This window comes from Paenibacillus praedii, assembly GCF_049725345.1.
Lineage (GTDB): Bacteria > Bacillota > Bacilli > Paenibacillales > Paenibacillaceae > Pristimantibacillus.
In genome coordinates this window covers 1-57,671 of record NZ_JBMWAM010000021.1, presented here as the reverse complement: position 1 = coordinate 57,671, position 57,671 = coordinate 1, and the positions used below count along the sequence as shown (strand labels likewise).

51 protein-coding genes and 3 pseudogenes (1 of these 54 running past the window's edge) are annotated in these 57,671 nt (G+C 48.6%); 47 read left to right on the top strand and 7 right to left on the bottom strand.

Features of this window, described 5'->3' with window-relative positions:
• Positions 1 to 1,151, top strand: partial view of a hemolysin family protein gene (locus ACO9K6_RS17215; RefSeq protein ID WP_424768780.1) — the 3' portion only. Its footprint begins 190 nt before the window's first position; the window shows 1,151 of its 1,341 coding nt (coding positions 191–1,341); the start codon falls outside the window, past its left edge; it ends in the stop codon at positions 1,149 to 1,151.
• 67 nt (positions 1,152 to 1,218) lie between these two features.
• Here the strand turns inward: ACO9K6_RS17215 and mnmA are convergent, their stop codons facing one another.
• The gene (mnmA, locus tag ACO9K6_RS17210) at positions 1,219 to 2,358 is read right to left on the bottom strand and encodes a tRNA 2-thiouridine(34) synthase MnmA (RefSeq protein ID WP_424768779.1); all 1,140 of its coding nucleotides are present in this window, start codon (positions 2,356 to 2,358) and stop codon (positions 1,219 to 1,221) included.
• Between the two features lie 209 nt (positions 2,359 to 2,567).
• Between mnmA and cymR the strand changes: the two genes are divergently transcribed.
• The 15 genes from cymR (at position 2,568) to ACO9K6_RS17135 (ending at position 18,409) form a co-directional block, all read left to right on the top strand.
• A complete protein-coding gene (gene cymR, locus ACO9K6_RS17205) occupies positions 2,568 to 2,987 on the top strand; it encodes a cysteine metabolism transcriptional regulator CymR (RefSeq protein ID WP_424768778.1) in 420 nt (139 codons plus the stop codon).
• A 13-nt stretch (positions 2,988 to 3,000) separates the two neighbouring features.
• Positions 3,001 to 4,155 (top strand): cysteine desulfurase family protein, encoded by a 1,155-nt coding sequence (locus tag ACO9K6_RS17200; protein ID WP_424768777.1) that lies wholly within the window; start codon positions 3,001 to 3,003, stop codon positions 4,153 to 4,155.
• Positions 4,156 to 4,172: 17 nt separating this feature from the next.
• On the top strand, positions 4,173 to 4,718 hold the full coding sequence (locus ACO9K6_RS17195; protein ID WP_424768776.1) for a PRC-barrel domain-containing protein: 546 nt from the start codon (positions 4,173 to 4,175) through the stop codon (positions 4,716 to 4,718).
• 3 nt (positions 4,719 to 4,721) lie between these two features.
• Positions 4,722 to 4,919, top strand: a complete 198-nt coding sequence (locus ACO9K6_RS17190) for a hypothetical protein (protein WP_424768775.1) — start codon at positions 4,722 to 4,724, stop codon at positions 4,917 to 4,919.
• A 157-nt stretch (positions 4,920 to 5,076) separates the two neighbouring features.
• The gene (locus ACO9K6_RS17185; RefSeq protein ID WP_424768774.1) at positions 5,077 to 6,147 is read left to right on the top strand and encodes an AI-2E family transporter; all 1,071 of its coding nucleotides are present in this window, start codon (positions 5,077 to 5,079) and stop codon (positions 6,145 to 6,147) included.
• 338 nt (positions 6,148 to 6,485) lie between these two features.
• Positions 6,486 to 9,119 carry an alanine--tRNA ligase gene (gene alaS / locus ACO9K6_RS17180; RefSeq protein WP_424768773.1) on the top strand — a complete coding sequence of 878 codons (2,634 nt, stop codon included), beginning with the start codon at positions 6,486 to 6,488 and terminating at the stop codon, positions 9,117 to 9,119.
• A gap of 38 nt (positions 9,120 to 9,157) precedes the next feature.
• Complete coding sequence (locus ACO9K6_RS17175; RefSeq protein WP_424768772.1) at positions 9,158 to 9,418, top strand: IreB family regulatory phosphoprotein; 261 nt, start codon at positions 9,158 to 9,160, stop codon at positions 9,416 to 9,418.
• Positions 9,419 to 9,443: 25 nt separating this feature from the next.
• The gene (ruvX, locus tag ACO9K6_RS17170) at positions 9,444 to 9,860 is read left to right on the top strand and encodes a Holliday junction resolvase RuvX (RefSeq protein ID WP_424768771.1); all 417 of its coding nucleotides are present in this window, start codon (positions 9,444 to 9,446) and stop codon (positions 9,858 to 9,860) included.
• A gap of 8 nt (positions 9,861 to 9,868) precedes the next feature.
• Positions 9,869 to 10,165: a DUF1292 domain-containing protein gene (locus ACO9K6_RS17165; protein WP_424768770.1), complete on the top strand. Its 297-nt coding sequence runs from the start codon at positions 9,869 to 9,871 to the stop codon at positions 10,163 to 10,165.
• Entirely contained in the window at positions 10,165 to 10,476 is a 312-nt protein-coding gene (locus tag ACO9K6_RS17160; protein WP_424768769.1) for a DUF1292 domain-containing protein, read from the top strand. The genes ACO9K6_RS17165 and ACO9K6_RS17160 overlap by 1 nt, the downstream gene beginning before the upstream one ends.
• 116 nt (positions 10,477 to 10,592) lie before the next feature.
• Positions 10,593 to 11,678, top strand: coding sequence for an endolytic transglycosylase MltG (gene mltG / locus ACO9K6_RS17155; RefSeq protein WP_424768768.1), 1,086 nt, complete (start codon positions 10,593 to 10,595; stop codon positions 11,676 to 11,678).
• Positions 11,679 to 11,696: 18 nt separating this feature from the next.
• On the top strand, positions 11,697 to 12,629 hold the full coding sequence (locus tag ACO9K6_RS17150) for a peptidase U32 family protein (protein ID WP_424768767.1): 933 nt from the start codon (positions 11,697 to 11,699) through the stop codon (positions 12,627 to 12,629).
• Between the two features lie 30 nt (positions 12,630 to 12,659).
• Positions 12,660 to 13,919, top strand: coding sequence for a peptidase U32 family protein (locus tag ACO9K6_RS17145; protein WP_424768766.1), 1,260 nt, complete (start codon positions 12,660 to 12,662; stop codon positions 13,917 to 13,919).
• Positions 13,920 to 14,307: 388 nt separating this feature from the next.
• On the top strand, positions 14,308 to 16,326 hold the full coding sequence (locus ACO9K6_RS17140) for a methyl-accepting chemotaxis protein (protein WP_424768800.1): 2,019 nt from the start codon (positions 14,308 to 14,310) through the stop codon (positions 16,324 to 16,326).
• Positions 16,327 to 16,540: 214 nt separating this feature from the next.
• Positions 16,541 to 18,409, top strand: a complete 1,869-nt coding sequence (locus tag ACO9K6_RS17135; RefSeq protein ID WP_424768765.1) for a peptidoglycan D,D-transpeptidase FtsI family protein — start codon at positions 16,541 to 16,543, stop codon at positions 18,407 to 18,409.
• Positions 18,410 to 18,497: 88 nt separating this feature from the next.
• On the opposite strand, the gene ytvI is transcribed toward ACO9K6_RS17135, so the two are convergent.
• Positions 18,498 to 19,649: a sporulation integral membrane protein YtvI gene (gene ytvI / locus ACO9K6_RS17130; RefSeq protein ID WP_424768764.1), complete on the bottom strand. Its 1,152-nt coding sequence runs from the start codon at positions 19,647 to 19,649 to the stop codon at positions 18,498 to 18,500.
• Between the two features lie 157 nt (positions 19,650 to 19,806).
• Between ytvI and ACO9K6_RS17125 the strand changes: the two genes are divergently transcribed.
• The gene (locus ACO9K6_RS17125) at positions 19,807 to 21,210 is read left to right on the top strand and encodes a polysaccharide deacetylase family protein (RefSeq protein WP_424768763.1); all 1,404 of its coding nucleotides are present in this window, start codon (positions 19,807 to 19,809) and stop codon (positions 21,208 to 21,210) included.
• 230 nt (positions 21,211 to 21,440) lie between these two features.
• Here ACO9K6_RS17125 and ilvD read toward each other — a convergent pair whose 3' ends face one another.
• Complete coding sequence (gene ilvD / locus ACO9K6_RS17120; protein WP_424768762.1) at positions 21,441 to 23,126, bottom strand: dihydroxy-acid dehydratase; 1,686 nt, start codon at positions 23,124 to 23,126, stop codon at positions 21,441 to 21,443.
• A gap of 194 nt (positions 23,127 to 23,320) precedes the next feature.
• Between ilvD and ACO9K6_RS17115 the strand changes: the two are divergent.
• Positions 23,321 to 23,449 (top strand): annotated as a pseudogene (locus ACO9K6_RS17115) (two-component sensor histidine kinase); the annotation flags it as partial.
• Between the two features lie 14 nt (positions 23,450 to 23,463).
• Here the strand turns inward: ACO9K6_RS17115 and ACO9K6_RS17110 are convergent.
• Positions 23,464 to 23,631 carry a hypothetical protein gene (locus ACO9K6_RS17110; protein ID WP_424768761.1) on the bottom strand — a complete coding sequence of 56 codons (168 nt, stop codon included), beginning with the start codon at positions 23,629 to 23,631 and terminating at the stop codon, positions 23,464 to 23,466.
• A 383-nt stretch (positions 23,632 to 24,014) separates the two neighbouring features.
• On the opposite strand from ACO9K6_RS17110, the gene ACO9K6_RS17105 reads away from it, so the two are divergent.
• The 11 genes and pseudogenes from ACO9K6_RS17105 (at position 24,015) to melA (ending at position 33,157) form a co-directional block, all read left to right on the top strand.
• Positions 24,015 to 24,320: an urease subunit gamma gene (locus tag ACO9K6_RS17105; RefSeq protein ID WP_424768760.1), complete on the top strand. Its 306-nt coding sequence runs from the start codon at positions 24,015 to 24,017 to the stop codon at positions 24,318 to 24,320.
• Between the two features lie 40 nt (positions 24,321 to 24,360).
• Positions 24,361 to 24,729, top strand: coding sequence for an urease subunit beta (locus tag ACO9K6_RS17100; RefSeq protein WP_424768759.1), 369 nt, complete (start codon positions 24,361 to 24,363; stop codon positions 24,727 to 24,729).
• Positions 24,726 to 26,441 carry an urease subunit alpha gene (gene ureC, locus ACO9K6_RS17095; protein WP_424768758.1) on the top strand — a complete coding sequence of 572 codons (1,716 nt, stop codon included), beginning with the start codon at positions 24,726 to 24,728 and terminating at the stop codon, positions 26,439 to 26,441. The genes ACO9K6_RS17100 and ureC overlap by 4 nt, the downstream gene beginning before the upstream one ends.
• 56 nt (positions 26,442 to 26,497) lie before the next feature.
• Positions 26,498 to 27,190 carry an urease accessory protein UreF gene (locus ACO9K6_RS17090; RefSeq protein ID WP_424768757.1) on the top strand — a complete coding sequence of 231 codons (693 nt, stop codon included), beginning with the start codon at positions 26,498 to 26,500 and terminating at the stop codon, positions 27,188 to 27,190.
• Positions 27,191 to 27,217: 27 nt separating this feature from the next.
• Positions 27,218 to 27,943, top strand: coding sequence for an urease accessory protein UreG (gene ureG, locus ACO9K6_RS17085; protein WP_424768756.1), 726 nt, complete (start codon positions 27,218 to 27,220; stop codon positions 27,941 to 27,943).
• A gap of 26 nt (positions 27,944 to 27,969) precedes the next feature.
• Positions 27,970 to 28,836, top strand: a complete 867-nt coding sequence (locus ACO9K6_RS17080) for an urease accessory protein UreD (RefSeq protein WP_424768799.1) — start codon at positions 27,970 to 27,972, stop codon at positions 28,834 to 28,836.
• 165 nt (positions 28,837 to 29,001) lie between these two features.
• Positions 29,002 to 29,463 carry a MarR family winged helix-turn-helix transcriptional regulator gene (locus ACO9K6_RS17075; protein WP_424768755.1) on the top strand — a complete coding sequence of 154 codons (462 nt, stop codon included), beginning with the start codon at positions 29,002 to 29,004 and terminating at the stop codon, positions 29,461 to 29,463.
• Between the two features lie 23 nt (positions 29,464 to 29,486).
• Positions 29,487 to 29,600, top strand: a pseudogene (locus ACO9K6_RS17070) (ABC transporter permease); the annotation flags it as partial.
• 183 nt (positions 29,601 to 29,783) lie between these two features.
• Positions 29,784 to 30,458, top strand: a complete 675-nt coding sequence (locus ACO9K6_RS17065; protein ID WP_424768754.1) for a sulfite oxidase-like oxidoreductase — start codon at positions 29,784 to 29,786, stop codon at positions 30,456 to 30,458.
• A 161-nt stretch (positions 30,459 to 30,619) separates the two neighbouring features.
• Complete coding sequence (locus ACO9K6_RS17060; RefSeq protein WP_424768753.1) at positions 30,620 to 31,540, top strand: AraC family transcriptional regulator; 921 nt, start codon at positions 30,620 to 30,622, stop codon at positions 31,538 to 31,540.
• A gap of 120 nt (positions 31,541 to 31,660) precedes the next feature.
• Positions 31,661 to 33,157, top strand: a complete 1,497-nt coding sequence (gene melA, locus ACO9K6_RS17055) for an alpha-glucosidase/alpha-galactosidase (protein WP_424768752.1) — start codon at positions 31,661 to 31,663, stop codon at positions 33,155 to 33,157.
• Here the strand turns inward: melA and ACO9K6_RS17050 are convergent.
• The gene (locus ACO9K6_RS17050; protein ID WP_424768751.1) at positions 33,154 to 33,768 is read right to left on the bottom strand and encodes a 3'-5' exonuclease; all 615 of its coding nucleotides are present in this window, start codon (positions 33,766 to 33,768) and stop codon (positions 33,154 to 33,156) included. The two genes, melA and ACO9K6_RS17050, sit on opposite strands and share 4 nt — an antisense overlap.
• 584 nt (positions 33,769 to 34,352) lie before the next feature.
• Between ACO9K6_RS17050 and ACO9K6_RS17045 the strand changes: the two genes are divergently transcribed.
• Positions 34,353 to 35,630 carry an MFS transporter gene (locus ACO9K6_RS17045; protein WP_424768750.1) on the top strand — a complete coding sequence of 426 codons (1,278 nt, stop codon included), beginning with the start codon at positions 34,353 to 34,355 and terminating at the stop codon, positions 35,628 to 35,630.
• 117 nt (positions 35,631 to 35,747) lie between these two features.
• Here the strand turns inward: ACO9K6_RS17045 and ACO9K6_RS17040 are convergent.
• Positions 35,748 to 35,999, bottom strand: a pseudogene (locus tag ACO9K6_RS17040) (response regulator); the annotation flags it as partial.
• 209 nt (positions 36,000 to 36,208) lie between these two features.
• Here ACO9K6_RS17040 and ACO9K6_RS17035 point away from each other — a divergent pair.
• The 13 genes from ACO9K6_RS17035 to ACO9K6_RS16975 all read left to right on the top strand — a co-directional run bounded on the left by ACO9K6_RS17035 (position 36,209) and on the right by ACO9K6_RS16975 (position 52,345).
• Complete coding sequence (locus tag ACO9K6_RS17035) at positions 36,209 to 37,483, top strand: DUF445 domain-containing protein (RefSeq protein ID WP_424768749.1); 1,275 nt, start codon at positions 36,209 to 36,211, stop codon at positions 37,481 to 37,483.
• A 4-nt stretch (positions 37,484 to 37,487) separates the two neighbouring features.
• The gene (locus ACO9K6_RS17030; protein WP_424768748.1) at positions 37,488 to 38,831 is read left to right on the top strand and encodes a DUF445 domain-containing protein; all 1,344 of its coding nucleotides are present in this window, start codon (positions 37,488 to 37,490) and stop codon (positions 38,829 to 38,831) included.
• 261 nt (positions 38,832 to 39,092) lie between these two features.
• Positions 39,093 to 40,874 (top strand): glycerophosphoryl diester phosphodiesterase membrane domain-containing protein, encoded by a 1,782-nt coding sequence (locus ACO9K6_RS17025; RefSeq protein ID WP_424768747.1) that lies wholly within the window; start codon positions 39,093 to 39,095, stop codon positions 40,872 to 40,874.
• A 143-nt stretch (positions 40,875 to 41,017) separates the two neighbouring features.
• The gene (locus ACO9K6_RS17020) at positions 41,018 to 41,809 is read left to right on the top strand and encodes a GDSL-type esterase/lipase family protein (RefSeq protein ID WP_424768746.1); all 792 of its coding nucleotides are present in this window, start codon (positions 41,018 to 41,020) and stop codon (positions 41,807 to 41,809) included.
• Positions 41,806 to 42,717: an ABC transporter ATP-binding protein gene (locus ACO9K6_RS17015; protein WP_424768745.1), complete on the top strand. Its 912-nt coding sequence runs from the start codon at positions 41,806 to 41,808 to the stop codon at positions 42,715 to 42,717. The genes ACO9K6_RS17020 and ACO9K6_RS17015 overlap by 4 nt, the downstream gene beginning before the upstream one ends.
• Positions 42,710 to 43,681: an ABC transporter permease gene (locus ACO9K6_RS17010; protein ID WP_424768744.1), complete on the top strand. Its 972-nt coding sequence runs from the start codon at positions 42,710 to 42,712 to the stop codon at positions 43,679 to 43,681. The genes ACO9K6_RS17015 and ACO9K6_RS17010 overlap by 8 nt, the downstream gene beginning before the upstream one ends.
• 85 nt (positions 43,682 to 43,766) lie before the next feature.
• Complete coding sequence (locus ACO9K6_RS17005; protein WP_424768798.1) at positions 43,767 to 44,114, top strand: hypothetical protein; 348 nt, start codon at positions 43,767 to 43,769, stop codon at positions 44,112 to 44,114.
• A gap of 318 nt (positions 44,115 to 44,432) precedes the next feature.
• A complete protein-coding gene (locus ACO9K6_RS17000) occupies positions 44,433 to 45,758 on the top strand; it encodes an ABC transporter substrate-binding protein (protein ID WP_424768743.1) in 1,326 nt (441 codons plus the stop codon).
• 88 nt (positions 45,759 to 45,846) lie between these two features.
• Positions 45,847 to 46,815 carry a carbohydrate ABC transporter permease gene (locus ACO9K6_RS16995; protein ID WP_424768742.1) on the top strand — a complete coding sequence of 323 codons (969 nt, stop codon included), beginning with the start codon at positions 45,847 to 45,849 and terminating at the stop codon, positions 46,813 to 46,815.
• A gap of 2 nt (positions 46,816 to 46,817) precedes the next feature.
• The gene (locus tag ACO9K6_RS16990) at positions 46,818 to 47,663 is read left to right on the top strand and encodes a carbohydrate ABC transporter permease (protein ID WP_424768741.1); all 846 of its coding nucleotides are present in this window, start codon (positions 46,818 to 46,820) and stop codon (positions 47,661 to 47,663) included.
• 57 nt (positions 47,664 to 47,720) lie between these two features.
• The gene (locus tag ACO9K6_RS16985) at positions 47,721 to 48,854 is read left to right on the top strand and encodes a Gfo/Idh/MocA family protein (protein WP_424768740.1); all 1,134 of its coding nucleotides are present in this window, start codon (positions 47,721 to 47,723) and stop codon (positions 48,852 to 48,854) included.
• 130 nt (positions 48,855 to 48,984) lie between these two features.
• Positions 48,985 to 50,709 (top strand): cache domain-containing sensor histidine kinase, encoded by a 1,725-nt coding sequence (locus tag ACO9K6_RS16980; RefSeq protein WP_424768739.1) that lies wholly within the window; start codon positions 48,985 to 48,987, stop codon positions 50,707 to 50,709.
• 10 nt (positions 50,710 to 50,719) lie between these two features.
• The gene (locus tag ACO9K6_RS16975; RefSeq protein WP_424768738.1) at positions 50,720 to 52,345 is read left to right on the top strand and encodes a response regulator transcription factor; all 1,626 of its coding nucleotides are present in this window, start codon (positions 50,720 to 50,722) and stop codon (positions 52,343 to 52,345) included.
• 61 nt (positions 52,346 to 52,406) lie between these two features.
• On the opposite strand, the gene ACO9K6_RS16970 is transcribed toward ACO9K6_RS16975, so the two are convergent.
• Entirely contained in the window at positions 52,407 to 53,219 is an 813-nt protein-coding gene (locus ACO9K6_RS16970) for a helix-turn-helix transcriptional regulator (RefSeq protein WP_424768737.1), read from the bottom strand.
• 209 nt (positions 53,220 to 53,428) lie between these two features.
• Between ACO9K6_RS16970 and ACO9K6_RS16965 the strand changes: the two genes are divergently transcribed.
• From ACO9K6_RS16965 to ACO9K6_RS16950, 4 genes are all read left to right on the top strand, one after another.
• Positions 53,429 to 54,565 (top strand): Gfo/Idh/MocA family protein, encoded by a 1,137-nt coding sequence (locus ACO9K6_RS16965; RefSeq protein WP_424768736.1) that lies wholly within the window; start codon positions 53,429 to 53,431, stop codon positions 54,563 to 54,565.
• Between the two features lie 60 nt (positions 54,566 to 54,625).
• Positions 54,626 to 55,477, top strand: coding sequence for an NAD-dependent epimerase/dehydratase family protein (locus tag ACO9K6_RS16960; RefSeq protein ID WP_424768735.1), 852 nt, complete (start codon positions 54,626 to 54,628; stop codon positions 55,475 to 55,477).
• Between the two features lie 238 nt (positions 55,478 to 55,715).
• Entirely contained in the window at positions 55,716 to 57,305 is a 1,590-nt protein-coding gene (locus tag ACO9K6_RS16955) for an SGNH/GDSL hydrolase family protein (RefSeq protein WP_424768734.1), read from the top strand.
• A gap of 135 nt (positions 57,306 to 57,440) precedes the next feature.
• On the top strand, positions 57,441 to 57,671 hold a 231-nt coding region (locus ACO9K6_RS16950; RefSeq protein WP_424768510.1), incomplete at its 3' end, for a transposase.

Sequence of the window (57,671 nt, the reverse complement as noted above, 5' to 3'; positions counted from 1 at the left end):
TATCGGCTTGCCAGCTGGGAATTACGACAGCCTCACTAGGTCTTGGCTGGCTAGGAGAACCTGCAATTGCCAGAGTAATCGAGCCTGTATTTATTCAAATAGGTGTTCATAACGAAATGCTGCTTCATTCCATCTCGTTTATGATTGCTTTTGTCACGCTAACTGCTCTCCATATCATACTTGGTGAATTAACGCCTAAAACAATTGCGATTCGGAAATCGGAACTCGTTACGCGATTGGCAGCTAAGCCGCTAGTTTTATTCTACAGACTTATGTATCCGTTGATTTGGCTGCTGAACCTGACCGCTAATCAGCTTCTTAAATCGCTCGGCATCGAGCCGGCGACAGAGAAGGACTCCGCGCACACCGAGGATGAAATTCGGATTTTAATGAAGCAGAGCCACAAAAGCGGACTCATCGATCATACAGAGCTTACGCTTGTCGATAATATTTTTGACTTTGCCGAAACAAATGCTAAGGAAATTATGATTCCGCGGACAGAAATGATCTGTTTGAGCACAAATCTTTCGTTTGCCGATAATCAGACATTGGCTTTGGAGCAAATGCTGACCCGCTATCCTGTTTGTGAGAACGATAAGGACAATATCATTGGTTTTGTCCACATCAAAGATTTACTCAGGGACAGATCGCAGGGACTGCATGACATTAGACAAATTACGAGACCGATTACAACTGTGCCCGAGTCGATGCCCATAAGCACGCTGCTTAAGCTGATGCAGAAGCGGAAATCGCAAATTTCAATTTTAATTGATGAGTATGGCGGGACATCCGGGCTGGTGACGCTGGAGGATATCATGGAGGAGATTGTAGGCGAGATACAGGATGAATTCGACGAGGAGCGGGAGCCGCTTGAGCGGATAGATGAGCATACCTTTTCAATCAGCGGACTAATGCTCATTGAAGAGGTGAACAGCTTCTTTGGTCTTTCTATTGAAACAGACAGCTATGACACGATTGGCGGCTGGATCTATTCTCAGATTGATATCCCGCCCTCTATTAATCAGCGCATTGAATATGCGCGCGATGTTGAATTTATAATCGAAGAAACGGATCATTTGCGCATAGCCCGGATCACCATTCGCAGAACGGGGGCTCTTATAGAAGGGAGTGGTGAGCAAAAATTTGGCTAATGGGCTCGTCTCAAAAAAAAGGCTGTCCCAACGGCTTCTGTTGAAGCGTCAGGACAGTCTTAGCTATTTATGCCTGCTGAGCAAGTAATGCTTCTGCGTTTATTTTTTGAACCGTTTCGATCGTGCCGCCGCCAAGGCAAACATCTCCGTCATAGAGAACGACTGCTTGTCCAGGGGTGATTGCCTTCTGCGGCTTATCAAATACGATATGCGCGGTGCCATTCTCGCCCATCGTAACTGTTACCCCTTGATCGGGCTGACGGTAACGGAATTTAGCGGTGCAGCGGAGTGGGCCGCTATAGGATGAAGGCACAATCCAGTTCATGCCGCTAGCGGTCAAGCTTTCCGAGTAGAGGCTCGGATGCTGCTCGCCTTGGACAACGTATAGGATATTGCGCTCCAAGTCCTTGTCAGCTACGAACCATGGCTCGCCGGAGCCTGTGCCGGAACCACCGATGCCAAGCCCCTGACGCTGACCTAGCGTATAATACATAAGACCGTCATGCCTGCCCTTCTTCTCGCCGCTTCGAATATCAATCATATCGCCTGATTGCGCCGGCAAATAGCCGCTAAGAAAGGTTTTGAAGTTCCTCTCGCCGATGAAGCACACGCCGGTGCTGTCCTTCTTCTTGGCGGTATACAGTCCAGCCTCTTCGGCGATGCGGCGAACTTCCGGCTTCGGCAAGTGACCGATCGGGAACATCGCCTTCTCAAGCTGCTTCTGACCCAGCGCGCTAAGGAAGTAGGTTTGATCCTTATTGGAATCTACCCCGCGAAGCAGCTTGGTTACTCCATCAGCGGAGCGCTCTACTTGCGCATAGTGCCCGGTTGCCAAATAGTCTGCGCCGAGCTCCATCGCCCGCTGCAGAAAATCGCCAAACTTGATCTCGCGATTGCACATGACATCCGGATTCGGTGTCCGTCCCCGTTTGTATTCATCCAGGAAATAGGAGAATACCTTGTCATAATATTGCCGTTCAAAATTAACGGTATAGTAGGGAATACCGATTTGATCACATACGCGGCGTACGTCTTCCGAATCCTCTTCCGCCGTGCAATGACCGAACTCGTCGGTATCGTCCCAGTTTTTCATAAAAATGCCTACAACATCATATCCCTGCTGCTTAAGCAGCAGCGCTGTGACGGAGGAATCAACACCGCCGGACATGCCGACGACCACTCTAGTTGAAGCATTTGGTTTTTCCATCAATGAACACCACCTTGTTAAATCAAATACAATCTTATTGTAACACAGGCATAAAACTTTTTCATGAAGATGACAACCTTTTTGCACACGTTATGTATTGGATATGTTAACATATATGTGTTATAGGAATACAGTGATTTAACAGATACTTTGGACATGCTGCTTTCACGCACGATTCCAATCCAATAATGAATAAAAGAGGTGCCACATTGAAAATATCGACGAAGGGCCGCTATGGCTTAACAATTATGATGGAGCTTGCGTCTAAATTTGGTGAAGGCCCGACTTCACTCAAGAGCATCGCAGAACGAAATCAGCTTTCTGAGCATTATCTGGAGCAGCTTGTCGCGCCGCTGCGCAATGCCGGTTTGGTAAAAAGCATAAGAGGCGCTTACGGCGGCTACATTTTGTCCAAGGAGCCTGAGACCATTACTGCCGGCGATATTATTCGCATTCTGGAGGGGCCGATATCGCCGGTCGATTTCACGGAAGAAGATGATCCGGCAAAGCGTCAGCTATGGCTCCGCATTCGCGACAGTATCGCAGAAGTGCTCGATTCGACGACCCTTGCTGATCTGATCACATATGAAGAAGAAGGAAAAACTGACAATTATATGTTTTATATTTAGAGGATGATATCGAATGAAAACTTATTATTTTGATCATGCGGCCACCACACCGATGCACCCTGACGTTGTAAGGACGATGGTCGAGCTCATGCAGGGTCCAGGCGGAAATTCGTCCAGTATGCATGCTTATGGCAGAGCGGCAAAGCAGCATCTTAACCGTTCGCGTGACCGTATTTCGGCTGCTTTAGGATGTAAGCCAGCAGAGCTGCTTTTTACGTCAGGCGGAACGGAGAGCGACAACGCTGCCTTAATCGGCGCTGCAAGAGCGCAGCGCAATAGAGGAAAGAACCATATTATAACTTCAGCGGGCGAGCATCACGCCGTTCTACACACATGCGAGTGGCTAAGAAAGGCAGAGGGCTTTGCGTTGACGGTGCTTCCCATTGACAGCAGCGGCAGCACCGATCCTGAGCAGGTCGAAGCAGCTATGACACCGGAGACTGGCCTCGTCAGCATCATGCATGGTAACAATGAGGTGGGCACGATTCAGCCTATAGCGGCAATTGGAGAAGTTGTAAAAGCAGGCGGCGCGCTTTTTCATGTCGATGCTGTGCAGACGCTGGGCTGGATGAGCTACCGCTTAAATGAGATGCCTGTGGATCTCATGAGCTTCTCAGCTCATAAAATTAACGGCCCGCAAGGCGTCGGCGCTTTATATGTAGCGAATGGGACGTTGCTTGAAGCGATTCAGCATGGCGGCTCGCAGGAAAGAAAGCGGCGTGCAGGAACCGAAAATGTAGCCGGAATTGCCGGCTTTGCAAAAGCTGTTGACATTTATGTGAACGAGCGAGAAAAGAAGCAACCTTTTATGGACAAGCTTCGTAAGAGATGGATAGAGCTGCTTCAAGACCATGTGGAAGTACCAATTGTAATAAATGGCAGTGAGAAGCAGCATTTGCCGCATATCGTGAATATTAGTTTTATTGGCGTAGATACGGAAACCATGCTGATGAATCTAGATATGGAAGGCATTGCAGCGGCAAGCGGCTCGGCCTGCACATCGGGCGCGCTGGAAAGATCACATGTTCTGCGGGCAATGGACTTGCCTGACGAGCGAATTTTATCGGCTGTAAGATTTAGCTTCGGTTTGGGGAATACTTTGGAGGAATTAGAAGACGCCGCACAAATCGTTGCAACGATCGTCAGGCGTATTCGTAATAACTACTAGGAGGACTCGGTCCAGCCGTGATCAAACTTCAGCAGCTTATTGGACTTCCTGTCATCGTAATCCATTCAGGCAGACGGGTCGGAACCGTCAAGGATGCTTGGTTCGATGAGCATTGGCGGCTTTGCGGGATCATACTGGACGATGCCAAGTGGCTTCATTCCTATGTGAAGATTGTAGCGTGGTCCGAGGTGCTATCCTGCGGCGAGGACGCTGTTATTATCGCAAGTGCAGAGGTAGTAGCTCAAATGAAGCCGAAGCAGTTGCTGCGCTCGTTCTACACCGGATTAGTGAAATTAAGGGATTTACCTGTTGTAACTGTCCAAGGATTGCAGCTTGGACGCGTATCGGATGTTTATTTTTACCCAAATCAGGGTACACAGATAGTAGGCTATGAGCTTACGGACGGTTTTGTTTCGGATTTGATGGAAGGGCGCAAATGGCTGAGAGCGCCGAGTGATCCGGATGCCGTGTTGCTCGGGGAAGACGCGATTATTGTTCCGGCTGTCAGCGAAGCGGAATTGGAGCCTGTCGCAGCTTCCAATTCAGAGGATAGGGAGAAATGAAAGATGATGAGATGCCCGAATTGTAATTCAAAAGATATCGGAAAAATTGGTTCCCATCAGTTTTATTGCTGGGGCTGCTTCATTGAACTGACGGTAAATGGCGACAAAATGTCGGTGTACCAGGTCGAAGAGGACGGTACGTTAAGCTCGCTTGACGACTTGTTTTTTGAAGAAGAAATAACACAGATTCACGTAAACTAGCTTGAGTGTATTTATAAACTGGTATGAAATGAGACGGTCATTGACCGTCTTTTTTTGCTGTGTAAGGATGATTTGCACCGCTTGTACATATACTGAATTAGTTCCTATTTGTCCGGCGAGGACAAAGCAAGGCGAAGCTGGCTCGGGGGTGAGGACGGTGGAACGTTTTACGAAGAGCCGTCTATTCGTATGGCTGATCTATATTATACTGGGCTTGCTGGCCATCTATCTCATGATGCTTATAAAGCCGCTTATCGTGAACGTATATGTATTCCTAAGAGCCGTTCTGGCGCCTTTTGTCATCGCGATGATAATTTCATATGTGCTGAATCCGGTCGTAACGCTGCTGCATGAGCGAAAGGTGCCGCGAACGATCGCGGTGCTGCTCATTTACGCTGTTTTTTGCGCGGTCATAACGGTGCTGCTTGTGAATTTAATTCCTATGTTCATTAATCAGGTACAGGAGTTGAACAGGCATGTGCCGGAGCTGTCTATGCGGGCACAGAGCATCGTTACCGATATTAATAACACTTCCTTTTTACCGGAGAGCATTCGAAGCGGAATGAACAAGGTATTAATCCATATGGAGAAGAAGCTTTCAGAGAGCTTGTTTCATTTTGTGAACAATATTGGTTCGATGGTGAATGCTGTTTTCATCGCGTTCATTATTCCTTTTCTGGCTTTCTATATTTTGAAGGATTTCGACGTGTTCGAACGTACGGTCATTACATACGTGCCAAAGTCCCATCGTAAAAATACGGTCAGGCTGCTGAAGGACGTCGACGATGCGCTAGGCAGCTACATTCGAGGACAATTTTTAGTATGTATTATCGTAGGCATTCTCGCGTATTGCGGCTACTTGTTTATTGGCATGCCGTACGCGCTTCTGCTTGCCGGCATTGTGGCAATTACGAATGTTATTCCTTATTTGGGTCCTTTCTTTGGAGCTGCACCGGCTTTGTTGATGGCATCGACCGTGTCGTTAAAAATGGTCATTCTCGTGGCGATCGTCAACACGGCGTGCCAAATCCTCGAGGGGAACGTCATATCTCCGCAGGTAGTGGGTCGGACGCTGCATATGCATCCGCTGTCTATTATTTTTGCCCTGCTTGTCGGCGGAGAGATTGCCGGGGTTGTCGGAATGATATTGGCTGTGCCTATCTTCGCGGCATGCAAAGTTATTGTTCAGCATATGTTCGCTTACTACGTGCGTCGAAAGATTATTTGACAGGCGTAGGGGGTGTAGCTATAATTTTTATATTAATAGTAAAATCGTTGACGAATTGAAGTACGCCATTGCCCGTCAGCCAGAGAAAAAGCCTCTTCGCCATCGCTCCTTGTCGAGTCGATCGCGTCGGTTGAGAAGGCTTTATGACGAAGAGTGGCCGAAAGCTCTTTTCGGAGTGTGAACGAACTTCACCGGGCGGACCCGTTATTGTCCAATGAAGGCGATTATGTCTGCTCGAAGCAGCGGCATAATAACCAGGGTGGTACCGCGAAATCATTCGTCCCTGTCAATGACAGGGGCGTTTTTTGTGTTTTATTATTCGAAGGAGGCAATTACAAATGAAAGCTAGTGAAATCCGTGCAAAATGGCTTGCTTTTTTTGAAAGCAAAGGCCACAAAATCGAACCAAGCGCATCGCTCGTTCCGCATAACGATCCGTCCTTGCTGTGGATAAACGCAGGCATGGCGCCGCTCAAGGCATATTTTGACGGCCGAGTTATCCCCGACAATCCGCGGATTGCGAATTCGCAAAAATGTATTCGCACAAATGATATCGAGAACGTAGGCAAGACGCGCCGGCACCATACTTTTTTTGAAATGCTGGGCAATTTCTCGATTGGCGACTATTTTAAAGAAGAAACGATTACATGGGCATGGGAGTTCCTCACTGGACCGGAGTGGATTGGCTTCGATCCGGATCGGTTGTCGGTAACGGTATATCCGGAGGATGAGGAAGCATACAGCTTCTGGAACAACAAAATCGGCATTCCTGCCGAGCGCATATATAAGCTTGACGAGAACTTCTGGGATATCGGCGAAGGACCTTGTGGACCTTGTACGGAAATTTTTTATGACCGCGGTGAAAAATACGGCGATTTGTCTGATCCTGAATGCTGGCCAGGCGGAGAAAATGAGCGTTTCTTAGAAGTATGGAACCTGGTATTCTCGCAATTCAACCATAACAAAGACGGCAGCTATACGCCGCTTCCAAACAAAAATATTGATACAGGAGCAGGACTTGAGCGGCTCGCATCGATTTTGCAGGATGTGGATTCCAACTTCGATACGGATTTGTTCCGTCCAATCATCGATCGTACCTGCGAGATTGCGAAAGTTAGCTACAAAGTCAACGATGAGCATGATGTCGCGCTTAAAGTCATCGCCGACCATATTCGTACGGTTGCCTTTGCTGTTGGCGACGGCGTCATGCCTTCAAATGAAGGCCGCGGCTATATTATTCGCCGTTTGCTTCGCCGCGCAGTCCGCTACGGGAAAACAATCGGGATCGACCGTCCGTTTCTCCATCAACTGACGTCGGTTGTCGGCGAGGTGATGGGCGTCTACTATCCGGAGGTTGTAGAGAAGCGCCAATTCATCGAGCGCGTCATCCGCACGGAGGAAGAGCGTTTCCACGAGACGCTCTCCGATGGTCTGGCCATGCTGTCTGAGCTCGTAGCTGAGGCTGCCAAAGCGGGCAGCAAGGAAATAACCGGTGACGATGCATTCCGATTGTATGATACGTACGGCTTCCCCTTCGATCTGACGGAGGACTTTGCCTTTGAGAACGGGATGACAGTTGATCGTGCCGGCTTCGATGCAGCGATGGAAGCGCAGCGTGATCGCGCTCGCGCAGCCAGACAGGACACGGGCAGCATGAAGGTGCAGGGAGGTCCGCTTGGCGAATTCACGGTTAAAAGCGAATTTGTTGGCTATAATGAACTCGTAACAGAGTCTCAAATTATTGCCATTGTGGCTGATGATGTACTGGTGGATTCTGCGGAAGCAGGCAGCAAGGTGCTCGTCATTCTTGACCGTACGCCTTTCTATGCGGAAAGCGGCGGACAAATCGGAGATAAGGGAACAATGAAAGGCAACGGCTTTACTTTGCAGGTAGAGGACGTAACGAAGGCTCCACACGGTCAAAGCGTTCATCATGCAATAGTCACATCTGGTACCGCTCGAACTGGAGAGTCTGTGGAGGCTGTCGTTATTAGAGCAGTGCGTGATGATGTCATTAAGAATCACACGGCAACCCACTTGCTTCATAAGGCGCTCAAGGAGGTGCTGGGCGATCACGTCAATCAGGCAGGATCTCTTGTTGAGGCTGAAAGGCTGCGGTTCGACTTCTCCCATTTTGGAAGCATTACATCTGAAGAGCTTGTAACGATTGAACGCCGTGTGAATGAACAAATTTGGTTGGGCACTAACGTTACGATTGATACAAAATCATTAAATGAAGCGAAAGCAATGGGCGCGATGGCCTTATTCGGTGAGAAATATGGCGATGAGGTGCGCGTTGTTCAGGTGGGCAGCTATAGCTTAGAGCTTTGCGGCGGTTGTCATGTCAGCAATACAGCGCAAATCGGATTGTTTAAGCTGCTCGGAGAGAGCGGTATCGGATCGGGTGTGAGAAGAATTGAAGCCGTAACAGGGAAACATGCGTATAACTATTTGGAGAGCCAGTTAGACCTGCTCGGACGTTCGGCATCCTTATTGAAATCGAATACGGCGGAGGTGCCTAAACGTATTGAGTCCTTATTCGGTCAAGTGAAGGAGCTTTCACGCGAGAATGAATCTTTGCAGGCTAAGCTAAGCCGTATTGAAGCGGGATCACTGGAAGCGAATGCCAAAACCATCGGTGACGTTACGGTTCTATGCGCCAAAGTAAGCGCGCCGTCAATGGATGCGCTGCGCGGCATAGTGGACGAGCTTAAGCTGAAGCTTGAGTCAAGCATTATCGTGCTCGGTGCGATTGCCGATGATAAAGTGAATTTGGCTGCAGCGGTATCCGCTGATTTGGTCAAGAAAGGCTTTCATGCAGGCAAGATCGTAAAAGAAGCTGCTGTTCATTGCGGCGGAAGCGGCGGTGGACGTCCGGATATGGCGCAAGCGGGAGGCAAAGATACGTCTAAGCTGGATGATGCATTGAAACTTGCGGAAGAACTGGTTCTCACTCAAGCAAATGTGATATGATAGAGAAGAATAGCGGTTTGGAAAGCGAGGTGCTGGCGATGAGTTCTATGGACCAAACAATGAAATTTAACGTGAAGGCGGAAGGAGTTGAATCTTCTCAGGACATTCTGCTATCTGTGCATGAAGCGCTTCTAGAGAAAGATTATAATCCGATTAACCAGATCGTTGGGTATTTGCTGTCCGGAGATCCCGCGTATATTCCGCGGCACAACAACGCCAGAAGTCTAATTCGCAAGAAGGAACGAGACGAATTGATCGAGGAGCTTGTCCGGTTTTATTTGAACCACAAGAAAGAATAACACAGGGTCAGGAGCCGGGCGAGAAATGAGATTAATGGGACTGGATTACGGTGATCGCAATATTGGCGTTGCCGTCAGCGATGCTTTTCGCTGGACTGCACAAGGAACCGGAGTTGTTGAGCGCAGACGCAATGGCGGTGAATTTGACCGCATCGCTGATCTTGTCAAGGAGCATGAGGTCAGTGAGATCGTTGTTGGTCTGCCGAAGAACATGAACGGTACAATTGGGCCGCGTGGCGAAATTTGCATCGCATTTGCAGAACAGCTTCATCAAAAACTAAACATACCTGTTCACCTTTGGGATGAAAGGCTGACAACGGTAGCAGCGGAACGTACGCTTATTGAAGCGGATGTCAGTCGGAAGAAGCGCAAGCTTGTCGTAGACAAGATGGCGGCAACGCTTATTTTGCAAAATTATCTCGATTCTAAAGCGAAAAGGTGAGGATAACCATGACAAAAGAAGATTTGGAATACGAAGAGCCGGAAATTATTTATATCCCGGATGAAGAAGGCAATGAAGAGGAATTCGAAGTCATCATGAAATTTGAGGTTGATGGTTCCGATCAGAAATATATGATGGTCGTTCCGCTCACTGGCGAAAATGACGAGGAAGATGAAGTATATGCTTTCCGTTATGAAGAAGAAGGCGACGATTTGAAGCTCTATACAATTGAAGACGAAGAAGAATGGAACATGGTTGAAGAAACGTTCAACACGCTTCTTGGCGAGCTGGAGGAGCAAAATTAATGTCGGGAACAGAACATATGCCTCCAAAAAGGCTGAACAGCCTGAAGGAAGCGTTTGGAAATGAGATAGAGCTGATCGCGGAGGACGGGAGTTTAGAGGTATACGACATTATGGCTGAGTTTCAGCTTGGCGACCGTGTCTATGCTGCTCTTCAATCTGTTCAGATGCGTAAAGAGGATGAGGTTGAACTGTTCCGCATAAAGGATGCCGGCGATGAGCTTCAGCTTGAAACGATCGAGGATGATGAGGAATGGGAAGCAGCCTCTGAAGCCTATGATGATTTATTATTCTCAGGCGACGAGCAGCCGTGAGAAGTGACAAGTAGATATATATTCGACAAAAGGGCGGCTCATAACCGCTCTTTTGTTCGGATAATAGGATCAAAAGATATATGGATTGAGTACAAAGAGGGGGGTTAGGGTTAGATATGTCATCAGAGCAGCAAACCGGACCTAAGCGCAGTAGAATCACGATGTGGGTTGTTTTGAGCTTGCTCAGTATTATGATTATTGGAGCGGGGAGCGTTGCGCTGTACATTTGGAGCAGCTTACAGCCTACGAAGGCAGGCGACGAGATAAGGATTGATATACCGAGAGGAACGTCAGCGAATCAGGTGGCGGAAATACTAGAGCAGCAAGGCATCATTAAAAATGCATTCATCTTTAAATATTATTTGAGTCTGAGTGATCAAGGCAGCCGTTTTCAAGCAGGCTTATATATGCTTAGCCCTGGAATGGAGAACGATGCGATTATCGCCAAGCTGAATGCCGGAGAAACGGTACCAGCCGAGACGATTCGCTTTACGATACCGGAAGGCTTCACAGTGCTGCAAATTGCAGATAAGCTGGCTGCGGAGAATCTGATTGACAAGCAGAAATTTATCGATCTTGTCGCGATGCAAACCACTTGGGGCGATGCGGAGGCTGCACGTTCGATCCCGGATAACGCAGACCTTCATCAGCGTCTGGAGGGCTATTTATTCCCAGAAACCTACGAGATGAAGTCAGGAAGCACGGAAGAGGATATCATCAAACGTATGCTGTCAGAGCTTGACCGTAAGCTTACACAGCTTCCGGAGGGCTGGCAGGATGAGCTGGAGAAGAAGGGAATGTCGATGCATGAGCTCCTAACCATTGCCTCGCTTGTCGAGCGTGAGGTCGTCGTTGATGAGGAGCGCGCGCTCGTTGCCGGCGTGATCCACAATCGTATTGCTGACGGCATGATGCTGCAAATTGATGCTACGGTGCAATATTCACTGGACAAGCCAAAAGAAAGACTGTTTGAGAAGGATCTTCAAGTCGATAGTCCTTACAATACTTATAAAGTAGATGGGCTGCCTCCAGGGCCGATTGCTAGCCCAAGTCTTGCCTCAATTGAAGCTGCGCTGTATCCGGAGGATACGGAGTATTTATTCTATGTGACAAAAAAAGACGGAACACAAACGCATTTATTCGCTAAAACCTATCAGGAGCACCTGAGAAATATTGAAAAGAGCAATCAAACAGCGGAATAGCAAGGGAGAGATTACATTATGGCGTATAAGCCGGAATTGTTGGCTACCGCCGCATCGATGGAGGAGCTGGAGCGGCTGATGGCTGCAGGAGCCGACGCTTTTGTGATCGGCGAGGCACGGTACGGCATGCGGCTGGCAGGAGAATTCAGCATCGGCATGATTGCCGAAGCTGTCAAGCTGGCGAAGCAAAGAGGTGTTCGAATATATGCTGCGGTTAACAATCTGATAGACAATGAGACAGCGGATACCCTGCAGGATTATATCGCCTCGTTAGCAGAAGCGGAGGTAGACGCAATCGTATTCGGTGATCCGGCTGTCTTGATGACGGCTAGAGTACATGCCCCAGGAATGGCGCTGCATTGGAATGCAGAAATGACCTCGACCAACTATGTGACAGCTAATTATTGGGGACGCAGGGGAGCGACAAGGTACGTTCTTGCTCGCGAGCTCAATATGGAACAGGTAATCGAAACGGTATCCGGAACTGAGCTTGAGCTACAGGTACAGGTGCACGGAATGACTAATATTTATCATTCCAAGAGATCGCTAGTGAACAGCTACATGGATCATCAGTCGGAGCCGGAGCGTCTGATGCAGAAGGATAAGGATAGAGGCCTCTATGTCATCGAGGCCGAGCGGCAGGATGAGCGGTACCCGATCTATGAGGATGCGAACGGCACACATATGATGAGCTCGGATGATATTTGTATGGTCGAAAATTTGCATGAGCTGATGGAAGCGGGCGTACACAGCCTGAAGATTGAAGGAATCATGAAGTCAACCGCGTATAACGAGATCGTTGTTCGAGCTTATCGTCAGGCTATTGACGCTTATATAGCAGATCCGAAGGGATATTCCTTCAACGAGGAGTGGCTGGAGTCGATACAGGCGGTACAGGATCCCAATCGCGAGCTGAGCTATGGATTCTTTTTCAAGGAGCAAGTATATTGATAAGCTAAGCTTTTGTAGGAGTGGATTAGAATGGCTGAAGTGAAGACAACCCCGCGCTACCAAGGGAAACGGCATCGGCTCGACAAGCCGGAGCTGCTGGCTCCCGCCGGAAATTTGGAAAAGCTTAAATTTGCGGTTCACTATGGAGCTGATGCGGTCTATATTGGCGGACAAAAATATGGCCTTCGCTCGAATGCGGATAATTTCAGCTTTGAAGAGATGCGAGAAGGCGTAGAGTTCGCTAATGGCTATGGCGCTAAGGTGTTCGTAGCCACAAACATTTATGCCCATAACGAAGATGTTGAAGGTCTGGAGGCGTATTTGCGCAAGCTTGAAGAGGTCGGAATCGCTGCCATTATCGCTGCCGACCCGGCGATCATCGAGACAGCTCAACGTGTTGCACCGAAGCTGGAGGTGCATCTAAGCACGCAACAATCGACGCTGAACTGGCAGGCAGTGCAATTTTGGAAGGAAGAGGGGCTGCCTCGGGTCGTGCTTGCCCGTGAAACCAGCTTCCAGGATATCGCAGAAATAAAGAAGCATGTTGATATTGAGATCGAAGCTTTCATCCACGGAGCAATGTGTTCTTCTTTCTCTGGGCGCTGCGTACTCTCGAATCATTTCACGGACAGAGACTCCAATCGCGGCGGCTGCTCGCAATCCTGCCGCTGGAAATATGATTTGTATGTAGACGATATGCCCCTTTATCCGGAAGAGGAAGACAAGTTTACGATGGGCTCTAAGGACCTATGCATGATTGAATATTTACCTGAGCTTATTGAGGTCGGCGTGGACAGCTTTAAGATCGAGGGTAGAATGAAAAGCATCCACTACGTGGCAACGGTGGTCAACGTATATCGCCAAGCGATTGACGCGTATTTCGAGAATCCAGAGCATTTCGTGCTGAAGCAGGAATGGATCGAGGAAATCAATAAAGCGGCTAACCGGCCGCTGAATACGGGCTTCTTCCTTGATACGCCAGGAGCGGAGGATCATATATACGAGCCGGAGGAAAAAGCCGCTCCCTATGATTTTGCCGGCGTTGTGCTTGATTATGATGTGAAAACAGGCTTTGCAACCGTACAGCAGCGCAATCATTTCAAGCGCGGACAAGAGGTTGAATTTGTCGGACCGGGAGGCACATTCTTTAAGCAGACAGTGAGTGAGATCACAGATGCAGACGGGAATGAGCTGGATGCGGCAAGGCATCCGCTGCAGCACATCCGGATTCGTACCCTTAAGCCTGTGAAACCGATGGATATGTTACGTAAAAAAGTTGGAAAAAAGTGAGCTTCACAGGGATAAATGTGGAGAGCCTTATTTTTTTCAAAAATAAGGCTCTTTTTTTATTATTATTATTATAAATCGATTGCCGCCTGCCGATATAAAATAATAGGCTGTAAATACATATTTCGGCAAGATTCGCTAGCAACTAATGAACTAAATCTGAATGACAATTCTAAAGGCGGTGTCTTACCCAGTGAAAAACGCAGATGAACAAAAGGCTAAGCAGTCAAAGAGCCAAAAACAGGACAAGGAGCAGGGCGGAGAAAAAAAGGAAAAGTCCGAGCTGGCATTGAAAGCGCAATCAGGCTTGAAGGTGCTGTCCAAGGCAGCCAAGTCGGTATCGGGTACCGTTAAGGATACGAAGCTGTCTAATCCGATTAAATCGGTCGGTATGAAGCTGTTTTTAATTATCTTTTGCAGTATTATTGCATGTGTATTAACAATAGGTCTAATGGCTTACAACAGATCAAAAGATATAATAGAAAATAAGGTATCTGAAGCAAGCTTTGAAACGGTTAAACAAGTATCAAATAACTTGGATGTAATCTATAAAACATATGAGGATTTATCGCTTCAAATATTGATTGATAAGGATTTTCATGATTTTGTTCGTGAAATGCTGGACAGCGGCGATGATTATAAAAAGTTCGAAGCTTCGCGCAAGCTAAGCGAAAAAATGCAAAATTACATCATGGGAAATAATACGATCACAGGTATTATACTGCTTCCCATTAATCCTGAGCTGGGTGTCGTGACAGCAGGATCCGCAGCAGCTACCAATGCGGATAAGCTGGTGAAGTCCGATTGGTTTAAGGAAACGCTGGAGAAGGGCGGAAGGACGCATTGGATATCACCGCAGCCGGATGGTTTAGCCGGAACGTCCGATGCTCCGAGCATCGGAATTAGCCGTGTAATTAAAGACGGTATGTCTAATGAGTCCTCCTACGTATTATTGATTGAAATTAGTCTTGATTCTATAAGCAACCGCTATAGCGATGTGCATCTGGGTGATGGCAGCGAAATCGCGATCGTGGACAGTAGCGGAAACTACATAACGGCTACAAATCTTACATTAATAGGTAAGCCGGCCCAGGTTAAATTGCCGTTAGAAGGCGAACAAGCCATTGAAGGATCTATCAAAGTAACATCCACGGATGGTGCGGAAGTGCTGGCGGCCTACAAAACATTTGAAACGATGAATTGGAAGCTGGTGGGTACGGTTCCGGTCGATGAGCTGGTAAAGGATGCAAGAGCGATTCAGACGCTCACTTGGATTACGGTACTGATTGCAGCCCTGCTTGCGATTGCAATTGGTTTCCTCGTTATTCGTACTATCGCACAGCCGCTTGTGAAGCTGCGGAATCTTATGAATGAAGGTGCAGGCGGAAACTTGACTGTCAGCTCGACAATGAAGAAGCGTCAGGATGAGATCGGTGAGTTAAGCGACAGCTTTAACTTGATGATGTCTCAGATTAAGGCGCTTGCGGTACAAACGACACAATCTGCTGAGGACGTTCTCCTAACAGCGACGGATTTGACCGAAGCATCTCGGAAAACAGCCCTTTCCGCAAAGGAAATTGCAGTTGCAACCGAGGAGATTGCGGGCGGAGCAACAAGCCTAGCGGTTGAAGCGGAGAAGGGCACGGACCTTACAGCAAATATTGATGTTCAAATGAAAATGGTCATTGATGCTAATCAAATGATGGTTCAGTCAGCAAATGAAGTGGAGAAGGCTAGTGAGCAGGGGACAGCTTATATGGGCGTTCTCATAGAAAAAACAGGCATGACGGAGGAAATGACGCGTTCGATGGTAGAGAAGGTTAACGCGCTTAAGGAAAGCACAGGCTCCATCGTAAAAATTTTGGACGTGCTTAATAATCTTACAAAGCAAACGAATATCCTCTCTTTGAATGCAACAATTGAAGCCGCGCGCGCTGGTGCTGCCGGTAAGGGCTTCATGGTCGTAGCGGATGAAATTCGCAAGCTTGCTGATCAGTCGCGCCAATCCATCGATGTAGTGGGACAAATCACAGCAAAAATTAGAGGCGAAATTGACGAGACGGTGCATGTTCTATCGGATGCCTATCCGCTGTTCCAGGAGCAAATCGGTTCGGTTAAGGAAGCAAATCAAATTTTCTTGACGGTACAAGGCCAAATGGGTCAGTTCGTAGAGAAGCTTGATCTGGTTACGGATTCGATCAGCCAGCTGGATCAATCGCAAGCTGTATTAGCCGAAGCAATGACGAATGTGAGCGCGGTGGCAGAGGAGTCTTCGGCAACTTCTGAGGAGGTTGCTTCCTTAAGCTCAGAACAGCTAAGTATAAGCGATGGTATGGTTCGCTTATCGGAGAAGCTGGATACGGTATCGCGTGAGCTGAAGGACTCGTTGTCGAAGTTTAAAATTAATTAGTGCCGTTTCGTTTACGGCGAATCGTATGAATAGAGAGAGTCGTTCAGAGGTCGTTTCTGAACGACTCTCTTTTAGTTGTCATTGATGTTGTAATTATTTTGGCTGCAGGAGTTTGGCAGCCGAGCATAATTTGAATCAGGAGGTTTGAGGGGGACTTTGTTAAGGAAAAACTAGTAGAGAAGAAGAAAAAACATTGCAATGGTGGTGGCTAGGGTTGTTAAAAAGAATTTGGATGGCTGCATTGCTAATGACCATAATCATGCTGCTATATATTGGCCGACTTGCGTGGGTACAGCTTATACCGGGCAGTTCTTCCGCAGCCTTGCAATCGAGCGGCGTTAAGCGCGGCGGCTGGCAGCGGGTGTCAGTCATACAGCGGCAGAGAAATATGGTGCTGGATACGGGACGCGGTGATTTTTATGATCGATTCGGGTCGGCAATTACAGGGGAAACCTATTCGTCTATCGCATTTTTTCCGGTACGCAAGGAGGCTAGGGGGGATGAAGAAGCACTAAGGGGGCTGGCTAAGCTGCTGGATGTGCCTTTGGATCGACTGGTTGAGGAGTGGGATTCTGTTCGTGAGCCGATTTTTTGGAAAAAGGATGTGGAACGGCTTCCCGTGCGATTAACTGAGGAGCAAGTAAGCCGGATTAAAGCGTTAAAGCTTAATGGGATTCGAGTGCTGCCCTATCGAAATCGCTATCCGCTGGGATTTGAACCGAAGCATGTCATTGGTTTCACGAGCCAGCATCCTGAATGGCTGCAGTCCGAGCATCCTGACGATCTTGTTAAAGGCAATCGTAAGCTTACAGAGCAGGTAGGGGGAGCGGGACTTGAGAAATCGCTCGATCAGCTGCTTCATGGCGTTGGAGAAACCTCAGTTTCATATTTTATTGACGGTAAAAACGGACCGCTTCAAGGCCTTGATTTGCGGGTTACGCAGCCGAGAAATCGCTATTATCCACTGAAGGTAGTTACGATGCTGGATTTGGCTTTGCAAAATGAAATCGAGGCTTATGCCGATAAACACGGGCTGAAGGAAGGCGCGATCGTCGTACTGGACGCGAATAACGCAGACATCGTCGCAATGGTGTCTCGCCCAAAGCTGAAGCCAGGACATTTTCAATCGTCTGACGGAATGGAATGGGCGAACCATGCTCTGAAGGCAGCAGCTCCCGGCTCTGTGTTTAAGCTTGTAACAGAGGCAGCTGCTTTGGAGGCGGGTGTAGTGCACAGGCATGAGACATTTGTGTGCAACGGCGAATACGGCAAATACGGCTTGTCCTGCTGGAAGGAAGGCGGTCATGGCAGACTGACGCTTGAGGAAGCGCTTGCGCAATCCTGCAATATTGCTTTCGCGACCATTGCGGAGCGTCTTGAGGCATCGCAGCTTCAGCGCACGGCCGATGCACTTGGTATCGGGCATAAGGCTGGCTGGCATCGGGAGGAGCCCTTCGGTCCGTTCAAAGCGCCCCTCCGCTTGCTTGAGGAGGAGGAGGCAGGGCAGCTGTTTGCTTCAGTAAGGGGAGGTATTAAAGAGAGTGAGAAGGAAAAACGCGCGGCTGCGCTCGCAGCCGTCGATGGCGGAGTGCTCGCGCAAAGCGGAATTGGGCAGCGTGATGTAAGAATGTCGCCGCTGCAGGCGGCAAATTTGATCGTAACGCTGCTGAATGAGGGGCGCGTGATGGAGCCGCGCCTCGTCAGTGAAATCCGCTACGCCAACGGCCAGCGGATGGTGAAGCTGCCCGCACAGCGGGCGCAGGGCAGCAGTGGCCGGATCAAGCCGGCCACTGCCCATGCGCTGCTGCGCGGCATGGAGGCGGTCGTCGACCATGGAACAGGTCGTTCGATCCGCCAAGGGCTGTGGGCGGTAGCCGGGAAATCCGGCACCGCTGAAACAACGCGGGCCGGAATCGCTCGCAACCATCAATGGTTTGCAGGCTACGGCCCGGCCAAGACGCCGCGTTACGCCATTGCCGTGCTCGTGGAAAACCAGCCGCCTGGCAGCAAGCATCATGCGACCAAGCTATTCCGCGGCGTCATGGACATCGCCGCACGTATGACGAAGCAGCGTGACAGCTAGCCATCCATGCTTGCTGTCACTAAGGGCTGACTCAAAAGTATTAAGGCACAACTGGCCGATTTCTCAAAGTCCGCAAACGCGCCGCAGATTACTTTTTCTCCTCATCCTGTTCCTTCAAGCTGTCTACAAAAGACTCTCCATCAGCCTGACCGTCGAACTCGCCTTGAGGCGTATGGATCCACCGGTGAAAGTAGCCTTGATCATACAGCGCTTTGATGAGTATCATCAGAATCGGCGACAAGATGACGCCGGCAACGCCAAACAGCGATAACGAGATGATCATGAAGGCGAGCATCGTGAAGGCGGATACGCCTAGGGAGTCTCCTGTAATTTTGGGCTCGAGAATTTGGCGCGTAAGCACAACCACGAGAAACAGCGCGGAGAGCCATATGGCAAGCGAAACTTGACCGACGATCAGTAAGTATATGATCCAAGGAATAAAGACAGTCCCTACGCCAAGCAGCGGCAAAATATCAAAGATGGCGGCGACTACCGCAATAACGAATGCATTGTCCACGCCGAGCAGAATTAAGGCGATCAGGATGACGATGAACGTGATGCTGATCATTTTCGCTTGCGCTTTAATGTATAGGGCAATGCCCTTGAATACATTGTTGCGCAAAAAGAAAAACGCGTTTTTGAACGTTTTTGGCGTTTTTTCCTCTGCGGTCTGTTTCCAAGTCGTAATCTCGATACTTAAGAAATAAGCTAATATAATCCCGACGATAAAGTTGAAGACAAAGGTGGAAACTGAGGATACATACCCAACGATGTTCGACAAGACGTTTTCCGCAAAATTTCCGAGTGTCGCTGATGCCCCTTCGATCAAGTTGGTGGCGCGCTGCACCAAATCCCACTCGGGCGGCAATGTGCCAACCCTGAGTTGAAGCTCATGTGTAAGATTCGCGATTTGTACGGCCAGCATTTTTTGATATTTCGGGAAATTTTCCAGCAACGCATTTCCTTGCATTGTGAGCAGATAGGCTGCCCCCGAGAACGCCGCTAAAATAACAAGCGTGAACAGCAATACGGATATGCCTGACGCAATCGATTTTTTGAGGCCGAGCTTATGCAATCGCTTTGCAAGTGGTTCAATGCATAAGAAAATGACAAAGGAAAAAAATATAGGCGTTGCAATCCGATACAAATAGCTAAAGGTATACATAATTAAAAAGACGGTGAGAGCGATGAGAGCGATGTCAAAAGCGGTTCGCCAGTATTTTTTGTAAAATGGCAGCATGGTCATACTCCTTTTTTCCAAGATCACATTTCCATAAAGATTGTACTATAGTTTATAAAAAGATGCCTATTTTTTATTGCGTTATGCTACAATTATAGCTATTGCTGTTACCGCTATACATTCGTCGACTATTTCATATAACGGTGGGGAAAACAGAATGGAAAATTTGCTGCTATGGGGATTATACGTCGCAACCTTTTATGCGTTTCTCCCAGGCCTGATTAGCCGCACATTCGGCTTTCGCGTCTTTAAAAGGGGCCGCGTGGAGAAGGAAATTTCCTTAACGTTTGACGATGGGCCCGATCCTGTCTATACGCCGCAGCTGCTCGATTTACTCGCTCGCTTCGATGCGAAGGCGACCTTTTTTGTTGTAGGCTCGCATGCTGAAGGGCAGAAAGAGCTGCTGCAGCGAATGAAGAACGAGGGTCATATCATCGGTATTCATAATTATGTTCATAAATCGAATTGGCTTATGCGTCCTCGTACGGTTAAGCGCCAAGTTGAGCGAACAATTGATGTTATCGAGAACGCAGCCGGGGTCCGTTCGACTTATTACCGACCTCCTTGGGGGATCGTGAACGTATTCGATTATACCAATCTGGGTTATTTGCAAATTATATTATGGTCGGCTATGTTCGGGGATTGGCGGAGCCGTGTGGGCGCGGAGCGGCTGAAGAAGCGGATGCAGAAGAAGCTGAAGCCAGGCGAGGTTTTGCTGCTCCACGATTGCGGCTTAACGTTCGGCGCGGATAAGGATGCTCCTGGAAATATGCTTATTGCGCTGGAATCGTACTTGGAGGAAGGTGTGAAGCGGGGCTTCCGTTTCGTAGCCATTGACGAAATGATCAAGCTTACCGATGCCGCCAGAGCGGCTCATACCTCCATTTGGAAGAAATCGCTTATATCACTTTGGTTATTATGGGAGAGCGTCTTCCATGTCGTATTTCGCTTAAAAACAGTCGGTAATGAGGGTGATCCGGCTTTCCATTACCGGGTGACGACTTACAATGGGGAGACCGTTGAGCTTGTCACAGGCGGACGGATTGCCAAAGGAGATCGCATTGCAGAGCTTCATTTCGACAATAAGAAGCTTTCAACGATTGCTGCGACGTCCAAATCGCCGGTTGCTACAGGAATTCGGATGCTTAGAGAGGTAGAACAGGCGCTGCCAGTTCTCGCCAATCAGCTGGCGGCTGATCAAGAAGCGACTGACATCAAAGCAGTTTACGGCGTTACGATGATTCACCGCGGGGCGGACCGGCTCGGCTTTGAAATTTTTCAGCTTCCCGAAGGCTGGTTTGCCAAATCGACGCGACTCTATCTGAGCATACTTATCCGTGTTCTGACGAACACAAAAAATTCGGCGCAGAGCAGCAAGCGCAGGGAGCAGATTTCACCGCGAATGCTGTTTATGCCTGCTGCTACAATTAGAGGCTATGCTACCGCTCAGCCTAATAGCATGTTTGACAAGTCTGAGCGCGAAAACAAAGCTTTAGAGCTATCTATGAGCGCGGAAACCGACGAAGCTGCGCAATTAGGTACGAAAACAACAGCCATTTGATGTTGATAACGGTTTGCTGGAAACCAGCCGGCGCAGAGCCATACTCTGTGACGACTGGTTTTTCTAATTATGATCATATCATTTCGTTTAGGCCGCCTAACGCTACTTCATCTCCTCCAGCACGCTTGCAACGGGTAAATTGCACGAGACGAGTGTAATCACGATAGAATTTCACAATAAAAAGGAGTGCGACTATAACAGTCGGCACTCCTTCTTCTGTATTTGGTAAACTACATCTTCATAACGCCGCCAGTGCTGGCGGATGTTACGAGGTGAGCGTAGCGGGCTAGGTAGCCGCGCTTAATTTTAAGCTCGAAGCCTTTCCATTCGGAGCGGCGTTTCTCAAACTCCTCGTCGCTGATTAACAGGTCCATCGTACGGTTGTTCATATCGATCTCGATGATGTCGCCGTCTTGAACGAAAGCAATTGGACCGCCTTCCGCAGCTTCTGGGGAAGCATGTCCGATACTGATACCGCGGGATGCGCCGGAGAAGCGTCCATCGGTAACAAGGGCAACTTTGGCGCCAAGACCCATGCCTACGATTTGTGAGGTTGGGGCAAGCATTTCCGGCATACCAGGGCCGCCGCGAGGTCCTTCATAACGGATGACAACAACGTGGCCTTCTTTGATTTTGCCGCCAGCTATACCAGCAAGGGCTTCGTCCTGTGAATCAAAGCAAATAGCAGGTCCTTTATGGTAGCCGCCAACCGATTTGTCTACTGCGCCTGTTTTGATAATTGCTCCGTTAGGAGCGAGGTTACCGAACAGAACAGCCAAGCCGCCGCGCTCCGTGTGCGGATTGTCGATCGTATGAATGACATCCGTATCTTGAATTTCGCAGCCGATTACGTTTTCGCGGAGCGTTTTGCCAGTCACGGTCATGGTGTCGCCCTTTATAGCGCCTTCCTTCTTGAACAGTTCGTTCAAAACGGCGCTTACGCCGCCCGCATTATGCACATCCTCGATGTGATAATCGGAGGCTGGAGCGATTTTTGCCAAGTGAGGCACGCGCTCTGCCACTTCGTTAATCCGCTCGATTGGGTATTCAATGCCTGCTTCATGAGCGATAGCAAGCGTGTGAAGCACTGTATTTGTCGAACCGCCCATCGCCATATCGAGTGCGAATGCGTTGTCGATTGCATCCTTTGTCACGATATCGCGCGGCTTGATGCCAAGGTCAATAAGTTTCATCAACTGGCGAGCAGCATCTTTCACGAACTCTTTACGCTCAGGGGATACGGCGAGGATCGTGCCGTTACCTGGCAAAGCTAGTCCAAGACCTTCAGCTAAGCAGTTCATTGAGTTAGCTGTAAACATACCGGAGCATGAGCCGCAAGTCGGACAGCCGAATTGTTCAAGCTCCATGAGCTGCTCGTCGTTGATTTTGCCGGCTTGGTGAGCGCCAACGCCCTCGAATACGCTGGAAAGCGAAATCGAACGGCCATCGGACGTTTTGCCTGCTTTCATTGGTCCGCCGCTGACAAGCATCGTTGGGATGTTGACACGAAGCGCACCCATAATCATGCCCGGAGTAATTTTGTCGCAGTTCGGAATACATACCATACCGTCGAACCAGTGCGCATTAACGACGGTCTCGATGGAATCGGCAATAATTTCACGGCTCGCGAGCGAGTAGCGCATGCCGATATGACCCATTGCAATGCCGTCGTCGACGCCAATGGTATTGAACTCGAAAGGCACGCCGCCTGCTTCGCGAATGGCTTCCTTAACAAGCTTGCCGAACTCTTGAAGATGGACGTGACCTGGAATAATATCAATATACGAGTTACAAACCGCGATGAACGGCTTGCCGAAATCTTCTTCTTTAACGCCTGCGGCACGCAGCAAGCTGCGATGCGGTGCGCGGTCGAAACCTTTTTTGATCATGTCTGATCGCATTCTTTTGGTCGCCATGAAAGTGTGCCTCCTATAAGCTTAATGAAATTCGATAATCTCAAGTTTATCACAATGGACAAGCGTTGGCTATAAGCCAATCCGGCACACACCGGGCTGCAATTTTTAAAAAACATTAAGATATACTTAAACATTGTGATATTGCGTCAAACGGAGGGAGATAGAGAACAAACTTCATGTATAGTAGGCTTATCGAACTCAATGAGGAGCAAGAGGAGGAGCGGAAGGCCGAACAAACGAAAAATGAACTCATTATAAATATGTCGCATGACTTGCATACGCCGCTCACCTCAGTTTTGGGTATTTGGGACTTATTGAGCAGGATCGTAAATATCATTTAATAATTGGGATCACTTTTGGAAATCGCTAGTCTAAGTCCGGATTCGCCTGACCACTGCGTTCGAGACTTATCTCCCTTCGCGGGATCGCCCTTGACCGTCACCACGGTTTCTTCGGCTATGAGCTTGCTGAGCATACCCGATTCCTGCACTGGAAGATGATGCACATAAATGGTGCAGCTCCACCTCATCCCGATAGGTTTTCTTAAGGTTTGGTTACAGTCTCCTTAAGCTGATGCTTCTATACTCATTCGTATAGAAAACAGTAGCGAAAGGGGATTTTTTTATGAGGCGCACATACAAAAGAAAGAGCAGTCCGCTGTTATAGCTTTCAGAAGGAGGTACTAGAAATGATGTTTGCTCATACACAGAGCAGGATTGGCATGCGAATGGCATAACTTAACGTGTTATATATATGTTAAATAAAATAGAGTGATAGGCGATTATAGTTGGATTTTTTTATTTTATGTCATGAAATATAACACAAAAATATTTACTTGCCAATATTTGATGTCTATAATGGAGTTATTATAGGCAAAGAGGTGGAAATATGCAGTTGACCGAACGAGAAAAAGAAAAGCTGCTCATCACAATTGCAGCGGATTTGGCAAAGCGGCGAATGAAACGCGGCGTTAAGCTCAATTATCCTGAAAGCATTGCGCTTATCTCCTCTGAAATTTTGGAAGGCGCGCGCGATGGGATGACCGTTGCGCAATTGATGGAATACGGAACGCAAATATTGAAGCGTGAGCAGGTTATGCCAGGCATTCCAGAGATGATCCATGAGGTGCAGGTAGAGGCAACCTTCCCGGACGGGACGAAGCTTGTCACCGTGCATCATCCGATAGCAGGATAATGAAAGGAAGTAATTCGAATGCTGGGGGGATAATAGCAAGGTGATACCAGGGGAATATCGTACAGCAGCAGGTGAAATCGAATTAAATGCCGGACGCCTGACGGAGAAACTAATGGTCGTAAATACGGGAGATCGTCCTGTTCAGGTGGGCTCTCATTTTCATTTTTTTGAAGTGAATCGCGCATTGAAGTTTGATCGAGAGAAGGCGTTCGGAATGCGGCTTCATATTGCAGCCGGAACAGCGGTACGCTTTGAGCCTGGCGAGGAGAAGCCGGTTATCGTTGTTGAGCTTGGCGGCTCCAAACTGTCTTACGGATTAAATGGGTTGAGCCGAGGCAAGGCGGAAGCGGGCGCTATGCCTGAATCGGTGCGAGAGCGGCTGGCAGCATGGGAGGAAGGGAACGCATGACCAAAATGGATCGGAGAAGCTATGCGGCTATGTTCGGCCCGACAACTGGAGATGCTGTAAGACTTGCCGATACGGAGCTATGGGCTCAAATCGAACATGATTACACCGTTTATGGCGATGAATGCAAATTTGGCGGCGGTAAGGTTATACGCGACGGCATGGGGCAATCAAGCGGGGCTTTGCGCTCGGAGGGCGTGCTGGATACACTGATTACCAATGCCGTTATTATTGATCATTGGGGAATCGTGAAGGCGGATATTGGTATCCGCGACGGAATGATTGTAGGCATTGGCAAAGCGGGCAATCCGGATATTATGGACGGCGTCCATCCGAATATGATCGTCGGCGCGAGCACCGAGGTTATTGCCGGCGAAGGGAAAATCGTGACGGCGGGCGGCATTGATTCGCATATTCATTTTATTTGCCCGCAGCAGATTGAGACGGCGCTTTCATCAGGCGTGACGACGATGATCGGCGGCGGCACAGGCCCGGCAACGGGGACCAACGCGACAACGGTGACCCCGGGCGCATGGCATATGCGGCGCATGCTGGAGGCTGCGGAGCAGTTCCCGATGAATCTGGGTTTTACGGGCAAAGGAAATGCTTCCTTCACCGCACCGCTTATTGAACAAATAGAAGCGGGAGCGATTGGACTGAAGCTTCATGAGGATTGGGGTACGACACCGGCAGCGATAGACGCTTGCTTGCAGGCAGCGGATCAATATGATGTTCAAGTCGCTATCCATACGGATACGCTTAATGAAGCAGGCTTTGTTGAGGATACGCTGGCGGCAATCGGCGGCCGTACCATTCATACTTACCATACAGAGGGGGCGGGCGGCGGTCATGCGCCGGATATTATTGTGGCGGCCGGCGAGCTGAACGTGCTTCCGTCTTCGACGAATCCGACGCGGCCTTTTACGATTAATACAATTGAAGAGCATTTGGATATGCTGATGGTCTGTCATCATCTGGACAGCAGCATTCCGGAGGATGTGGCGTTTGCTGATTCGCGAATTAGGCCGGAGACGATCGCGGCTGAGGATATTTTGCATGATATGGGCGTGTTCAGCATGATTAGCTCAGACTCGCAGGCGATGGGGCGTGTCGGAGAGGTCATTATCCGAACGTGGCAAACCGCTGACAAAATGAAGAAGCAGCGTGGTCCGCTGTCGCCAGACAACGAGCAGTACGATAATTTCCGCATTAAGCGTTACATCGCGAAATATACGATTAACCCTGCTATCACGCATGGCGTATCGCATCTGGTTGGGTCTCTCGAGACTGGAAAATTCGCTGATCTTGTCCTATGGAGTCCGATGTTCTTTGGCGTAAAGCCGGATCTGGTGCTGAAGGGCGGCAGCATCGCATATGCGCAAATGGGCGATCCTAATGCATCGATCCCGACACCGCAGCCTGTATTCGGGCGTCCGATGTTCGCTGCCTTCGGCAAGCTCGTATACAGCAGCTCGATTACCTTTATCTCGCAGGCTGCTTATGATCTTGGAGTCGCGCAGGAGCTGGGACTGCAGAAGCGGATCGAGCCGGTAAAGGGTTGTCGGTCTGTTACGAAGAAGGATATGATTCACAATGATGCAACGCCTGATCTCGCGGTTGATGCGGAGACCTATCATGTGACGGTCAATGGAGAGCATGTGACCTGCGAGCCGGCTGAAGTGCTGCCAATGGCGCAGCGTTATTTCTTGTTCTAGGAGCGGGTGCTGTCAGGAAAGCGGCTTATTACGGTTTGAAGGGAGAAAGCGGCAGCATGAACGATAATGTCAGATGGCTTGCCATGCAGCAGCTGCTGGATTCGGCATTGCCGATTGGCGGCTTCTCTCATTCCTTCGGCTTAGAAACATTGGTTCAGGATGGCAGGATGAACAGCTCCGCCCAGCTGTATGCGTATGCTTCTGCCATGCTGCTTCAAAGCTGGGCGAGCTCGGATGCGATGGTCATCAAAGCTGTCTATCGTGATGCTCCCGCAGCTGAATGGGAGCGCCTTTGGTCGGTGGAACGGATGGTTCACCTGCAAAGAGCGGCCTCAGAAACCCGAAGCGGTGTCGAGAAAATGGGAAGGCGTCTTCTCCAGCTTGCATCGGCTATACATCCTCAGCTGGATTGGAAGCCGCTGATCGAAGCGCTGCGCGTAAGCAGATGCTTCGCTTCGCATCCTCTTACGCATGGTTATGCCTGCTGGCAGCTCGGCATATCGGAGGAGCGGGCGATCCAAGGCTATTTATACGCTTGTATCGTTACCTGCGTGAACAGCGCGCTTCGACTGATGTCGATCGGCCAAACGGAAGGGCAGTCGTTGATTGCAAGATTGACGCCTTTAATAGAAGATGCTTTGACTGTTGCGCGAGAACTTGCGCCGGAAGAGGCTTATGCGAATATGCCGATGGCCGAGCTGGCGATGATGCGGCATGAGCGACTGTATTCAAGACTATTTATGTCATAAACAATTCATTTCATGGAGGAATGTACAATGTGCCAAGGACAAGGACATACGCATCAAGAATGGGAAAGCCCGGCAATAGACAGCTCGCGTCCAATAAGGATCGGAATCGGCGGGCCGGTAGGCTCGGGGAAAACCGCGCTTGTCGAGCGGCTGACCCGTGAACTTCATACGCGATATAACGTCGCGGTCATCACAAATGATATTTATACGAAGGAGGACGCTCGCATATTATTTCATACGGGCGTGCTGCCGGAGGAGCGCATTATCGGCGTGGAGACAGGCGGCTGCCCGCATACGGCGATCCGCGAGGATGCTTCGATGAATTTTGAAGCGATTGAGGAGCTGGAGCGGCGCTTTGAGAACCTGGATATGATCTTTATCGAGAGCGGCGGCGACAACCTGGCTGCGGCGTTTAGTCCTGAGCTTGTTGATCGGTTCATCTACATTATCGACGTCGCGCAAGGAGAAAAAATTCCGCGCAAGGGCGGCCCAGGCATCATGCGCTCCGACCTGCTCGTCATTAATAAAATTGATTTGGCGCCTTATGTTGGCGCGAGCCTTGAGGTCATGGAGGCTGATACGATCAAGATGCGCGGCAATCGTCCGTTCGTGTTCTCCAATCTGTTCGGCGGCGACGGCGTAGATGAAATCGTAAGCTGGCTGACGCATGAAATTGCGCACGCCCGCGGCACGGAGCACTCCCATATCATTCAATTGACAAATACACCGGCTGATCAACATTCTGCTTCTTAAAGGAGCTTGATCGAATCGTGAACAGAATGGAAGAGATACGCCCGAGGGCAGTCGAGCAGTCTATGCGTACTGCCTTACTCCGGGCATCATTTGCTAGCCGCAGCGGTCAGACGCTGCTTGAGCATAAATACCATACTGCTCCGATCAAGATCGCCAAGGCATTCCCGCTTGAAGGCCAACTTGGCGTGATTGTAATGGACGTATCACCCGGCCTGCTTGATGGTGACCGTTATGAGCTGGAATGGACATCGAGGCCCAATTCTCATGTCATGATAACGAACCAGTCTTATATGAAGGTGCATCCGAGTATGCCGGGAGGCGGTTCATCAATGCTGCAAAGCTTCGTGCTGGAGGAAAATGCGATTGTCGAGCATATGCCGGAGCCCATCATGCTCTATAAGAACGCAAGGCTGAAGAACGAAACGCAGGTCCATCTGAAGGCTGGGGCTATATGGATGCAAGCTGATGTCCTATGCCCGGGGAGAACGCTGCGGGGGGAACGCTTTGCGTATCGGAGCTACAGCAACAGCTTATCCGTTTACTACGAGAAGGAGCTTATTTTTTCGCAGCGGCAGCGGATTGAACCCGCTAAGCAGTCCATTACCGCGCCAGGCTGCTGGGAAGAAATGACCCACTCCGCGGCGTTCTATCTGTTCTCCGATCAGATTGACGGTGCGCTGTTAGAGCAGCTTCAGGAATGGCTGGATGTTTATTCTTCACCGATTGGACATCCGATCGTCGCCGGGGCCTCGCTAACGCATCGTCATGGCATTGCTGTCTCAGCGGCATCCACAGCAGCCTGGCCGCTGCAGCAAATGATGAAAGAGCTGTGGGCTTCAGTCAGAGGCCTGCTGCTTCATAAGCCGCCGCTTCGATTTTTGCAGGGGAGTTAAGGCGGGTTTTCAATGAGAGCTTAGTAAAGGTCATCCAGCGTTGCTGGTTGGCCTCTTTTTGTAGAAGGAGCTTCGTGGCATTTGCACGTTGACGCATGAGGAATGAAAAACTATACTGCTGTAGATATCATATGATTCACAGTCAAGTATAGGGGCGGTGACAGATTGGAAGATTTACAAATGGACAGGCTGGAGCTAATGAAGCGGTTGGACGAGTCGTTCCGTCAGGTACGCAGACTTATCAATGCGGAATGGAATACCTATAATGTCCATGGGCTTGGAATGACTCATGGAAGGATGCTGGTTATATTGGCGCAGTCGGGTCCGCAGAAGGCATCGGCCATGGCGGAGCAACTGCTGATCACGAGCGGCGGAGTGACCGGCATCGCGGATCGTCTTATCGAGCTTGGTTTTGTGAAACGGGAGCGCGGCGACCAGGATCGGCGCGTTGTGATGCTGCATATTACGGCAAAAGGCATGGAGGCTGTTGAACTCATTGAGACGGTACGTTTAAAAATGATGCATAAGCTCTTTGATGGAATGTCGATTACGGAGATGGAGCAGGGTCTTGACCTCTTTGAGCAAATGAGCCGAAATATGGAAATCAGTAATGTTACAAATTCGTGACTACTATAGTAATATATTATGATATGGGACTGACCACATTTTCGCTGCGCGCGATATTCGACGTGAAGGGTGCATACTACAACAAGGATATGGTCGGATTGCCAAAATGGGATATTCCGCTCATTAAGGATATTCCATAGCTGGGCGAAGTGATTTCCGGTCATTCAGGCTGCAGGGCTTCGCGATGCCGACGCATTTCACGATGATGCTGCCATAAATCGTAACGATCGCAGCCATGCTGTTCTTTAAGGACAAAAGCTATATGCAGGAAGCACGCAAGACTAACGAAAGCTCGCGTTAATTAAAAGGAGGTTGACAGCATGAATAACAAGGCAGAACGATTGAAGAAGGTTAACTATGTGAAAAGTACAGGGGTATCGCCTGAGCTAGCGCATCGCGTGCCGCCTGGCCAGATCGTAACGGAACGCTTTCCGATCCTGCATGAAGGCGAGGTTCCTCAATATGATCTGGGCAGCTGGTCGCTGCGCGTATTTGGCGAGGTAGAGCAGGAGCGTACGTTCAGCTACGAAGAGCTGATGGCGCTGCCGCAGACGAAGATGGTGCGCGATATTCACTGCGTTACGCGCTGGTCGAAGCTGGATACGGAATGGGAAGGTGTGAAGTTCACGGACCTGTTTCCTCTGCTAGGTGCTAAGCCGGACGCGAAATATGTGATGATTCATGCAGATGAGGACTATGATACTAATTTACCGCTTGAGGATGTGCTGCATGAGGATGTGATGCTGGCGCATCGCTTTAACGGCGAGCCCCTGACAGATAAACACGGCTGGCCGCTGCGTTTAGTCGTTCCGCACCTCTATTTCTGGAAAAGTGCGAAGTGGATTCGCGGCATCGAGTTCATGAAGGAGGATCGTCCCGGCTTCTGGGAGCGCAACGGCTTCCATAATTATGCCGATCCGTTTAAGGAGCAGCGATTCTCGGGAGAGGATCTTATGATACCTGAGGACGAATGGATGGGGAAGGATTTCGATTAATTGGCGGTTGAACGTGAAATGGACGCCGGATTAAAAGCGGTATCGAGGCTTGCTTCGAGGTGAGCCGCCTTTAATTTTTGCTTGAATTATTCCTTCTGATTCTGCACGCTTGGAAGTGAGAAGTCCCCATGCGGATTCGGAAGGAACAGGAGGAAGCGAGCATGGAGCATCGTACTTTATTTAAGCGGGAATGGCTGGAGGATGAGGTTCGTCCGCAAGCGAGCGCCTTTTATTTCAAAAATTGGAATGAGTTCGCGATGCCCTTCCATCGTCATGATGCGGTGGAAATCATGTATGTAATTAACGGCGTGTGTCAAATTGAATTAATGGATGCCACCGAAGCCATATCGGTTGTAACCTTGAAAAAGGGCGAGTTTGTGATACTTAACGCGAATGTGCTGCACCGTCTGATTGTGGACAGGCAAATGCCCTGCCGTATGCTGAATATCGAATTTAATACGGCGGCGGGGTCATCCATCTTTCCTTCGATCCGGCAATTAGCACAGCACGAGTACGATCTGGCTGAATTGCTAAGGGCGGGCCCGCTCTACTTCGTGCTTAGAGATACGGACGAGGTCTATCACACGCTCAAGACGCTTGTGCTGGAACTGGACAGCCGGGGCAAGGAAACGGGTACAATGGTTGATATGCTGTTCAGCCAATTGCTTGTTCAAATTGCCCGGATTTATCGCCAATCGCTATTCAGCGGCTCTCAGCAGCATGATATCTATGTGAACAAATGCATACAATTCATTCATCATAACTATGATCGTGATATACAGGTGAGGGACATTGCGGCTTCCGTCAATTTACATCACGGCTATTTGCACCGTATTTTCCGAGCGCAGCTTGGACAGACGATAACCGAATATTTGACGGGGCTAAGAATGGAAAAAGCCAAGATGCTGCTGCAGCAAACTGATATTCCTATCGTAGATATATGCGATTATATCGGTGTGGGCAGCCGTCAATATTTTCATGCTTTATTCAAGAAGAACACGGGCGCTACTCCTGTGCAATATCGCATTCAAATGACGGAGAGGCAAGAAAATGATTCAGGTAACTATGTCGAGATAAAGTGACGATTTCTGACAGCATGTTCGTCATCAGGTCACTATTTTGATAACGCTTTCGATAAATCGTTGTTACAATGTAGAGGAGCTTATACGACTCTATTAGACGATAATCGGAGGCTGATTGGCATGTCTACTTTTAAAATTGCATTTATTGGCGCGGGCTCAATCGGGTTCACGCGCGGACTGCTGCGCGACCTGCTCGCGGTGCCGGAGTTTCAGCACATTGAAGTTGCTTTTACGGACATTAATGCGCATAACCTGGAGATGGTATCGGCGCTCTGCCAGCGAGATATTATTGAGAATGGCTTGTCAATTTCCATCCAATCGACGACAGATCGGCGCGAGGCGCTTAAGGATGCCAAGTATGTAATCTGCACCATACGCGTTGGAGGGCTGGAAGCATTCGTTACGGACGTTGATATTCCGCTCAAATACGGCGTTGATCAATGCGTCGGGGATACGCTCAGCGCCGGAGGAATAATGTACGGGCAGCGTGGTATTGCGGAAATGATGAATATTTGCCGCGATATTCGCGAGGTTGCCGCAGACGATGTGCTGCTGCTCAACTACGCGAATCCGATGGCTATGATGACTTGGGCATGCAATAAGTACGGCGGAGTAAGGACGATCGGGCTGTGCCACGGCGTGCAGGGCGGACATTGGCAAATCGCTGAAGCATTCGGGCTGAAGCAGGAGGAAGTCGATATTATTTGTGCGGGCATTAACCATCAGACCTGGTATATCCAGGTTAAGCATAATGGCGAGGACCTGACCGGCAAAGTGCTGGAAGCTTTCGAGAACCACCCGGATTTCAGCCGTACGGAGAAGGTGCGGATCGACATGCTGCGCCGCTTTGGCTACTACAGTACTGAATCCAATGGGCATTTGAGCGAGTATGTGCCATGGTACCGCAAGCGTCCTGAGGAAATTATGGAGTGGATTGACCTTGGCTCGTGGATTAATGGCGAGACAGGAGGCTATCTGCGCGTATGCACGGAGGGGCGCAATTGGTTCGAGACCGATTTTCCGAATTGGATGAAGGATCCTGCGAATGAATTCAAAGCGGAGCTTCGCAGCCACGAGCATGGTTCATACATTATTGAAGGCTTGGAGACAGGACGCGTATATCGTGGTCACTTTAACGTGGAGAACAATGGAGTCATTGCCAATCTGCCTGCGGATGCGATTATCGAAGCTCCAGGTTATGTTGATCGCAACGGCATCTCGATGCCCACCGTCGGAGACCTTCCATTAGGACCTGCAGCTGTCTGCAATGTAAGTATATCTGTGCAGCGTTTAGCAGTAGAAGCGGCCATTCATGGCGACGAGCTGCTGCTGCGCCAAGCGTTCATGATGGATCCGCTGGTAGGCGCTGTTTGCAATCCGAAGGAGATTTGGCAGATGGTGGACGAGATGCTTGTCGCGCAGGAACAATGGCTTCCTCAATACGGCGAAGCGATTGCTGCAGCGAAGAAGCGCCTGGCCGAAGGGCCGCTGCTGCCTACGCGTGACTACCAGGGGGCAGCCCGCCTCAAGGTGAAATCCGTAGAGGAAATGCAGCAGGACCGTGAGGCGGCAAACAAAAATGCAGCAGAGTCGGATAAAGGGAAAGAGCGTGTCTAACGGGGAGCATATTTGAGCTCGATGGCCTCGAGCTTCGTCCCTGGCGGGCTCCAGGCCGGCGGGCCGAACTTTTTCAGATAGCTGAGCTTATTTATATAGTCGTCGACCGGCTGCTCCTCGTCCAGCTTTCGGAACAGCTCCCAGCAGGCAATGACGTCATTCAGCGCCCGGTGACCGCCAATAAGCGGGATGCCATATCTATTGGACATATCCTTTAGCGTATGCGGATAAAAATGCCTTGCGCGGCTTATCGTTAGTGTATCAATAAAGCTGTTCCCGAAGGAGCGGCCGGCTATGCGCTGCAAGGAATGATGGAGAAAGCCAAGGTCAAAGGCGGCATTATGCGCAATCAAAATATGATCGCCAAGCATCCGGTTTAAAATACGGAAGGCAGTATCCTCGTCCATCCCAGTCGCGGTCATTTCGTCCGTGATGCCGGTTAGCTCTGAAATTTTCGCTGACAGCTTTCCGTCATAGCGCACTAGCGTGCTGAATTCGCTCGCTATTTCTCCATTGACGCAGCGAATCGCGGCCATTTCAATGACTCGGTCCTTTTGCGGATCGAGGCCGCTCGTCTCAAAGTCGATGACGGTGTAAGAAGGTGTACTCATCGTTGCTTCACCACTTTTTCTAGGTATAGGGTTTAATTTCTTACGTTAATTATTCGATAAAAAATGACAATAACCTTTTCGCGCGCAAATGAAACGCCCCATTGCCGGCTCCTTGTTGAGCTTGCAATGGGGCGTTTGTTGTTTTTTGTGAATGACTTATGCTAACGGTTAGTGATTGTTGCCTGAAGCATTGCCTTTTTTATCTTTCGTTTTCGTTGTCGTATTTTTAGTCGCATGACCTTGCTGCTTCGCCATCGGTATACCCCCTTTACTAAGAGCTGCCACTAGTTTGTGCAGAAATTTCTCCTTTTAGCATTCAACTATGCCTCTTTTAAAGGTTTTGCTCCCCCGTCAAAATATGAATTGTAATTCTTTTTCAATCCCTTTCAAGTGCAGTTTGCAGGTCTAAACACGTGAACTATGATCAAAAACAAAGGATAGGTTCCCTATGGTGCTGTATATGGAAGCAAACAGACAAATTTGAGCAGGAGAGCGCTTTCTTCGGCGGCGGTCCTTGCGCACCTATGATAAAATGAATAAAAAGACAAAGTTAACCAGTTGATAAACAACGGGGGCTGCCGTAAATGAGCACAGGGTCGGGGATGTGGGCAAGATTGAATGTGTGGAGCATGCTGAAAGGAGCGCCGCTGCCGCCTGAACGCAGGCTGGGCAAGGATGCAATCACAGCGTTAATGATTCACTGCTGTTTTCAGTTTGGCGCTTCGATGTCAGGATTGTTTCTTAATTTATACTTATGGCGGCTGACGCAGGATCTGGTTGTGAACGGGGTTTACAATGTCGTCGTATTTTTGATCACTCCGCTGGCCTTCGCGCTCGGGGGATGGATCGCGAAGAAAAGGGACCGAATGGTTACCTACCGACTCGGCATTGTATTGATTGCGGTTTTTTATTTGATGGTTGTTATCGCTCAAGAGCAGGTCGCACAATATTATATCGTTTTTGCCATATTTAACGGTCTAGCCGCGGGCTTGTATTGGACGGGATATTTAGTCATTCAATATGACGTATCGACAGAGGCGAACCGTATTCGATTTCTTGCCATTAATATGGTCGTGTTTAATTCGGCTGGTCTGGCAGGACCAGCGCTGGCGGGGTTTATTATTGAGCGCAATGAGGGACTGCAGGGGTATATTTTTATATTTATGCTTGCCTTTATTATGTTTCTAGTCGCTGCAATTGTCAGCTTCCGAATACCGATGGTACCTTCGCATCATAAAGCCTATTATTTAAAGTTCATGGGGTTGGTGATGAACCGCAACCAGCGATGGCTAAAATCGCTGTACAGCTTTTTCATACTTGGGCTGTTTCAAGGCATCATGCTGTTTTTACCGAATATCTTGTTGTTTCAAACGGTTGGCCGCGAGGACTGGGTCGGTTATTTGGGCGTATTCTTTTCCTCGCTGACCGTAGCAACGGGCTATGTGATCTCACGAAAAGCGCAGAAGGAGCATGTCCGCAAATATGTTACTTTATCGACAACAGGAGTGGCGATTGGGTCGGCGCTGCTGCTTATTCAGGTCGAGTTTTGGTCTGTGGCAGTGTTTATGATTCTTTTCTCGATCTGCAATCCGCTTGCGGTCAACACGCTTACCTCTTATTATTACCGGCTCATGGGGACGCTTCCGCTCAAAGGTCAGCTGCGTGTCGAATCCGTCGTTATGCGGGAGCTGTTTCTAAACGCGGGCAGGGTGCTCTCCATCACGCTGTTAGTCGTCATTGCCAAGGATCTGCAGTCGATATGGCTGCCAGCCGTCTTGTTCACGATGGCGATGCTGCAGTATTTTTTGGTGCTGTGCATCAAGGAAAAGCAGGAGGAGTCGGAAAAGGTTAGCAGTGCATAAAGGAAGATCGCTTCTTATCTGCCGTGTCCCAGCGAGATGAAGCGATCTTCTGCTTTTATTTGTCTTATACACGTTTGCAATTCAGAAACAAATTGAGGATGACTTGCTTCAGCTTATCAGCATGATGACGGCGATGTTTTCGCCGGCAGTTCTTAGGGCATGACAAACCTCAAATCCATTCATGCCAGGCATCATCACATCCAAAATGACAACCTGCGGCCGAAAGGAGGCGGCTTCCTGCAAAGCGCTCTCCCCGTCATGAGCTGATCTGACATCAAAGCCCTCGTTCACGAGCCCTAGCTCGAGAAAATGTACGATGTTCGGCTCGTCATCGACAAGCAATATTTTAATTCCATTAAAGGATTTCATATTATTCCCCTCTCGTTGCTGCTACAAAGTCTATTATCGGTTTTTTTAAAGGGAGTTGCACTTGTTTAATTAGATTTTCAGCAAACTTTCGATAGCCCCTTTCGTATTCGTAAGGCTGGCTTTGTTCCTGACGGAGAGTGCCATTGTTTCATACCCTATACATATGGGATAATTATGAAGGCAACGAAGAATAGGAATGGAGAATAGGCATGAATAAATTCAGCATTAAGAAAAAGGCGGATTTGGCGCTTCTTATCTCAGCAATCGGTATTCTTGCGGCCTTCCCCTTTCATGATACCTTTTTAGGAGGCTTATTATTTTCGCTGTTCAGCGCGGCCACGATCGGCGGCCTGGCCGACTCGTTCGCGGTCAGCGCCTTGTTCGGCAATCCGCTGCGCATCAAATGGCCGCGATGGATGGGCACCAACATCATTGCGCGTAACCGGGAACGACTGATCGGCGAGCTCGTCACGATGGTCCAGAATGAGCTGCTGACGATTCCGAATATTAGAGAGCGGCTGAACGAGTACAATATTGCGAACGTTATCGTTACTTATTTGAAGCAGCATGGCGGAGAGGCAGACGTTAACGATATTTTGCAGCAGGTAGCGGATGACGTGATTACGACGATCGACCTGCAGGAATTGGCCAAAATGGTGCAAACGTTTATTCTTGAGCACGCGGATCACATCCAGGTTGCTGATCTGGCTGCCGATATCGGCGACTGGACGATCCGAAACCGTTATGATGACAGAATCATTTCCTTTTTGCTTCCCGAGTTGATCAAAATCGTAAAATCTGCGCCGTTCCGCGAGATCATGGGTCAAATCATTGATTCGGCTATTCGCTCCTATGAGGGAGATCAATTCAGAAGGAAGCTGATTGATTTTACAGCGGGTCTGGAAACAGCTAATATAAGCGGTAAAATGCAAGATTGGATCGTATCTTTCCTTGCGCAATTCGCCTCAGAGGACCATCCGCAGCGTTTGCAAATAAAGCAGTATATGGAGCAGTTTGCCGTTAGGTTGCGAACGGACGAGAAGCTGCGGGATCGAATTGAGGAAGGCAAGAAGAATCTGCTTCAGTCGGTGAAAGCCGAAATCAGGTTAGATGACTACATTCAGAAGGGGCTGGAATCGATTCGCCTTGCAGCAGAAGCAAATATGCAAGGCGAGCTGGAGCGTTATCCATGGATCAAAGACAGAGTTCATCAGGGAGTAGCTTATTTATCGGAAAATGAATTGCTGCTCGCTCGTCTGGATCAATATATAAAATCAACGCTGCTGAAGTGGATGGAGCAGAAGCATTCGTCTATCGGCAAGGTGGTAGCTGATAAGCTGAACACCTTCTCCGAGGAGGAGCTCATCTCACTGGTGAAGGAAAAGGCGGGCCGCGATTTGCAATATATACGAATCAATGGAATTGGGGTCGGCGCGCTCATTGGCGTTATTTTATTTCTATTGACCTTCTGGATAGGAGATTAACACGATGGCCATGAGAAAAAAAGCAAACCGAAGTCTTATTTTTCTAGCTATCTTATTCCTTGCGTCTGCTTGCTGCGTATATTTTTTCCCTAATCAATGGTGGGCCCGGATGCTGCTGTATACCTCAGAAGCCGGTCTGGTTGGCGCCTTAGCGGATTTATTCGCCATTACCGTTTTATTTCGCCATCCATTTGGCTGGAAATGGGTACCGCATACCGCGATTGTGCCAAAAAATCGTGATAAGCTGATCGAGGGAGTCGCAAGTATGGTGGAGCAGCAGCTGCTGAGCAAGGATCTGCTCAAGGATAAAGTCAAACAGCTATCTCTAGTTGAAACTGCGATCGCATGGGTAGACCGCCGTCCGGCAGGATCGGTAGTGGAGCAGCTGTGGACGCTAGTATCAGGCATGCTGGCTAAGGTTGATCTGAAGGGTATATCCATCAAGCTGGATGAGCAGGCTCGTAAAGGATTGAGCAATGTGAACCTGTCGTCCTATGCCGGCAAAGCGCTGAAATGGGTACTGGATAAAGGGGATTTTCAAAGCTGGCTTAGTCAAATTGTCGAATATGCCGCTAAGCGTGCTGCTGCGGAAGAGACGAAGCTTGTCATTCGCGAATTGCTCGGAAGAGAAAAGGAGAAATTCGTGAATCAGGGCAGCATCTTCTCCAAATGGCTCAAAAAAATGGCCGTAGAAATCGCCGAGTCGACGAACGCCTTAAATTTGGATGACGCGACGAATGCGCTATATGAAGATTTGCAGAAGCTCATTCAGGAAATGCGAAGCCCTCAGCATGAGCTGCGCGTCCTGCTGGAAAAAATGGTGTATCAGCTATCCGATAATTTGCAGCACCGCGAGGATGTCGCCGCTGCTGTTCATGAGTGGCGGGATGAGGTGATCGATAAAATCTCGCTGCTTCCTTCAATCGAGGCGATTGTCGGCAATTTCAGACGGCTGCTGACGCAGGATACGGGGCTGCAGCTTGCGACACTGGATAAGCATACCGTGAATCAGTCAGATATTAAGCATCTGATTAATCGTTTCGTTGAGACCTATTGGGAATGGTTCAAGTCAAATGAGGAAACAAAGGATTGGCTGGAGCAATATGCGCAGAAGTTTGTGCACAAAATCATTGAGACAGAGCATGCCATCATCGGCCTGATCGTCCGCAAAACGCTAGACAGCTTCACGGAGCAACGATTGGTGCAATTTATAGAAAGCAAGGTTGAGACCGATTTGCAGCGAATACGCATCAATGGAGCTTATATCGGTGCGGCGCTCGGTGCTGCATTTTATATTTTGCTTTACGGCGTTTATGAGCCATTGTTAAATTGGCTGCAGCTTGTATAGAGAGCAAAATAAACCTTATTATATTTGAAAAAGAAGCTGTTTAGAAAGCTATGAACGTAGCGATCAGACAGCTTTTTTTTGAAAAAAAGATTATCAGAAATCGCGGGATAAAGGACGAAACCAATGCGAATCTATTGTACAATGTGATCGTAGCGACCAAAGCTGCGGGTATTCGTGCTCATGCGGTATAATAAGACGAAGGCGATCGGAGGCAGTCGCGACCTCGCTTTAACTAACATCGAAAGAATAGGATGAATGGTCATGCTTCAGCTATTTATGAGAAGTGTGCGCGATTTCCGCGCGACGTACAAGAAACATCTTTTGTTCGAATATTTGTTTATGCTGCTTACAAGCTTTGTATTCATCCCGATCATCTCGTTTATATTTAACCGGATCATTCGTGCTGTTGGTTCAGGCTCCGTATTGAACGGCGAGGTGTACAAGATTGGCCTGAGCTATTCCGGCATCCTCGGTCTTGTTTTGATTGGTCTAGTCGCTGTTTTCGTGCTATTTATTGAATTTGGCGTCATTATTACCATTGCGCAAAAAAGTTATTTTGGCAAGGATATACTCATTGCCGATGCAGTTCTCACGACCTTGCGTAAAACGCCTAAATTATTCGGCTTGGGGTTGCTGCAGCTCTTATTCTTTTTGCTGTTTCTTATTCCGTTTATCGATTCACCGTTATCCTCATCGCTTTATGCTCAATTTAATACAAATATATTTGTAAATAGCCGTATTCTGGGGACGACATATTTAAAGCTTGCCATTTATGCGCTTTTATTTCTGGCAGCGGTTTATACGGTACTGCGCTGGATCTTCGTGCTGCATTACATCATGATCGAGAACCAGTCGATTCGGGCTGCAATAAAGAGCAGCCTAAAGCTGACGAAAAGGAAGCGGCTGACTATCTTTTTGAATCTTTTTTTATTGAATGCCTTCCTATTTATGCTGGGTTTCGTGACGATCTCCTCTGTCGCTTATTTTCCGTCTTGGATAGATATGAATGTGCTCAAAACGATAACAGACCGTTACTCCTTAACGCTTTCCACCGTATTGACGTATATGTATACGCTTCTGCTCGTGCCCGTGAACATTATTTTTCTGACTCGGCTATTTTATAACTATCGGCGCGCGCAGGGCATTATGCCAAGCGATCAGCTCCGGTTGTATCACAGCAGGGTGATCGGTCCGATCGAGCAGCGAGTGGTCGTTTTTTTGAAAGGAAGAACGAATAAGCGTATTGTATATACATCGATTTTTACAGTATACCTAGCCATTGCTTTTATTTTGGGTCACGCAGCGAATGATCAGCTGGTCTATGTCAATTGGAGCGTTCTCGTCTCTGCGCACCGCGGGGATATGCAGGAGGCGCCGGAGAATTCCATGGCAGCCGTTCGAAGCGCGATTGAGAAAGGCTTCGATTCGGTCGAGATTGACGTACAGCTGACGAAGGATGGAATAGTCGTGCTTCATCATGATTATACGCTTAGGCGTATGACCGGTTCGACCAAACGAGTGAGCGAGCTGACCTACGCGGAGGTTGCGGAGTTAAATATCGGCAATCGATTCGGAGAGCCTGAGGAGGCTGAGCGTATTCCGACGCTGGCGGAGGTGCTCAAGGAAGCGCAGGGCAAGACGAAGCTGCTCATCGATCTTAAGCCCTACGGTCCCAGCGAAGAGCTGGCCCGCCAGGTTGTCAGGCTGATCGAGGAGTACGATATGGTGCAGGACTGTTATATTCAGTCCTTCGATCGGCCGACGCTTCAATATATCAGGCAGTTGGATCCGGAAATCAAAATCGGTCAGATTTTATATTTTGCGATAGGGGATTTATCTTTGATTGATGTGGATTTCTATACGATTGAGAAGGTTATGCTGACAGAGCAATTCGTAGAACGTGCGCATGCAAGCGGTCGTGAGGTATGGGTATGGACGGTGAACAGCGAGCGGAATTTAAAGGAAGTGCTGAAATACCGGATAGACGGTATTATTACCGATTTTCCAGCGCGCGCGCGAAGTATGGTTGAGCTTAATCTGTAGCAGCTTTAGAAGAGGGGCAGGGGCGCAAAGCGTAATGACTCAAATTGAAAATTACAAGGATGACATCCGTTATCCGGTACCCGGTTTTTCGGCAGAGCTGATCAATTGGTTCAGCCGGTAGAGAATGAGAGGAGTGGATGACGTTGCATAGCAGGAAGGTTCGATGGATAACCGCGTTTTCCGCGGTGGCCTGCCTATTGTGGGTTTTTGGCTTGGGTTGGACGGTGAAGGATTATTTGTTTGGAGCAGGGACTGCGGCTGTCCAGCCGTCAACAGGTACAGATTCTACAGTAGTCTCCAATGCTATGACAATCGTCGCATTGGGAGATTCGCTGACAAGAGGGATGGGTGATATCGAGGGCAAGGGTTATGTCGGTTATGTAGGGGACCGGCTGAAGCAGGAGGGCTTAGACATCACCTTAGTCAACCTGGGTATAAAAGGATTAACCTCTTTCGAATTAGTCGAGCAAATCAAGCAGAAGGAGATCGAGCGTCAGATCAGACAAGCGGATATGATTCTGATGACCATAGGCGGCAACGATTTGTTTTTAGGCGGGCAGTCGCTTATGGATCCTTCTGAGGAGAATATACGTGGGCTGGAAGAAGGCTATACAACGAACTTGAATGTCATTCTCTCAAGCATACAGACTGCCAATCCTGATGCTATTGTATACGTATTAGGACTATATGATCCTTTCAACGAGCTGGAGAGCGGGGAGCTGACGTCCCGCGTTGTGCGAGGCTGGAACTACAAAATGACGGAGACGATGGCGGGCTATCCAAACGCCGTATTCGTGCCAACCTATGATCTGTTCCAGCGCAGCGTAAGCCATTATTTGTTCAGCGATCAGTTCCATCCGAACGAAAAAGGGTATCTTCTCATGGCTGACCGGGTCGCAGCCTTGATTCTCGAAGCGGGAGGGCGACAGCCATGAGTGAAATTACGTTGTCCGTCAAAGGATTGCGAAAGGTCATCGGAAAACGTACGATCATCAAGGATTTAAGTTTTGAGCTGAAGCGGGGCGAGGTGTTTGGCTTTCTGGGGCCGAACGGCGCGGGCAAAACGACAACGATTCGAATGCTTGTCGGACTGATTAAACCCACTTCCGGCACGATTCATATATGCGGCTTGGATATTGCCAAGCAATTCACCAAGGCAATGAGCCACTTGGGCTGTATTGTTGAAAATCCGGAGCTGTATCCTTTTTTAAGCGGAATGGATAATTTGAAGCATTTTGCTGTGATGCTGAATGGAATTGGACAGGAGAGAATCGACGAGGTTGTTCAATTAGTTGGCATGCGGGAGCGTATCCATGACAAGGTAAACACCTATTCATTAGGCATGCGCCAGCGGCTCGGTATTGCGCAAGCGCTGCTGGGCAAGCCTGATGTGCTTATTCTGGACGAGCCAACGAATGGACTGGACCCATCGGGGATACGGGAAATGCGCTCATTTATCCGTTTTTTGGCGGAGGAGGAAGGGCTGACCGTTCTCGTATCCAGCCACTTGCTGCATGAAATTCAATTGATGTGCGACAGGGTTGCTATTATTTCAAAAGGCGAGATTATTAGAGTGGATTCGGTACATGCGCTGCTGGCCAGCGAGGAAAGGTTGATTTGGCGTATAACGCCTTATGCATTAGGGAAAGCCGTACTTGATGAGCTGACGGAAGTATTGAGCGAGGATGAAGAGACGTTGACCACGCTATATGACGGGCACTTGGTTGGCGAATGGAATCGGAGGCTGGTTGAAGCGGGAGTAAGCGTGCTGGAGATGAATCGCAAGCTTCCGGCTCTTGAAGATCTATTCCTCGAGCTGACGGGAGGCGAAACGATTGATTAATCTCGTGCAAAATGAAATGACCAAGCTGCTCGGCAAACGGCGGTTTATGATCATATCGGTTATTATCATTGTCCTCCTCTCGATGTTCAGCTACGCCCAGGCGAGGGAATCCGAAAGGATCAGGGAGCGCTTGGGCAATGTAGATTGGCGCACAGAGCTTCAGCAGCAAATCGTGGATTGGCAAAACCGGCTTAGCAGCGCGGGGCAATGGCGGGAGCAAATTCAAACCCAAATTGGGCAATCGCAATATTATTTGGATAACGACATTAATCCGTCAGAGCCTGGAGCTCCTACTTTTATCAGGGGTTTCGTGCAAAATTCGGCTGAACTGTTGCTGCCGCTGCTCATCATGATCATAGCCGTCGACATCGTTTCATCGGAGCGAAGCATGGGCACCATCAAGCTGCTGCTGACGAGGCCGGTCAGCCGTTTCCGAATTTTACTTAGTAAGTATTTGGCATTGGTTTTGTCCGTATCTCTCGTTATTTTTATATTCGGCTTGCTGTCCTATATCATTTCGGCCATCATGTTCGGCAATCAGGGGTGGGCCGCGCCTGTGCTGACCGGCTTCAAAATAGAGGCCGGTGAGCTGAACACCGAGGATGTGCGACTGGTCTCGCAGTGGCAATATATTATACAGCAATTCGGCTTAGCCTGGTTTATATCGCTTGTCGTAGGCACGCTGTCATTCATGCTTTCCATTCTGATGCGCAGCAGTGCCGCCGGTATGGGGACGATGCTGGCTTGTCTCATCTCTGGAGCCATCCTTAGCAGCATGGTGTCTTCCTGGGAGTCGGCCAAATACCTGTTCATGGTGAACCTTGGCCTGATGGATTATATCAGCGGGTCTGCCCCGCCGATTGAAGGGATGACGCTCGGCTTCTCGCTGGCAGTGCTGGCGGCATGGATGATCGGTTCGCTTGTCGTATCGTTTACGGTGTTTATGCGCAAGGATATTTATTAAGCTGTTCAAGATAAACGATACCGTCCTAAACTCCTTCTTCCATTGCATAAGCATGTAACAGAAGAGGAGCGTGATAAGGATGACGATGGACAAGACTCTGCGAAGATATTACCAGCAGAAGCAAAAGCAAAAGGAAATGGAGCAGGAGCTTAACAAGCTTCGTAACGAAATATTGGCTTACTGTACGGAGCAAGGGGTGAGTGAGCTGGAGCTTGGCAGTTACAAAGCGAAGATCGTCATGCAAGAGCGGAAAGAATACGATGACGGCAAGCTGTTCGAGGCGCTGCCGGACCCAGGAATGTGGCGGCTGATGTCTAAGTCGGATACCGCCAAAATCGCAAGCCTGATTAAGCTAAACGTCATCTCGGAGGAGTTAATCAAGGAAACCTATTCCTTGAAGACGGTAAAGCTGCTGCAGGTGGATAAGAAGTAGAGGGTAAGAAGCCCGGCCGGAGGAAATTTCGGCCGGGCTTAATTGATCCCATGGAACATCCCATCGGACTGGACTTTTTGAACGAACATTAACATGAAATAGTTGCAGGTGTATAATAATCGTATTTCAGCTTACTTCACGATAGAGTTTAGGTTCCCGATTCGGTATATGAGATTATGTAGCATAATAACTCAGCTATTTTATCGACTAAACTGAATAATTTACACATCAATCTGAATTCCGTCTCATGTTGCCTCCGATTTAGCTTTGTTACAATGAAAGCGAATACAAATATGAGGTTGAGAGGGGATCAATAAAATGGGTAGAAACAAGGCATTATCCCTTTTGCTTACCGGCGTGCTGGCAATTACGCTGCTTGCGGGCTGCGGTGGCAACAGCAACGGTGGCAGCAACGGCAATTCATCTGTAGAAGCGCCATCGAACACGACTGGTTCCGATGCTAAAGGGGAGCAAATAACACTGCAATATTGGAACGCGGATGATCCCTCCATGGCGCAGACTGCAGAGGGGAAAATCAAGCAATTCGAAACGGAGCATCCGAATATCAAGATCGAAATGCAGTATATCAGCTATGAAATGCTGCATGACAAACTAGTCACCGCCATCAACGCTGGCGATGCGCCGGACGTTAGCTGGGGTCTTCCTGAGTGGCTGGGCGAGTTTTACGCGATCGATTCACTGCTTGACCTAAAGCCGTATTTCGACAAATGGGCGGATAAAGACAAGCTTTATCCGAATGTGGTTGAAGCTCTCACCGTCGATGACCAATTGCTCGGGATGCCGAATTACCTGGGAATCCGCGCGCTGCTTTACCACGAGGATTTGCTGAAGAAGGCAGGCTATGATGCTCCGCCCAAAACTTGGGACGAACTGATCGCAATGGGGCCGAAGATTAAGGAAGCAACGGGTTTGCCAGCATTCGGCATCACAGGCACTGGCGTCCGCATCCCTCAGGAGCTGATCGCTTACCTGGCACAGAACGACCTGGAAATCGCCACCAAAATGGAAGACGGAAAGTACAAAAATACGTGGAATGATAATCCGGATCAAGTTCAGAGAGCGGCTGAGGTTTTCCAATTTTATAAGGATTTGGCGGACAAAGGCGTTATTGAAAGCAAGACGTGGGGATATCAGGAATTGGATACGAACCTTGCATTGGAGCAATATGTAATGGGCGCCAACGGAGCTTGGATGGAACAACGGATAAAAGAAAATCCGGATCAAATGGCAGACATCAAAGTCGCGCCGCTGCCTACTAAGCTGAAGCCGGCAACCTATATGGAAATTGTGCCTTATTTCATCTATAAGCAAACCAAGCACCCTGAGGAAGCGTGGGAATTCCTAAGCTACATGATGGGTAAGGAATATCAGGAGGCTGTGCATCCGACCAATTCGGCCCGCAGTGATGTCGTGAGTGACAGCCAGTGGGGCAAGGATTTCATGGCGCTCAGTCCGACGGGCGTCGTATTCCCTCCGATCTCGCTCGGGGGTGTCACTCAAGCTATGATTGATTCTTTGGCACGTATTCTGCTTAAGAATGATAAGCCGGAGGATGTAGCGGCTTGGTTGTCCGACGCTGTCAATGACAGTTTGAAGAAATCCGGCCAGCTCAGCTCGAACTAAGAAGCGGTCAGGCGAGCAGCATGGCGCTGAACTCCAATTAATCAGCTGCCATGCTGGCTCGATCCATGTCAGGGATGAAGGTGAGACGATGAAGATAAAAATGGAAAAAGACCACACGACGGCGGTAGCGGCTCCCCCAATTTCCAAGGGTCGGACTAGACGTCAGCTGAAGCGTGAACAACAGGCCGGCCGATACGCCTTATATTTCGTTCTGCCGGCTTTACTTTTTCTGCTTCTGCTCAATGCGTTCCCGCTTGGCCAGGTCGTATGGGACAGCTTTCAATATCGAAATATGGTGAATGCAGCCGAGCGCGGCTTCGCGGGATTAGCCAATTTCGTTAACGTGCTCAATAGCGAGTATATCGTAAGAACTTTTTGGAATACGGTCCTCTGGACAGTCCTCTCGGTGGTAGGCGAATTTATTGCCGGTATTATAACGGCGCTTGCGCTTAATCAGCCTGTGAGAGGCAGAGCGTTTTTCCGCGGAATCATCATTGTGCCTTGGGTCGTACCGATCGTGGTTGCCGGCATGATGTGGACATGGCTGCTTACCCCGGAATATGGAATTGTGAACAGCTGGCTGGTCAAGCTCGGCATCATCGATAAGCCTTATTATTGGCTTGGTGAAATGAATACTGCCCTGCTTGCCATTACTTTTGTGAACATATGGAGAAGCTTTCCTTTCTATACAATTAGTTTGCTCGCCGGCCTTCAGAGCGTATCCAGAGAAGTGCTGGAAGCAGCGGCTATTGATGGTGCGGGCATAATGACACGATTCTGGCGAATTGTCATGCCGCAGTTGAAAACAGTTTCGCTCACGCTGATCTTTATGCATATCATCTGGACGGCGATAAACTTCGACTTCATCTGGATCATGACCCAAGGCGGTCCGTATTACGCTTCGGAAACGCTCCCGATTACGATTTACCGCTATGCGATGAAAGAGTTTGATATGGGAGCGGCATCTGCCTTATCTTCTATGATGCTTGGATTTATGATGATTGTCGTTGCCTTATTCTACATGTCCACGATGAAGAAGCAGCGTGAGGAGGGATAGAAATGGTAACCAGCCATAGACAAAAAAGATTATTGCAAGTTCTGACCTATACCGTGCTGCTTCTGTTTGCTTTCTATTGCTTGTTTCCGTTCTTATGGATGGTCGATACGGCCTTAAAGCCGACCGATCAAATCCGAGCGGCCAACCCAACCTTCTGGATCGATAGTCCGACCTTCAAGCATTTCGAGAACGTCTTATACAATTCGAAATTCAGCACCTACTTCGTCAATAGCTTGAAGGTTGCGCTTTCCACGACGATCATTGCGCTCGTTATTTCGATTTTCGCTGGGTATGCACTTAGTCGTTACACCAGGTTTCGCGGGGTCAAAATGGTTGGCGTGGCGATGCTTCTGTCGCAGATGATTCCAGGCGTACTGCTTATGATTCCGCTCTACGTGACGATGAAAAATATCGGTTTGATCAATACCCATGCATCGCTGATTATTGCGTACTCAACGTTTATGATTCCGCTGTGCACCTTCATGATGAAAAGCTTCTTTGATTCCGTTCCTTACGAGATGGAAGAGTCGGCGGAAATCGACGGTTGCGGCAAAATCGGCATTATATTCCGAATTGTGCTGCCCGTATCGATTCCCAGTTTGATTGCGACTGCGTTGTTCGCATTTGTCAACGCCTGGAACGAGTTCGTGTTCGGATATGTGTTCATTAACGCTGACGAGCAGCGCACATTAACGCCAGGCATCATGCTCTTCAAAGGTTTGTATATGACCGATTGGGGCAGTATTTCGGCCGCATCGGTGCTCAGCGTTCTGCCGGTCATTATCATTTTTGTCTACATGCAGCGCTTTTTAGTAGAGGGTATGACAGCGGGAGCCGTGAAAGGGTAGCAGGATAAGAATAAGGATATGAATAGAGGTCTAATAATTCAATCAGGAGTGATTTACATGCCAGACAAAAAGCTAAATATCGCAGTTGTCGGTTTGCAATTCGGAGGGCAATTCGCCCCCATCTATCAGCTTCATCCTGCAGTTGGATCTGTAGGCATATGTGATACGGACACACAATTGCTGGATCATTATGGAACGAGCTTCGGTTTTGAAGATCGATTCAGTTCTTTGGAGGAGGTCCTTGATTCGGGCAAGTATGATGCAGTCCATCTGGTGACCCCGATTCATTCGCATGCCAGACAGACGATCCAGGTGTTGGAGGCGGGACTTCACTGTGCTTGTACGGTTCCAATGGCAACTACGATCGAGGAACTGCACATGATCGTTGCCGCGCAGCGGGCCAGCGGTAAAAATTTTATGATGATGGAAACGGCCGTCTACACGTATCAATTTCTACATGCGCAAGAGATGCTGGCGCGCGGCGAGTTCGGCCGTATCCAATTCCTGCGGGGCGCTCACTACCAGGACATGGAGAATTGGCCTTCGTATTGGATGGGTCTTCCGCCCATGCATTATGCGACACATGCCATTGCGCCGCTTCTTGCAATTAGCGGTGCCCGCGCAACCAAAGTTCACTGCTTCGGCTCGGGGGAGATGCGTAAGGAGCTGCACGGCCAATTCGGCAACCCGTATCCGGTTGAAACGGCCATTTTCCAGCTGGATAGAGACGGACTGGCTGCTGAGGTAACGCGCTCACTGTTTCATACGGCAAGGGATTACATGGAAAGCTTCAATATTTACGGCGAGAAGGCTTCCTTGGAGTGGCATATGGAGAAGGACCCTCTTATGCTGTTCAAGATGGGACCGTTAACGGAGGGCAGGGGCAGGGAGGTCAGCTATGAACAGATTTCTCCACCGCCGAGGTCGAATTCGCTGCCGGAAGAAATTAGCCGCTACATGGTGCACCAGGATCATCTTGACGAAAATAATCCACATCTTTCCGTGCTCCAGGGCGGCGCGCATCATGGATCCCATCCCCATATGGTCCATGAGTTTGTGCAAAGCATAGTAGAGCAGCGTAAGCCTATGGTGGACGCCGTCACTGCGGCTAACTGGACCGCTGCCGGTATCTGTGCGCATGAATCCGCCATGAATGGCGGCAAAGAAATACTTATTCCCAGCTTCGAATGAGTAAACCTGAATGAATTCCATTTATCCCTATTTCGATTTAACAGAGATAGGGATATATTTACATTAAGCATTAATGACACAATCCAATGCGGTGGGACGGGTAGGTATGCGAATCGAGAAGGTATTTGGCATGAAAAAAATCCGGGTAAAAATTGTTTTGTCCATGCTTACGGTTGCCTGCATTCCACTTGGCATACTTGCGGGTATTTTGCTGTATCAGGTGTCCCAGCAAATTGAGGGCGATCTTAATCACGTCAGAGAGCGCATGGAACAGGATGTTAAAGAGAAGATTGAGCAGTACCACCAGGATTTTTACGAGACAGCGTATCGAATTTATTCCAACACCGCCCTGCTGGAGAGCTTGGCGAACGATACGAACTACGAACCGGACGACAGCCGGACATACGATACGGTAAGGGATATGAATGCTTTTTTCTTGAACATCTATAATTATCGGGTCAAAGATATCGTCGGCCTTTATCTGGTCAACTCCCATCAGCAGACGGTCGGCTATTTCATTCCTGAGTTATCCAAGCTAGGCAACCGTCACGATGATTATATTCACCAGGTGGGCTCTTACGTGCAGGTGCCGATCGGACAGCGCTCGAAAACCCGGTTTGTCCAATCACGTTATTACGGAGAACCGGTTATTCAATATATTTTTCCGGTTAATTTCCGTGGAGATCAGGTCGGAACGCTGGTGATTGACGTCAAGGAATCGAATTTTCACATGATGATAGAGCGATACAATACGTTTTATGCCGGACAAATTGTTATTACAGATGAGAGCAATGTTATTCAGTATCATACTGACAGCGAAAAAAGAGAATTGAAGCTCGACCGCAGCCATGGATCGAATGATCGGATTTTTATTGAAACGCCGATACCTGTCGCAGATTGGAAACTAATCTATATTTACAAGATCAATCCTCATCTTTTGCTGATCCGTAATTTGGCTTTTTCTTTGGTGGGATTATCCTTTTTGCTTGCAGTCGGATTTTCGCTTTATCTCGGATACAGCATAACGAAACCCATCATTCATTTACATCGCAAAATGCACCAAATTCAGATCGGTGACTATAGTGCCCGTGCTTCGATCGGATCGAAGGATGAAATCGGGTTTCTCAGCAACCAATTTAACCGGATGGCCGGTGAGATTCAGCAGTTAATTGAGAACGATCTGCGGCTGCAGCTGTTGAACAAGGAGACACATATCCGCGCACTGCAAGCGCAGATATCGCCGCATTTTCTATATAACACCTTACAAACGATCACCAGTATTGCGATGGTTAATCATGTGCCTGAAATCAAGCTCATTTGTCAAAGCCTCGGAAATATGTACCGCTATAATATGAACATCAGTAATGAATCAGTGCCCTTGCAGGATGAAGCGATGCATGTCCGCAACTACCTGACCATTATTAATAAGCGATATCCGCAGCAGATCCGCATTCGAATCCAATTTGATCAGTCAACCAAGGACTGCCTAGTGCCCAAGCTAATCCTTCAGCCGCTGGTTGAGAACGCGGTGGAGCATGGATTGATTCCAGCGAGGCGGAATCGAAAGCTGATTAAAATTTCCGCGAAAAAAGATACAATTAACGGAATTTTGAATATCAGCGTACTGGATAACGGAAACGGCATTCAGCAAGAGGTTTTGGAGGAGTTGAACCGGAATCTTCAACATGCGGCAACTAGGAAGGAACCGGGCTTGAACAATGGTTATTCGATCGGTATCGGTAATGTACATATGAGAATCCAACTGCTCTATGGGACAGAGTACGGAATTGTACTATACAGTAAAGCGGGCAAAGGCACCTGCGTGATGATCCGTTTGCCTTTGTACCAGGAATAAGGAGGCCGTCATGAAAATACTCATTGTCGATGATGAGACAGGGGTGCACGATCAGTTGCGAAACTCGGTGCCATGGTCAACGATGGGCTGGGAAATCATCGGAGATGCATATGACGGTCAAGAAGCGTGCCGGCTTACGCAGGAGCTTCAACCGGATATCGTCATTAGCGATATTAAAATGCCCCTCATGGACGGCTTGACGTTCATGGAAGCGTTGAAATCGATAAACTTCTCAGGGAAGGTGATCGTACTGAGCGGTTACGGCGACTTCGAATATTCGCGTTCCGCTTTCTTGCTAGATGTATTTGACTATCTGCTGAAGCCGCTTAACGAAATGCAACTGCTTGTTACGCTGAACAAGGCGGCTGAACAAATCGAGAGTGAATCTAAAACAAGAATCGATCAAATTGATCAGCGGGCTGTGCTCAATAAAGGCCTTCTCCTCATGCATGACGAGTTTTTGACGAGCATTGTTTCTGGCTCTATTCGCGATGAGAATGAAATGTTCGTCGGTGCCGATTCACTCTCAATTGAGCTTCTAGAGAACAAATTTGTCGTCATTGTTATCCAACTGACCGATACGGAAAATATCGTACAACAGCGGTATGGCGGAAACCGTTCGGTTTTCTATTTTATTGCCCGAAATATTTTGCAGGAGTGTCTTGGACAGGAATCATCGGCGATCTTATTCCGGAATTTGATCAAATCTCACGAGTTTGTCTTATTTTATCCGGATGACAGCTTGAATTCGGAGCGTTCCATGCGGTTTGTTCGTAAAGCAAACGATGCGATGTTCTCCTGCCTTAGGACGGCTGCCCGATTCGGAATCAGCTCCGTGAAGCAGCGGCCGAAGTCGATTTCGGATGCTTATCTGGAAGCATTGACAGCTGTAGAAAGCATTCGCATAAACAGCCGACAGGTGGTTGTCCAGTATTCGGCGGAGCAGATGCAGGAGTCAGGGAAGCGTATGAATAAATCTCCGCAATGGGACAATTTTCTCCGTCTGCTGGAATCGCTTCTGGAGACCGGATCGCTCCCGCCTAACGTTAATCTGCTAGCTAAATTAGACGAGGCGTTAAGCGATTCCGTTCTTGGCCTGATGAATGGCCAGGAGATGAAGGACTGTATCTCTTTACTATTGGAGAACGTTGCGAAGGGGTTTCGCAAGCCGATCGAGCCGCTGTTGGCGCCGATCCACCAGGCGAAGCTAAGTCTTGAAGGGTGGAATATCCAGTCCTTGCGGAAGCTGTTGCAGCAAATCGTTGGTTACGTGGAGGAAGAATTGACCGCAGATCGGACGCTGAAGAGCGGCAAGCAATTGGTAGAAATCGTCAAGGAATATACGATAGACAATTATCAAAGCGTGTCCTTGGAGGAAATCTCACAGCGCTTCTACCTGAATAAAAACTATTTTTGTTCGCTGTTCAAATCCGTCACCGGCAAGAATTTTACGGAATTTCTAACCGAGGTCCGGATGGAGCGAGCGAAATGGCTGCTTATGAATACGCAGCATAGAACCTACCAGATTGCGAGCCTTGTCGGGTACGAGGATCAGAGGTACTTCAGCAAGGTTTTTAAAAAATATACAGGGGAGCAGCCTTCAGAGTTCCGGGCGAGGAACTGGGTTAACGTATAGTCTTATATCGTCAATATGAAAGCGTGCCGCGGCCGGCACGCTTTCATTGTATTCTTATGGACTAAACGAAGTATTTCTTCACTAATTGCTTTGGAGTAATTCCCATCTTGCGTTTGAAGCACTTAAGGAAATAGAAATAGTCGTTGAACCCTGTTTTCGCTGCCGCCGCCGTGATACTCTCCCCGTGGATGAGCAGGTTATAGGCATGGTGGATTTTTAGATCAATCATTTTTTGATGAATCGTCGTGTTGAATTGTTTCTTGAAAAGGTTGTTTAATTGCCGGTAGGACAAATGGAATTGCTTTTCGAAATCCTCTGATTTCAACTCTGAGCTGTAATGATCAGCGATGTATTGAAAAATACCGTCGGCAATGCGCTGCCCCTGGAATGCATCCGTATGCCGACGCTTCATAAAGGTGCTGATTTGATACAACAGCGCCTTCAATTGCGTGTTCAGAAACGCTGGACCGACGTCCTCCAGCTGGTGGCGGCGCTCAAGATAGTCGATGTAGGCAAAAAGGTCAAGGTCGTCTGGAAGCTGGCCGGCAATTGGGAGTAAAAGGTCGTCATTGCAGAACCGATCCGGCAGCATGTACAGCTTCGTGCCATGCATATGGAAATGGACAAAGAACACGTTATGTGTGTCAATCTCGATCCCGCTATGAGGCACGTCGGGAGGCAGCAAGAAGTAATCTCCTGTGGTCAGCCGCAAATGGGTTTCACCCATTTTTATCGTTCTCGTCCCTGAATAAACGATGCCAAGCACCCAGAAGGAAACAGCGCGACGAGGATGGACATTCGATGCTTTGATGCGACCCATGGTGTGGATCAGCGGATTTCCTTCGAGTAGGCACCAAACTGTATTTTTTTTCATTAAAAGTCCTCATTTCCCTTTGCCCTAAAACATCAGGTCATCTATTTATCTCACAAGACTATTCAGTTGTAAATGCACTCATTTATTGAATTTATGGAATTTCGTTTTTTTACATATAATCTATCCTTTTGTTCATGGTTAATCGGTGGTAGAAACGATATTCTATCCTTAAGGAAGGAAGCAAATTTTATTATAAAGGAGACATTGTAATGTCTAATAAAAGAGTACGAGTGGCTTTAGTCGGCCTAGGGTTCGGTGCCGAGTTTGTCCCTATCTATAAGCACCATCCCAACGTTGAGGAGATTGTCATTTGCGACGCCAACGAAGATATTCTGAATGAGATTGGTGATAAATTCTCCATTCAACGCCGCTACACGAATTTTGATGACCTTATCGCTTCAGACACCATAGATGCCGTACATCTCGTCACACCCATCCAATATCACGCCCCGCAATCCATAGCGGTACTGCAATCCGGCAAGCACTGTGCCTGCACCATTCCGATGGGGTTGTCGATGGAGGAGTTGCGGGATGTGATCGCGGCGCAGCGGGCTTCAAACAAGAACTACATGATGATGGAGACGGCTGTGTACACCCGCGAGTACCTCATGGTGAAGGAGATGTACCAAAACGGTGAATTCGGGAGAATTCAATTCCTGCGCGGTGCGCATTATCAGGATATGGATGGATGGCCTGCTTATTGGAAGGGACTTCCTCCGCTCATGCATCCGACGCATGCTATCGCTCCGCTTCTTGATTTGATCGGGAAGAGACCCGTTAAGGTGAGTTGTGTAGGCTCCGGCTCCATGCGTGAAGAGCTTGTCCGGCAGTACAACAACCCATATCCGATCGAAAGCGCTTTGTTCCAGCTTGAAAACTCGGATGTCGCGCTCGAGCTCACACGGTCGATGTTCCATACGGCGCGCGATTATAGCGAGTGCTTTAATGTTTATGGGGAGAAAGCAACCTTCGAATGGCAGCAGCTCGAGCACGAGCAGCCAGTGATCTTTCGGATGGGTGAGTATGACGGCAGGCGCGGACGTCCTTTTACGATTGAAAGGATCAGCGCGCCGGATCGTCAAGAGCTGTTGCCGGAGGAAATCAGGCGGTTCACGCAACAGGGCGTTTACGACGAATCAAATGAGCATCTATCCTTTATTCAAGGCGGTGGACACGGCGGTTCCCATCCGCACCTCGTCAATGAGTTTATCGGCAGTATCATCGAAGAGCGCCAGCCGCATATAGATGCTATTACTTCCGCGAACTGGACAGCGGCGGGCATATGCGCGCATGAATCCGCCTTGAATGGTGGTATATTGGTCGATATTCCAAATTTTAATGCGTGATGATATGGATTACTGTTATATTAAGATGATAAGAGTCTAAAAGATATTAGGAGGGTTAAGATGGCTAAGATCGTTATTACCGGTGGAAGCGGCATGCTCGGCAAATGGGTCGTCAAGCATTTTGTAGAGCAGGGGTATGAGGTCGTTAATGTGGATACGCACAAGCCTGCTGAACCGTTATGCCATACGCTGCTTGTCGATTTGAACAATTTAGGGGAAGTTTACGGTGCACTGGCGGGTGCCGATGCAGTTGTTCATTTGGCTGCTATACCGGCTGCGCATATTAAAACGAGCGAAGTCACCTTTCAAAATAATGTAATGTCGACTTATCATATTTTGGAGGCGGCTGCCGGTCTTGACATTAAAAAAGCGGTTATCGCGTCCAGTGAGTCTTCATACGGAATCGTTTTTGCGGTAAATCGCTTCGGCCCGCAGTATGTTCCGGTTGATGAAGAGCATCCACAGCTTCCGCAGGACAGTTATGGATTGTCTAAAGTCGTCAATGAGCTGACGGCTGACATGTTCCACCGACGAACGGGCATGCAAATTGTCTCCCTTAGATTAGGCAATGTTATTGAACCTCCGGCTTACGAGAATTTCCCGTCTTTCATCCATGATCCCGAGCAGCGCGACCGTATTTTGTGGAGCTATATCGATACGCGGGATGCTGCTGAAGTTTGTCAATTGGCTATCGAAGCGGAAGGACTGGGCTCCGTGGCCATTAATATTGCGGCAGATGATACGAGCATGGCGGTCCAAAGCAAGGCGTTGATGGCGGCAAAATTTCCAGAAGTGACGGAATTCCGTGAAGCGTTCAACAGTCACGAAACGCTGCTTAGCAACGAAAAAGCAAAGAAACTGCTAAACTGGCAGCCAAAGCACGCTTGGCGAGATTACGTTAAAGGCCAATAAATGCAACGGGTTGAATATGTAAAGCGATAGTCTTCATTATTTATAATACAGAAATCCCCGCTGGCCTTTTTTGAAGGTTTGCGGGGATTTTATTTGCCGAAGTTAAAAAATTCTCCTATGCAAGTTAAGTTTTCCCCCTGTTGTCCATGGAAATATCTTCTATACTTACTCTATAGGCGCCTTATGCAATACTAATTTCAAAATCCATCAATCGATATGATTCAGGGAGGAATTTATTGTGAGTAAAATTTTGTCTGGCTTGCTTGCACTATCTGTATTTCTCGGTGCCGCCACAGCATCAGCCTCACCTATTTCCACTTCAGCAGCTAGTCAATCGAAACAACAGGAGCAGAAATGGATAGGCGCGTGGGCAACCAGTCAACAGCAGACTTATCCTAGCGGAATTTCTAACGATGGTTTTAAAAATCAAACGGTAAGGATGATTGTGCATCCTCATGCGTCGGGGTCTGAATTGCGTCTGCGCTTTTCCAACTATTATGGCACACAGCCTCTAACGTTTGGCGAAGTTAAAGTTGCTCTTGCAGACGAAGAAATGAAAACGGTTACAGGTACGGATCGATCCATCACCTTTGCAGGAGAATCGTCGGTAACGATTCCGGCGGGGGAAGAGATATTCAGCGATACTGTGACATTCAGCGTCACAGAGGGCCGCGATCTGGCTGTTAGCGTCTACATACCCGGCAACAGCGGGCCTGCAACCTGGCATTCCTTATCCAACCAGACTACTTACTATTCGACAGAAGGCAATCAAGTCTCCGAGCATGACGGGGCTTCCTTCACTGAAGCCGCTAACTCCTGGTTTTGGCTAAGGGGCGTCGATGTGCTGACCGACGATCCGAATGCCCGTGTCATTGTGACGCTGGGCGATTCGATTACGGACGGCGATCTTTCGACTTTAAATATGAACCATCGTTATCCGGATTACCTTGCCGATAGACTGCAGGAGCATTTTCCCGATCAGGAGTTTTCGGTATTGAATGCGGGCATTTCCGGGAATAGGATAACAGCGGATCTGCCTCTTAACGGTCAGCGAGCGATTGATCGTTTGGAACGCGATGTGTTGTCGCAGACAGGTGTGACAGATGTCATCTTATTGCAGGGCACCAACGATATCGCGAAGATGCCTCACAATTACGATGCCGATGAAATCATCGATGGCATGAAACGAATCGCGAACCGTGCGCATGAGAAGGGCCTGCGCATCTATGCGGGAACGATTCTTCCATTCCGGGATGCAAGCTATTTGCAATACGAATGGACGTTTACGGAGGAAGGCGAGATTACCCGCAAAAAAATTAACGAGTGGATTCGCTCGAACGATGTTTTCGATGGTGTGATTGATTTTGATCAAGCAATAAGAGATCCTAAAGATCAGGAAAGAATGCTTCCAGCATACGATAGCGGCGATCATGTTCATCCTAATGATGCGGGTTACAAGGCAATGGCGGAAGCAATAGATCTTTCCCTATTTGAAGCCGGACAGCCGAGCAGCCCCGCAAAGGATAATAAACTAACTGTATTTATCAACGGTGATGAGCTTGCTTCACCAGCCAATCATTTGGCGGCATCAGGAAAAACCTATGTATCTGTAGAAAAGTTTGCTGATTTCTTCGACAAAGACTTTTCGTATCATAAAGATACAATGACGGTAAGATTCAATGGTAAAACGATTGGAAACGTAAAGACCATTGATGGCATTCCAACCGTATGGATTCGAGATCTTGCGGCTGCAGTCGGAGCTGAAAGTGTTAAATGGGATAAACAATATTTAGATGTGTATGTTTCGGTACCTGCGACGATGCAGTGATTCATTCAAACTTTCAAATTCAAAAGCAGAAAACCCGCAGACCTTGCGGGTTTTCGTCATGGAAAATTAAGACTTCAAGAAGCGGAAAAAAATGATATTTGAATAATAAGAAGGCAGCCGTCATTAAGCAACCTTATGAACTGCACCCCAATTGTTAGACACCATCTAACGATTGGAGGTGCAGTTTTTTTGACTAAATTCAATCTAGAACTAAAAAAAGAAGCGATCAATCAATATCTGTCGGGAACTGCTGGGGCAAAGAGCATTGCGAAGTCCTTAGGCGTCAATCATGAAGTCCTGCGTATGTGGATCAAGCAATACGAATATCATGGCCTGAAAGCCTTTGAAAAAAGCTATACAGCCTAC

Coding starts and splice junctions, on each gene's coding strand:
- melA (WP_424768752.1), top strand. CDS start 31,661: ATGTCTACTTTTAAAATTGCATTTATTGGCGCGGGCTCAATCGGGTTC.
- ACO9K6_RS17200 (WP_424768777.1), top strand. CDS start 3,001: ATGAAAACTTATTATTTTGATCATGCGGCCACCACACCGATGCACCCT.
- ACO9K6_RS17140 (WP_424768800.1), top strand. CDS start 14,308: ATGAAGCTGTTTTTAATTATCTTTTGCAGTATTATTGCATGTGTATTA.
- mltG (WP_424768768.1), top strand. CDS start 10,593: ATGTCATCAGAGCAGCAAACCGGACCTAAGCGCAGTAGAATCACGATG.
- ACO9K6_RS17190 (WP_424768775.1), top strand. CDS start 4,722: ATGATGAGATGCCCGAATTGTAATTCAAAAGATATCGGAAAAATTGGT.
- ACO9K6_RS17105 (WP_424768760.1), top strand. CDS start 24,015: ATGCAGTTGACCGAACGAGAAAAAGAAAAGCTGCTCATCACAATTGCA.
- ACO9K6_RS17030 (WP_424768748.1), top strand. CDS start 37,488: ATGGCCATGAGAAAAAAAGCAAACCGAAGTCTTATTTTTCTAGCTATC.
- ACO9K6_RS17045 (WP_424768750.1), top strand. CDS start 34,353: ATGAGCACAGGGTCGGGGATGTGGGCAAGATTGAATGTGTGGAGCATG.
- ACO9K6_RS17050 (WP_424768751.1), bottom strand. CDS start 33,768: ATGAGTACACCTTCTTACACCGTCATCGACTTTGAGACGAGCGGCCTC.
- alaS (WP_424768773.1), top strand. CDS start 6,486: ATGAAAGCTAGTGAAATCCGTGCAAAATGGCTTGCTTTTTTTGAAAGC.
- ilvD (WP_424768762.1), bottom strand. CDS start 23,126: ATGGCGACCAAAAGAATGCGATCAGACATGATCAAAAAAGGTTTCGAC.
- ACO9K6_RS17000 (WP_424768743.1), top strand. CDS start 44,433: ATGGGTAGAAACAAGGCATTATCCCTTTTGCTTACCGGCGTGCTGGCA.
- ACO9K6_RS17125 (WP_424768763.1), top strand. CDS start 19,807: ATGGAAAATTTGCTGCTATGGGGATTATACGTCGCAACCTTTTATGCG.
- ACO9K6_RS16965 (WP_424768736.1), top strand. CDS start 53,429: ATGTCTAATAAAAGAGTACGAGTGGCTTTAGTCGGCCTAGGGTTCGGT.
- ureC (WP_424768758.1), top strand. CDS start 24,726: ATGACCAAAATGGATCGGAGAAGCTATGCGGCTATGTTCGGCCCGACA.
- ACO9K6_RS16980 (WP_424768739.1), top strand. CDS start 48,985: ATGAAAAAAATCCGGGTAAAAATTGTTTTGTCCATGCTTACGGTTGCC.
- ureG (WP_424768756.1), top strand. CDS start 27,218: ATGTGCCAAGGACAAGGACATACGCATCAAGAATGGGAAAGCCCGGCA.
- ACO9K6_RS17150 (WP_424768767.1), top strand. CDS start 11,697: ATGGCGTATAAGCCGGAATTGTTGGCTACCGCCGCATCGATGGAGGAG.
- ACO9K6_RS17160 (WP_424768769.1), top strand. CDS start 10,165: ATGTCGGGAACAGAACATATGCCTCCAAAAAGGCTGAACAGCCTGAAG.
- ACO9K6_RS16995 (WP_424768742.1), top strand. CDS start 45,847: ATGAAGATAAAAATGGAAAAAGACCACACGACGGCGGTAGCGGCTCCC.
- ACO9K6_RS17025 (WP_424768747.1), top strand. CDS start 39,093: ATGCTTCAGCTATTTATGAGAAGTGTGCGCGATTTCCGCGCGACGTAC.
- ACO9K6_RS16990 (WP_424768741.1), top strand. CDS start 46,818: ATGGTAACCAGCCATAGACAAAAAAGATTATTGCAAGTTCTGACCTAT.
- ACO9K6_RS16975 (WP_424768738.1), top strand. CDS start 50,720: ATGAAAATACTCATTGTCGATGATGAGACAGGGGTGCACGATCAGTTG.
- ACO9K6_RS17035 (WP_424768749.1), top strand. CDS start 36,209: ATGAATAAATTCAGCATTAAGAAAAAGGCGGATTTGGCGCTTCTTATC.
- ACO9K6_RS17090 (WP_424768757.1), top strand. CDS start 26,498: ATGAACGATAATGTCAGATGGCTTGCCATGCAGCAGCTGCTGGATTCG.
- ACO9K6_RS17005 (WP_424768798.1), top strand. CDS start 43,767: ATGGACAAGACTCTGCGAAGATATTACCAGCAGAAGCAAAAGCAAAAG.
- ACO9K6_RS17080 (WP_424768799.1), top strand. CDS start 27,970: ATGGAAGAGATACGCCCGAGGGCAGTCGAGCAGTCTATGCGTACTGCC.
- ACO9K6_RS17165 (WP_424768770.1), top strand. CDS start 9,869: ATGACAAAAGAAGATTTGGAATACGAAGAGCCGGAAATTATTTATATC.
- ACO9K6_RS16985 (WP_424768740.1), top strand. CDS start 47,721: ATGCCAGACAAAAAGCTAAATATCGCAGTTGTCGGTTTGCAATTCGGA.
- ytvI (WP_424768764.1), bottom strand. CDS start 19,649: ATGCTGCCATTTTACAAAAAATACTGGCGAACCGCTTTTGACATCGCT.
- ACO9K6_RS17175 (WP_424768772.1), top strand. CDS start 9,158: ATGAGTTCTATGGACCAAACAATGAAATTTAACGTGAAGGCGGAAGGA.
- ACO9K6_RS16960 (WP_424768735.1), top strand. CDS start 54,626: ATGGCTAAGATCGTTATTACCGGTGGAAGCGGCATGCTCGGCAAATGG.
- ruvX (WP_424768771.1), top strand. CDS start 9,444: ATGAGATTAATGGGACTGGATTACGGTGATCGCAATATTGGCGTTGCC.
- ACO9K6_RS17015 (WP_424768745.1), top strand. CDS start 41,806: ATGAGTGAAATTACGTTGTCCGTCAAAGGATTGCGAAAGGTCATCGGA.
- ACO9K6_RS17065 (WP_424768754.1), top strand. CDS start 29,784: ATGAATAACAAGGCAGAACGATTGAAGAAGGTTAACTATGTGAAAAGT.
- ACO9K6_RS17145 (WP_424768766.1), top strand. CDS start 12,660: ATGGCTGAAGTGAAGACAACCCCGCGCTACCAAGGGAAACGGCATCGG.
- mnmA (WP_424768779.1), bottom strand. CDS start 2,358: ATGGAAAAACCAAATGCTTCAACTAGAGTGGTCGTCGGCATGTCCGGC.
- ACO9K6_RS17060 (WP_424768753.1), top strand. CDS start 30,620: ATGGAGCATCGTACTTTATTTAAGCGGGAATGGCTGGAGGATGAGGTT.
- ACO9K6_RS16970 (WP_424768737.1), bottom strand. CDS start 53,219: ATGAAAAAAAATACAGTTTGGTGCCTACTCGAAGGAAATCCGCTGATC.